This is a genomic window from Dokdonella sp., assembly GCF_019634845.1.
Lineage (GTDB): Bacteria > Pseudomonadota > Gammaproteobacteria > Xanthomonadales > Rhodanobacteraceae > Dokdonella_A.
Map to the genome: position 1 here is coordinate 1 of NZ_JAHCAQ010000019.1, position 57,397 is coordinate 57,397.

Consider the following 57,397-nt stretch of genomic DNA (forward strand, 5'->3'; position numbering starts at 1 on the left):
ACCAGCAGGAACAGCGCGCGCAGCCCGCCAAGCAAGGCGAGGCGATTGGCGCGCAAGCGGGTGTCGTCGGCCATCACCATCACTTGGTCGAAATAGCGGTCGACCGGGATCCGCAGCGTGGCCAGCCGCCTGAGTACGCCGACGTAGTCGCCCTGCGCGGCCAGCGGCGCGACATCGCTGCGCGCAGCGGTCAGTGCGGCGGCCAGTTCGTGTTCGGCACCTGCTTCGAGCAGCGCCGCGTCGACGTCTCCGTGTGCCTCGTGGCCAGCCTGGCGCAGGATGTTGCCGATGCGCTTGTTGGCGGCAGCAAGCGCGGCCGCCTCGGGCAATTGGCCGAACGCGACCACCGCATGCAGGCGTCGATCGAAGTCGGCAAGGTCGCTTGGCGCCAGCGCACGCACCGCCTCGAAGGCCTCGCCGGCGATGCCCTGTTCCGCGTAGTAGCCGCGCAGGCGGTCGAGCACGAATTCGTACAGCTCGGCACCGAGCGCGGCGCGGCGCGCGCCGGGATCGGGCACGGCTGCCTTGCCATCCTTGCCCTTGGCCAGCCCGGCGGCGAACGCGGCCTCGGGCAGCAGGCACAGCGCTTCGTCGAACTGCGCGCGCAGGTCGAGCGTCAGGCGGCCCTCGATCAGCGTGCGGGCGAGGCCGAGTGCGGCACGGCGCAGTGCGAACGGATCCTTGTTGCCGGACGGCTTCATGCCGACGGCGAAGATGCCGGCCAGGGTATCGATGCGGTCGGCGACCGCCAGCACCCGTGCCAGCGTGCCCTGCGCGATCGGCGCGCCGGCATGGCGTGGCGCGTAGAACTCGTCCAGCGCCCGTGCCACTTCGGCATGCTCGCCGCTGCTGCCGGCGTAATGGCGCCCCATCACGCCCTGCAGCTCGGGGAACTCACCGACCATGCGGCTGAGCAGATCACAGCGCGACAGCGCCGCTGCGCGCGTGGCCAGTGCCGCGTCCGTGCCGACGCGATTGGCGATCACGCGCGCGAGCTCGGCCACGCGCAGGCTCTTGTCCCAGACGCTGCCCAGCGCCTGCTGGTAGGTCACGCCGCGCAGCGCATCCATGCCGGCGGCGAGCGGCGCCTTGCGGTCCTCGTCGAAGAAGAACTTGGCGTCGGCGAAACGTGGCCGGATGACGCGCTCGTAGCCGGTACGAATCTGCGCCGGCTCGCGCGACTCGATGTTGGCGACGCCGATGAAGTGCTCGCTGAGCGAACCGTCGGCGGCATGGCAGGGCACGAATTTCTGGTTGGTCTCCATCGTCATGACCAGTGCTTCGGGCGGCACGGCCAGGAACTCGCGATCGAAGGCGCAGGCGATTGCCACCGGCCACTCGGTGAGGTTGGCGATCTCCGCGCACAGGGCGTCGGACAACTGTGGCGTGGTGCCAGCCGGCGCCACGCGCGCGACCTCGGTGCGCACGCGCGCACGCCGCTCGTCCGGATCGGCCAGCACGCGGGCGGCGCGCAGCGCGTCGAGCCAACTGTCGGCATCGACGATATGCACCGGCTGCGGATGGTGGAAGCGGTGCCCGCGCGACATGCGCCCGGCGCGCAGGCCGAGCACCTCGCCTTCGATGACGCCCTCGCCATGCAGCAGCACGAGCCAATGCGCGGGCCGCACGAAGCTGTAGTCGTGGTTGCCCCAGCGCATCGGTTTGGGGATCGGCAGCGCTTTGAGCGCCTCGCCGACGATTTCCGGGACGAGCGCGGCAGTGGCCTGGCCGGGCTGCTCGCGGCGCGCGACGAACCGCTCGCCCTTGGCATCGCTGCTGCGTTCGAGCGCCTCGACCGCAAGGCCATTCTTGGCGGCGAAGCCGAGCAGGGCCGGCGTCGGTGCGCCGTTGGCATCGAGCGCGATGTTGAGGTAGGGACCCAGCTGCTCGGTCTTCTGCGTCGGCTGCATGTCGGCGACGGCCGGCACGTGCACCGCAAGCCGGCGTGGCGTGCACCAGCTGCGTGCCTGCGCGGCGTCGGCAGCGATGCCGCGCCGGGCCAGGCCGTCGACGATGCCGGCGGCGAACGCCGCGGCAAGCTCATCGAGCGCCTTCGGTGGCAGCTCTTCGGTGCCCAGCTCGATCAGCAGCGAACGCGCCTGCGGCTTCATGCGGCCTCCTGCTGCGACTTCAGGCCCGGAAAGCCGAGCCGTTCGCGCTGCGCAAGGTAGGCCTGTGCCACCGCGCGCGCGATCGCCCGCACGCGCAGGATGTAGCGCTGGCGTTCGGTCACGCTGATCGCGCGCCGCGCGTCGAGCAGGTTGAAGGTGTGGCTGGCCTTCATCACCTGCTCATAGGCCGGCAGGGGCAGGCCGAGCTCGACCAGACGCTGCGCCTCGCCTTCACACGTGTCGAACCAGGCCAGCAGGCGCTCGACGTTGGCGTGCTCGAAATTGTAGGTCGACTGCTCCACCTCGTTCTGGTGGAACACGTCGCCATAGGTCACGAGCCCATGCGGCGCCCGCGTCCACACCAGGTCGTACACGTTGTCGACGTTCTGCAGGTACATCGCGAGACGTTCCAGACCGTAGGTGATCTCACCCATCACTGGCCTGCATTCGATGCCACCGGCCTGCTGGAAATAGGTGAATTGGGTGACTTCCATGCCGTTGAGCCAGACCTCCCAACCCAGACCCCAGGCGCCGAGCGTGGGCGATTCCCAGTTGTCCTCGACGAAGCGCAGGTCGTGCACGAGCGGGTCGATGCCAAGCTCGCGCAGCGAGCCGATGTAGCGTTCGAGGATGTCGTCGGGATTGGGCTTCATCACCACCTGGTACTGGTAGTAATGCTGCAGGCGGTTGGGGTTGTCGCCATAGCGACCGTCGGTCGGGCGTCGCGACGGCTGCACGTAGGCCGCGGCCCACGGCTCGGGACCGATCGCGCGCAGGAAGGTGGCCGGGTGGAAGGTGCCGGCTCCCACTTCGGTGTCGAGCGGCTGGATCAAGACGCAGCCCTGCTCGCCCCAGTAGCGGTTGAGGGTCTGGATGAGTTCCTGAAACGTCGGTGCCGACATGCGCTGGCTCACGAGTTGCGCGGGAAAAGCGCGCTAGTATAACGGCTAACCCCTGCAGGACCGATGGAATGGCCAGCGCCAAACCGCTCGCGGACAATCCGGCAACACCCGCGTCACCGCTCGGCCTGCACGATCGGCTGGAGCTCGACGAGACCCTGCTCGCGCTGGTCGCCGACGGCGTGCTCACCGAAGCCGACGCCAAGCGCGTGCGCAACGACGTGCGGACCGTGCGCGGCCGCGCCGAGTTGCACCCGCTGGTGCTGGTGGCCAACCTCCGCCTGCCCGACCAGCGCCATCCCGGCAAGCCCCTGAGCCTGGAGGTGCTGACCCAATGGCTGGCCGACAAGGCCGGCCTGCCGTATCTCAAGATCGATCCGATGAAGATCGACGTCGCCGCCGTCACCCAGGTCGTCAGCAATGCCTACGCGCAGCGCTACCGCATCCTGCCGGTCGCGGTGACCGACCTGCAGGTGGTGTTTGCCTCCAGCGAACCGTTCGACACGCGCTGGCTCGCGGACCTGGCGCACATCCTGCGCAAGGACATCCAGCGCGTGGTGTGCAGTCCACTCGATCTCAACCGCTATCTCGCCGAGTGGTGGAGCGTGCAGCGTTCGATCCAGCGCGCGCGCGACGCCAAGGACGGCCAGCCCGGCAGCGCGATCCTCAATTTCGAGCAGTTGGTCGAACTGGGCAAGACCGGCGACGTCGGTGTCGACGACCGCCACGTCGTGCACATCGTCGACTGGCTGTTGCAGTACGCGTTCGAGCAGCGCGCGTCCGACATCCACCTCGAACCACGCCGCGACACCAGCCTGATCCGCTTCCGCATCGATGGCGTGATGCACAAGGTGTACGAGCTGCCGACCCCGGTCATGACCGCGGTGACCTCGCGCATCAAGATCCTCGGCCGCATGGACGTGGCCGAGAAGCGCCGGCCGCAGGATGGCCGCATCAAGACCCGCTCGCAGGGCGGCCGCGAAGTCGAGTTGCGCCTGTCGTCGATGCCAACCGCGTTCGGCGAGAAGATCGTCATGCGCATCTTCGATCCCGACATCGTGGTCAAGGAGTTCCGCCAGCTCGGCTTCTCCGAAGCCGAGGAAGCGACCTGGCGCGAATTCGTCACCCGTCCGCACGGCATCGTGCTCGTCACCGGCCCCACCGGTTCGGGCAAGACGACGACGCTGTATTCCACGCTCAAGGTGTTGGCCACGCCCGACATCAACGTGTGCACGGTGGAAGACCCGATCGAGATGGTCAGCCCCGAGTTCAACCAGATGCAGGTGCACCACGCGATCGATCTCGATTTCGCCGCCGGCGTGCGCACGCTGATGCGGCAGGATCCCGACATCATCATGGTCGGCGAGATCCGCGATCTGGAGACCGCGCAGATGGCGGTGCAGGCTTCGCTGACCGGCCATCTCGTGCTGTCGACGCTGCACACCAACGATGCGCCGAGCGCGCTGACGCGCCTGCTCGACCTCGGCGTGCCCAACTACCTGCTGCAATCCACGCTCACTGGCATCGTGGCGCAACGCCTCGTGCGCACGCTGTGCCCGCACTGCAAGGTCGAGGCCAAGCTCGACGTGCAGGCCTGGGCAGCACTGACTCACGGCCTGGGCATCGCGCCGCCGACTCGCGTGTACGCGCCCAAGGGCTGCCTGGAGTGCCGCAAGACCGGCTACATGGGTCGCACCGGCATCTACGAGATGCTGCGCATCTCGCCCGCCGTGCGCGCACTGATCCAGCCCAACATGGATCTGGCCAAGGTCACCCGCACCGGCCTCGATGGAGGCATGCGCCCGCTGCGCGCCTCGGCTGCGGCGCAGGTCGCGCGCGGCGTGACCACGCTGACCGAAGTGGCCGAAGTGCTGCCGCCGTCGGATTGAGAGTGCCGGGCGGCGCTCCCGGCAGGGGCAGCGCGGCACTGTACGCACCCGCACAAGCCCGTTCCAAAGCATCACGCACCCGCGGCGATGCGCCGCAGCCGAGGCGCTGGTGTGCGCGAACGACCCGCTTGGCGCGATTGGCACCGTTTCGGCGTTACCCGAGATCACCCGCACGGCCATGCCGCGCGTGCCATGGGTATTGGCCTACGGAGATCATCATGACGCGCACCACAGTTCCCCTGCGCCAGCTGCCGCTGGCCAGTCTCATCCTTGCCCTCGTTGCTGGGTCGACCGCTGTCGCCAGCGATGCGCCGGCAACGCCGGCGTTCGATACGCTGCCGCTGCTCGACCAGAGCATGCCGGCCGCCGCCACCTTCAATGTGCGCTATTACACCAACTGCGACGACGATGGCTTGGGCAGCCTGCGCCAGGCCGTCAATGCCTCGGCTTCGGGTGACTCCGTGCGCGCTTCGCCGACGCTCTCGTGCAGCACAATCACCTTGCAGTCGCCACTGATCTTCGGCCAGGCCTACTTGGACATTCAAGGACTTGGCGCAGACCGCACGACGATCACCGCCGCCGCCGGCGTCGATGGCGGTCTGATCAACCACATAGGTTCCGGTCGGCTCAACCTGCAATTCCTGACCCTCACCGGTGGCCACAAGTACAACAGCAGCCAGCAGGCAAAGGGCGGCTGCGTCTACGGCGCCAGCGACGTCGCCATCAACAACGCGCGGATCACCCATTGCACGGCCAAGGGTCTCGGCTCCCAGATGGCAGTGGGCGGTGGCGTGTTCTCGGGCGGCCTGACCTCATTGCGGCTGAGCGAAGTCAGCGGCAACGTCGCCATGACGACCAGTGGTACCTACACCAGCGGCGGCGGCATGTACGCATCCGGCGGCGTCAACATGGACCGCAGCGTGGTCGCCGCCAACGCGGCGACGTCGGCCACCAACAGCTGGGGTGGCGGTTTCACCACGCCGGGCGCGGCAACGATCGTCAATTCGGCAATCGTGAACAACAGCGCGCTCACCTCCGGCGCGGCGCACATCCATCCGCCGTCAACCAGTCCCAACACAATCACGAACACGACCGTGTCCGGCAACAGCGCGTTGCGCGTCGGTGGCCTGACGTGCATTGGGCCAACGACGATCGCGAGCAGCACGATCACAGCCAACCGCTCGGCTTTCGGCGACTCCGGCGGCCGCATCATCGGCGGTGGCCTCGATTTTGGCAGCGGCGCGCACAGTATCGTCTCGACGATCGTCACCGGAAATTTCTCCGGTTCCGGCGACGTCACGAGCAGCATCAACCTCAGCGGCAGCTCCGGAGCCACGATCTCAGGCAACCACGACCACATTTCGGGTTCGACACTCGCCTTGCCCTCGGGGACGATCACCACGCCGCTGCAAATGCTCCCACTGGCGCTCAACAACGCCGTGCGCCCGACGCACGCGCTGCGCCCGACCGATCCGGACGTTGATGCCGGCAGCGCGCCGAACGGGCAGTCCTACGACCAGCGCGGCGCGCCGTTCCTGCGCACGGTCGGCAATGCGCCCGACATTGGTGCGTTCGAGCTCGATGCAGACATGATTTTCCGCGACAGCTTCGACGCATCGATCCCGACGCGGACGCCGTAGCGCAACACGGGATGGCGTGACGCATGCGGTGCGGCGTCGCCCACCCTTGACAACATGCGTCCAGATGCCAAAGTGCGGCCCGTCGCGCTTTCCGAGCGCTACGCGGTGCCGCGAAACTGCATCTGGATTGGTGATTGTCGATGTCCTTGCGCCCCTCATCCCGTCACGCGACCGGCCGGCCGCCGCTGTTGATCGTGCAAACCGGCAGCACGCTGCCTGCCGTGCGGGCGCGCCACGGCGATTTTCCGGAATGGTTCCGGCGTGGTCTCGGCTGGCGCCGCGACCAAGTCGATGTCGTCGATGCGGCGCGTGAGCCACTGCCGGTGGCCGGCGCCTACGCGGGTGTGATCGTGACCGGCTCGCCGGCCATGGTCAGCGAGCGGCTGGCCTGGAGCGAGCGCACCGCGCAATGGCTGGTGCAGGCAATCGATGCCGGCAGCGCCGTGCTCGGCGTGTGCTATGGCCACCAACTGCTCGCGCATGCGCTCGGCGGCCGCGTCGACGACCATCCGCGCGGCCGCGAAGTCGGCACGGTCGCGATCGAACGCCTGCCCGACACCGGCGACGACGCGCTGTTCGCGAACGCGCCGGCGTGTTTCGCTGCGCATGCATCGCACCAGCAGAGCGTGCTCGAATTGCCGCCCGGCGCGGTGGTGCTGGCGCGTTCGGCGCACGATCCCCACCACGCGGTGCGCTATGCGCCGCGCGCCTGGGGTCTGCAGTTCCATCCCGAGTTCAGCGTCGAGATCATGCGCGGTTATGTCCAGGCGCGCCGGCCCGCGGCCGGTGCCGCCTGCCCGCAGCCGTGTTGCACCGATGTCGGCTGCGCGCCGACACCGAGCGCGCGCCAGCTGCTCAGGCGCTTTGGCGCACTGGTCGGCGCCGGTCCGGGCTGACCGCGCACACCGTCAATCGGACGTCGACGCCGGTGTCTGCTGCGCGCGCCGCGTCAGCAGCCGCGCGCCGATGATGCCGACTTCGTAGAGCAGGATCATCGGCACCGCGAGCATGATCTGCGACAGCACGTCGGGCGGGGTCAGCACGGCGGCGATGGCGAACGCTGCCACGATCATGTAGCGCCGGCTCGCGGCGAGCTGCTCGACCGTGACCGCGTGCATCGCCACCAGCAGGATGAGCACCACCGGCACCTCGAAGCATGCGCCGAAGGCGAAGAACAGGCCGAGCGCGAAACTGAGGTAATGGCCGATGTCGGGCATGACCGCAACGCCCGCCGGCGCGATCTTGGTCATGAATGCGAACACCGCCGGCAGCACGAAGAAGTAGGCGAACGCGCAGCCCAGGTAGAACAGCAGCACCGACAGCACGAGCAGCGGCACCGCCAGCCGTTTCTCGTGGCGATACAGCCCCGGCGCGACGAAGGCCCACAACTGGTAGAGCACGACCGGCATCGCCAGGAACAGCGCCACCCAGAACGCGAGCTTGAGCGGGGTGAAGAACGGCGAAGCGACTTCGGTGGCGATCATCGCGCCACCCTGCGGCAGGTGGCTGACCAGCGGCAGCGCGAGCCAGGCATAGAGCTTGTTGGCGAACGGGATCAGTGCAACGAGCACCGCCAGCACGGTGGCGATCGCCTTGAGCAGGCGCGCGCGCAGCTCAACCAGATGCGAGATCAGCGATTGCTGGCTGTCGTCGATGTCATCGCGCCCGGCATCGCTCATGACGGCCGCTGGTCATCGTGGGGCGTGGTGTTGACCGCGTCCTTGAGCGCGACCTCGACGCTTTGTGCGGCCTGGCGCAGGTCGGCATTCACATCGACATCCTGCTTGAGCTCGTGCATCGACTTGCGCAGGTCCTCGGCCGCGAGCTCGCGCTCGATCTCGTCGCGCACGCTCAGCCAGCTCGTGCGCGCGCGGCGCATCAGCGCGCCAGCGGTGCGCGCCACGCGCGGCAGGCGCTCGGGGCCGAGCACGATCAGCGCGACGACGCCGATGAGCGCAATTTCGCTGAAGCCGATGTCGAACATGACGAGCCGCGGTGAGCGCCTACTCGGCGCGGTCTGACTTCGCGGCGTCGGCCTTGTTCTGCATCGTCGCGTCATCAGCCGGCGGATCGGCCTTGAGGCGCACCTGCTCGGCCTTGTCCTCGTCCTGCATGCCCTTCTTGAAGCTCTTGATCGCCGCGCCCAAGTCCTCGCCGACATTGCGCAGTTTCTTGGTGCCGAACACCAGCGCGATGATGACGAGCAGGACGAGCCAATGCCAAATGCTGAAACCACCCATGACGACACCGATGCATTAGGGGGCGCGGGCGCCCGTTACTTGGCAGTGTACTCTTCGAGCAGGTCGCGGAAATCGACCACGGCGTTGGGCACTTGCGTCACGCCGCCTTCGAAGATGCGGCGCGCGGTGACGCCGTCGCCATACACGGCCTGGTTGGCGTCATTGTCGATGCGGATCGCCGTGCCGTCGAGCGCGGCACCGGCGAACAGGCCGCGTGCCCGCGAATAGGAATAGATCTCGGCCTTGAGCTGGGCATCGGTCGAGGCCTGCGCGGTACGACCGACCGGACCCGCCGCGGCCGAGGCATCGGCGCCGAGCGTGAACTTGCCGTGCACGATCGAATCGACGCCGCGCTGGGTGCGGAACACGAGCACCACGTCGGTCGAGGACACGCCTGCCTGGAACCCGACGCTGCCACCGGTCATGCTGACGAACACGGGATTGGACCAGGTGCCGTCGCGCGTCTTGACCGCCACCAGACCGTTGCCGTGGCGACCACCGACGACGAGGCCGGCCTTGATGACGTCAGGCACGACGACGATTGCATGCGCCTCGCGCAGCAGGTCGCGCGGAATCGCCTTGTCGGGCGCCTGCATGATCTCCTTGAGCACGCGCACCGCATTCTCGGCGCGCTGGTTCTCCTCCTCGCCGGCATGGGCGGGAGCGAGCACGAACAGGGACAGACAGGCGGCAACAGCGAGCAGGAACGGACGCATCATCGACTCCGCACGGGGACTGGGCCCACCTTAGCAGGCTGCGCTGAGCGCGCCATGAAGCAAACCGACGGGCGGGCTCAGGCGCGCTGTCGGCGCGCGGCAAACGCGATCAGTCCCAGCGCCAGCGCGATCAGCGCCCACGGCGCATCGACCGGTGCCGTATTGGGGGTGCCGAGCGGACCGGTACACGGTGCGGGACCGGCCGTGAAACCCTTCATGCCAACCTTGCGCAGCGATTCGGGGCCGGTCAGCGCGCCAACCCTGTGCAAGCGGCCGCTGTTCGGGTCGATCGTGGCCAAGTCGCTCCAGTCGGCCAGTGGCATGCTGTCGTTCTGCGGCGGCACGTAGTTGAGCACGGCCCACAACGTGCCGTCGTTGCCGAAACCCAGCGCCACCGAGTTGATCCAGCGGGTCGCTTCGGCACCGAATTCGCCGATCCTGCTGGCCGCGCCGGTGCGCGGATTGATCCGATACAGGGCGTGGTCGCCCTTGGACCCTGCGCCGAACAGTTCACCACCCCGCTCGGCCAGACCGCTGATCGCGACGCCGGTGTCGCCGATGCGAGTGGCCGCGCCCGTGGCGGGATCGACCGAATACAGCGTGTGCAGTACGCCCGAGGTCAGGTACAGCGCGCCGGTGCAGGTGGCCGTCATGCCAAGATCGAGCGCGTCGTACTGGCCGCTGCCACCGCCAATGCCAAGCAGGCCGATCGGCGTCGCCACGCCGCTGCCGGCGTCGATGCGCACGAGCGCCTTGAGCGAGCTCGCCACCGCGAACAGGCTGCCATCGGGCATCGTGCTGAGGCCGCTGATGCCGGCGATGGTCTGGCCGCCATAGCGACCAGCCACGCCGACCTCGCTGGCGGTGTGTGCCGGCAGCTCGATGCGATACAGGGTGTCGAATGCCTCGCCGTAGGCGAGCGATGCCGCCCGCGCCGACGGTAGGACGGCGACGGCGATCAGTCCTGCTGCGATGTAGCAGGTCAATGCGCGCATGGCGGCGTGTTATTGTTATGTGTAATCGTCTGCGCCACGGTGGTCCGCGGTCGCGGGGCCAGTCTAGCAGCAAACCCACGGTCTTTTGCCAGCGCCGGCGCGGACGGGCCCCGGCCCCGGCGTTTTTCCCCTCCCGAGCACGACTTTTCCCGACGATGCCGCGTTATCAAGGACAGTCCGGCTTCCGCCATGGCGAGACGGCTGCGGCCGCCGTGCTGCTGGTCAACCTCGGCACGCCGGCGGCGCCGACCAAACGGGCCGTGCGGCGCTACCTGGCGCAGTTTCTCGCCGATCCGCGCATCGTCGAGCTGTCGCGCTGGGCCTGGTGGCCGATCCTGCACGGCGTCATCCTGCGCCTGCGTCCGGCCCGCTCGGTCGAGCTGTACCGGCACATCTGGACCGAACAGGGTTCCCCGCTGGCGGTTGGCATGGCCGCGCTGACGACCCGGCTCGAGGCCGCCCTGCGTGCGCAGCGGTCCGGCCCGATCCTCGTGCGCCACGCGATGCGCTACGGCGGGCCGGCAATCGACACCGTCATGCGCGAGCTGGCCCAGGCCGGTGCGCGGCGCCTGCTCGTGCTGCCGCTGTTCCCGCAATACTCGGGCACCACCACGGGTTCGGCGATGGATGCGGTCGGCGCCGAGTTGGCAACCTGGCGCTGGCTTCCGGACCTGCGCTTCGTCGCCGGCTACCACGCCGCGCCACGCTATATCGAAGCGCTGGCACGCAGCGTCGAGGCGCACTGGCAGCGCCATGGCCGCGCCCAGAAGCTCGTGGTGTCGTTCCACGGCACCCCCGAGGCCTATCTCAAGCGGGGCGATCCCTACTACTGCCAGTGCCAGGAAACCGCGCGGCGCCTGCGCGAGCGGCTGGGCCTGGACCAAGCCGGCATGATCGTGAGCTTTCAGTCGCGCGTGGGGCGTGGCCGCTGGCTCGGCCCCGCCACCGATGCGACGCTGGCCGACCTGCCGCACGATGGCGTGCGCCATGTGCAGGTGCTATGCCCCGGATTTGCCGTCGATTGCCTCGAGACGCTGGAGGAAATCGCGCTGAGCAACCATGCCCGCTTCCTGCATGCGGGCGGCGAGCGGCTCGAATACATCCCTGCGCTCAACGACGGCGCCGACCACGTGGCGGCCCTGGTCGACCTCATTCTGCGCAACAGCGGCGGCTGGCCCGAGTTCGCCGCCGACTGGGACGGCGCCGCCGCCGCCGCGCAGGCGCGCGCCGCCCGGACACGCCACGAACAGCTGCGTGATGGTCGCTGAAGAACTGCGCCTGGAGCTCGGCCACGCGGTGCTGGCCGGCAAGCGCTGGGGTGATCCGCAACGGCCGCCGCTGCTGGCGCTGCACGGCTGGCTCGACAACGCCGGCAGTTTCGACGCCTTGGCACCGCGGCTCGCCACGCGCTGGCACATCGTCGCGCTCGACCTGCGCGGCCATGGCCAGTCCTCGCATCTGCCGCCAGGCGCCTGGTATCACTATGTCGACTATTTCGACGACATCCGCGCGGCGCTCGATCGACTCGGCTGGAGCCGCGCGAGCCTGCTCGGCCATTCGCTCGGCGGCGCCCTGGCCAGCCAGTTCGCCGCGCTGTATCCCGAGCGGGTCGAGCACCTGTTGCTGATCGAGAGCCTGGGCCCGCTCACCTCGACGCTGGAAGACGCTCTGCCGCGGCTGCGCCAGGCACTCGACCAGCACGTCGCGTTCGCGGCGCGCCGGCCCCTGCGCGTGTATGCGACGCTCGAGGCGGCGATCGCGGCGCGACGTGCCGCCAACGACCTGTCGGAGGACGCGGCGCGCGCCCTCGTCACGCGCGGCGTGCGCGCGGTCGAGGGCGGCTGGGTGTGGTCGAGCGATCCGCGCCTGACCGTGGTGAGCCCGCAGCGCTACACCGAAGACGAAGTGCTCACGACGCTTGCGGGCATCCGCGCGCCGACCCGGCTCGTGCTCGCGCAGCCGCCGACGAGCTATCTGCCGACCGCGATGATGGATGCGCGCGCCGCACGCGTGACCGGCCTGCGCGTCGAACACCTGCCCGGCAACCACCACCTGCATCTGGAGCATGCCGCCGCGGTTGCGGCGGCGCTGCTGGATTGAGCGGTCGCCGCCAGCGGCGGCGCGCAATGCCACGGCGCCACTGCGCGTGGCGCGGCCAGTCAGGCCTGGATCAGGCGCGTGAGCTCGGCCTTGAGCGCCTGGCCGTTGAGACGCAACCAGTCACGCTGCTCATGCCAGTCGGGCATGAGGCTTCCCACCAGCGCCCAGAAGCGCGGCGAATGGCTGCGGATGCGCAAGTGGCACAGTTCATGGATGACCACGTAGCGCAGCGCGGCAGGCGGTGCGAGCGCGAGGGCGAGATCGAGCGTGACGCGGTCGCGCGTGTCGAGACTGCCCCACAGGCTCTTGAGCGGGCGCAGCTTGACGGCGGTCGGCGCGCGCTCGAGCTCGGGGCAGTAGCGGGCGAGATGGCGGCTCACGTCGCGGCGAATCTGCGCCTCGAAGAACGAGCGCAGCAGCGCGCGTGCGGCCGGCAGCGTCGACTTGCCGTGCGGCGCGGGCAAGGTCAGCACGAGCCGGTCATCGAGCTGTTCGATCCGCGGCCAGGCGCCATCGCGCCACGACAGGCGCGTGGTCTCGCCGCGCAGCGGAATCACGGTGGCCGCGCCGGGCTTGAGCGGCGGCGGCGCCGCGCTGAGGCTGAGTTCGTCGAGCTTGCGTTCGAGCCACTCGCCGTGGCGGCGCAGGAACGCGACGATCTGCGCGGGATGCGTGCCTTCGGGATAGGTGACGCGGGCACCGGCCGGCGTCACGGTCAAGCGCAGGCGGCGCGCCTGCGGGTGACTCTTGCGCAGCACCTTGATCGTCTCGCCGTCGGCAGTGTCGAGTTCGAGGTAGTTCTGCGCGTTGTCCACTTCTGTTTCCTCCACTGCGGGGCGGTGCCGTCAATCGCGGTCGCCCGGCCGCAGGATGCCGAACCATTGTTGCAGATGTGCGAGCAGGTTTTTGAGTTCCAGCGTCATCAGCGCAAACGCGGCGGCGAGTTCGGCCTCGGCCGATTCCTTGCTATCTTCGCCCAACGTGTCGAGAACTACGTCAAAAAACCGTAATTTCCGTATTATGAGATCCTCGCCGAGCACGCAGCCGAGCCGTTCGTCGAAGTTGAGGCCGAGCTGGAACACCTGCTTGCCCGACTTCAGATGCTCCCGCACCTCGTCCGATTCAAGCTCCTGGCGCCGACAGCGCACGATGGCGCCGGCCTCGGCCGGATCGCGCAGTTCGACCTCGTCGCCGAGGCTGAGGCCTTGCGGCAACTTGCCGTCCGTGAGCCAGCCCGTCATCAGCGCGCGCGGCGAATCGGCCGGACTCATCGGCGTGGCCGGAAAGCGGCCCAGTGCCTCACGCAACTGGCTCACCACGTCCTCGGCGGCCTTGCGGCTGGCGCTGTCGACCACGAGCCAACCGTCCTGCACATCGAGATAGGCATGCACGCGCGAGGGTCGCACGAACGCGCGCGGCAGCAGCTCGTCGATCACTTCCTCCTTGAGGCGCTTGCGTTCCTTGGCGCCAGGTCGGCGGCCTTGCTTGGCGTTGATCGCATCGATGCGCGCGGCCAGTTCCTCGGCCACCACCACGCCCGGCAGCAGGCGTTCCTCGCGGCCGAACGCGACCAGCGCGAACTGGCCGCTGCGATGCACGAGCGATTCGTGATTGCGTCCATACGGCGATACGAAGCCGTGGGTGGCCAGTTCGAGTGGCCCACATTCGCGCAGGCGCTGGTTGGCGAGCGCCTGTTCGAGCGCCTGCAGCGGTCGGCCGAGCGTTTCCGGAAAGCGAAACAACGTGAGGTTGCGAAAGAACATGGTCGGGACCGGTATCGGGAAGGGGGAAGCTGGAGACATCGGGCGATGCTGACGGCGAGGCCCGCCGGCACCGGGCCGGTGCACAGTGGAACAGGGTCGGGTCGCAGCCGCTGCGACGATGCGTCAGGCGGGTGCCGCTTCGCCTTGGCGCGTGTTGTCGCCGGCGAGCCAGGCATGGGCATCGGCGCGCACCTCCGCGCGCGCGCCCAGGCCCGCGAAGTCGAACAGGTTGCGGTCGGCCAACTGCGACGGCGCCACGTTGCCGATCGCGCGGAAGATCGTCTCGATGCGGCCCGGAAACTTCGCGTCCCACTCGGCGAGCATCGCCTTGATCGTCTTGCGCTGCATGTTTTCCTGCGAGCCGCACAGGTTGCAGGGCATGATCGGAAAGCCCTGCTGGTGCGCGTATTCGGCAAGGTCGCTTTCCGCGCAGTAGGCGAGCGGGCGGATCAGCACGTTGCGGCCGTCGTCCGAGCGCAGCTTGGGCGGCATCGCCTTGAGCGTGGCCTGGTGGAACAGGTTGAGGAACAGCGTCTCGACGATGTCGTCGCGGTGGTGGCCGAGGGCAATCTTGCTGAAGCCACGCTCGGCCGCGTAGGTGTAGAGCGAGCCGCGGCGCAAGCGTGAGCACAGGCTGCACTGGGTCTTGCCCTCGGGGATCACGCGCTTGACCACGCTGTAGGTATCCTGTTCGAGGATCTCGAACGGCATGTCGATGCTGCGCAGATAGGCAGGCAGGATGCCGGGGTCGTAGCCAGGCTGCTTCTGGTCCAGATGCACCGCGAACAGCTCGAAGCGCACCGGTGCGCGCGCCTGCAGCTTGCGCAGGATGTCGAGCAGCGTGTACGAGTCCTTGCCGCCCGACAGGCACACCATCACGCGGTCGCCGTCCTCGATCATGTTGAAATCGGCGATGGCCTGGCCGACCTGGTGGCGCAGGCGCTTGGCGAGCTTGGCGGCTTCGTGCTGTTGCTTGCGATCGATGACGGCGTTCATGGCAGCGGAGTCGAGGGGTGGGCGGCGCCGGACGCGGCGCATCGGCCTGCCATTGTAAACGCGGACCCGCCGCTGCCGCCGCGCATCGTCATGCCGCTGTAACATTCGCGCGCTGCAATAGCGCGATCCCGGCCGACACCACGACCCCGTGCACAAGCGCATCCTGATCGTAGAAGACGAGGCTTCGATCCGCGACATGCTCGCCTTTGCGCTGCGCAAGGCCGGCATGGAGGCGATCCAGGCCGGCGACGCGCAACAGGCGCTGGTGGCGCTGGCCGACCACGCGCCCGACCTGATCCTGCTCGACTGGATGCTGCCCGGCACCACCGGACTGGAGCTTGCGCGACGGCTGCGCGGCGACGGGCGCACGGCCACCGTACCGATCATCATGCTGACCGCACGGGGCGAGGAAGTGGACCGCGTCGCCGGTCTCGAGGCGGGCGTGGACGACTATGTCGTCAAGCCATTTTCCGCCCGCGAACTGGTCGCGCGCATCCGCGCGGTGCTGCGCCGGGCGCAGGGCGACGACGGCAGCGGTTCGATCGCGGCGGGCGGCTTGCGCATCGACGGCCCGGCGCACCGGGTGTACGCAGGCGACGTCCGCATCGACATCGGCCCGACCGAATACCGCTTGCTGCACTTCTTCATGACGCATGCCGAACGCGTGCACTCGCGCGCGCAACTGCTCGACCAGGTGTGGGGCGGCAGCGTGTACATCGAGGAGCGTACGGTCGACGTGCATATCCGGCGGCTGCGGCAGGTGCTCGAGCCATTCGCCCTCGATGGCCTGGTGCAAACCGTGCGCGGCACCGGTTACCGCTTCTCGGTGGCGCCGTGAGCGACCACCGCGCGCGCTTGCGCCGCGTGCTGGCGCAACGACGCGCCCTGCAGGCGGTGGCGGCGCGCGCGCCGGATGCGCTGGTGGTGCTTGATGCCAACGGTCGCGTCGAGTGGTGCAACGCGGCCGCCTGCCACCTGCTGCAACTGTCGTGGCCCGCCGACCGCGGCATCGATCTGGCGGCCCGACTCGGCCCGGCCGAGCTCGGTCACTGGTTGCGCGCCGGCCATGGCGAGGGCGACGACTTGGCGGCGCCTGGCGATGCAGCCGTGCGTTTGCAGGTGACGCTGCTGCCGTACGCTGCCGGCGGCCAGGTGCTGCTGGCGCGTGACGTCAGTCGGATCAGCCGACTCGAACAGGTGCGCCGCGACTTCGTGGCCAACGTCTCGCACGAACTGCGCACGCCGCTGACCGTGATCCACGGCTACCTCGAACTGCTCGATCCGGAGGATGTGCCGGCGCTGGCGCCGGTGCTCGGCGAGATGCGCGTGCAATCGCAGCGCATGCGCCAGATCGTCGAGGACCTGCTGGCCCTGTCGCGGCTGGAGATGGAGCGGCGCCTGCCCGAGGAGCACATCGGCATGACGACCCTGTTGCAGACCCTGCGCAACGAGGCCGAGGCGCTCAGCCAGGGACGCCACCGCATCACGCTGCATGACGATGCCGGACTCGACCTGCTTGGCTCACCCACCGACCTGCACAGCGCGTTCTCCAACCTCGTCAGCAATGCGGTGCGGTATACCCCGACCGGCGGCGCGATCGGGATCCATTGGCGCCGCACCGCCGGCGGTGCCGAATACGCCGTCACCGATACCGGCTTCGGCATTCCGGCCGAGCACCTGTCGCGACTGACCGAGCGTTTCTACCGGGTGTCATCGAGCCGTTCGCGGGCGAGCGGCGGCACGGGCCTTGGGCTGTCGATCGTCAAGCACGTGCTCAGCCTGCACGACGCCCGCTTGCACATCGCCAGCGAGCCCGGCCGCGGCTCCACCTTCACCTGCTGCTTCGACGCCTCGCGCCTGCGCGAGGCCACCGCCGCCGCGAACTGACCACGCGCCGACGCGGCCCGGCATCGCCCCGGGCACGGTGCGCCTATGCGCGCCGTTGCCATGGCCGGCTGTCATCGCACTGCAACCTGCGGCTCATCGAACCGCAACCTGCGGGCCGTCCAATACGCCGCGTCAACCACGATGCAGCAGGAGCTCCGCTTGAATACCCATACCCACCATCTGGGCCGCTGTGCCCTCGCCATCGCGCTGGCGTGCGGCATCGGCAGCGCCCACGCCACCGACATCACCGGCGCCGGTTCGAGTTTCGTCTATCCGATCCTGTCGAAGTGGGCCGCTAGCTTCGCCACGCAGAGCGGTCATCGCGTCAACTACCAGTCGATCGGTTCGGGCGGTGGCATCGCCCAGATCAAGGCCGGCACGGTCGACTTTGGCGCGACCGACATGCCACTCGACAAGGCCGACCTCGAACAGCACGGCCTGGCGCAGTTTCCCGACGTGATCGGCGGCATCGTGCCAGCCTGCAACGTGGCCGGTGTCGCGCCGGGGCAACTGGTGCTGAGCGGTTCGGTGCTGGCCGACATCTTCCTCGGGCGCATCGGTGAATGGTCCGATCCGGCGATCGCCGCGCTCAATCCGGGCCTGACCCTGCCGAGTGCCAGGATCACGGTCGTGCATCGTTCCGATGGCTCCGGCACCTCATTCAATTTCACCACCTACCTGTCGCTGGTGAGTCCGCAGTGGAAGACCGCGGTCGGCAGCGGCAGCACCGTGCAATGGCCGGTCGGCATCGGCGGCAAGGGCAACGAGGGCGTGGCGGCCTACGTCAAGCAGTTGCCGAACTCGATCGGCTACGTCGAGTACGCCTATGCCGTGCAGAACCAGCTTGGCTACGCCCGCATGCGCAACGCAGCCGGCACGCTGGTCGAACCCGGGCGCGACAGCTTCCAGGCGGCCGCAGCGAGCGTCGATTGGGCCAAAACCGAGAACTTCGCGGTATCGCTGGCCAATGCCCCTGGCGCAACCGCCTGGCCGATCACGGCCACCTCGTGGGTGCTGATGCGCCGCCAACCGCAGGATGCGACCCATGCTGCCGTCGCACTCGATTTCTTCCGCCACGGCTGGACGGCCGGCAAGTCCGCTGCCATTGCCCTCGACTACGTGCCACTGCCGGACACGCTGGTGCAGCAGATCGAGGCGTACTGGCACATGCACATCAAGTCGTGAGCGGCGACCGCGCCAACATGCGGTACGGTCACCGCGGCGACCCGGTGCCGGGGCGCCGGGTCGCGCGGGCGGATGGCGCCGCGTCGCCGCCCGCGGCGTCCGCCGTGGCCACCTGCAGCCACGAGCGGCGTGCCCGCGCCGACACGCGCAACGACCGCTGGTTCCGCGGTCTGCTGCAGGCCTGTGCGCTGCTCGTGCTGGCGGTCCTGCTGGGCGCCGCGCTGTCGACCGCGTGGGGCGGGCGCGAGGTCCTGCTCGGACAGGGCTGGCGCTTCCTTGGCAGTGCCCAATGGGATCCGGTCACCAACAACTACGGCGCGCTGGCACCGGTGTTCGGTACCCTCGTGACATCGCTGATCGCGTTGTTGCTGGCGGTACCGCTGGCGTTCGGCATCGCATTGTTCCTCACCCGTACCGCGCCGCCATGGCTGCGCGGCCCGCTCGGCACCGCTGTCGAACTGCTCGCCAGCATCCCGTCGATCATCTACGGCATGTGGGGTCTGTTCGCATTCGTGCCGTTCATGGCGCGGGTCGAACCCTGGCTGAGCGCCAGCCTGGGCCGCCTGCCGCTGATCGGTTGCTGGTTCCAGGGGCCGCCGCTGGGCTTGGGCCTGCTCACCGCCGGCATCGTGCTGGCGGTGATGATCCTGCCGTTCATCAGCGCGGTCATGCGCGAGGTGTTCCAGGCCGTTCCGGCGCAGCTGATCGAAGCGGCCCACGCGCTGGGCGCCACCACTTGGGAAGTGGCCTGGCAAATCGTGCTGCCCTACACGCGCGCGGCGGTCATTGGCGGCATCTTCCTCGGCCTTGGACGCGCGCTCGGTGAGACCATGGCGGTCACCTTCGTGCTCGGCAACTCATACGCGATCAGCGGCTCGCTGCTGATGCCGGGTACCTCGATCGCCTCGAGCATTGCCAATGAGTTCAACGAGGCGGTCGGCACCCACCGCTCGGCCTTGCTCGCACTCGCCTTCCTGTTGTTCGTGGTGACGTTCGCGGTGTTGCTCGCGGCGCGCCTGCTGTTGCGGCGCATGACGCGGCGCGAGGGTCTGCGATGAGCGCCACGCTGCAACTGCGACGTCGCATGGTCAACGCGCTCGCACTGGCTCTGGGCGCCTGCGCGACCGCACTCGGCCTGGCCTTGCTCGGCTGGATCCTGTGGCTCACGCTGCGCCAGGGCCTGGCTGCGCTCGATTGGCGCCTGTTCACGCAGGTCAGCGCCGATGGCGAGCAGGGCGGGCTGTCCAACGCGATCGTCGGCAGCCTCATCATGGACCTCGGCGCGCTCGCGATTTGCGTGCCGGTCGGTGTCGCGGCCGGCACCTTCCTCGCCGAATATGCGCCGCGCTCGCGCTTTGGCGCCAGCGTGCGCTTCCTCAACGACATCCTGTTGTCGGCGCCGTCGATCGTGCTCGGCCTGTTCGTCTACGTGGCGGTGGTACTGCCGATGTCGCGCCTGAGCGGCGGCGCGGTGTCGTTCTCGGGCGTGGCCGGCTCGATCGCGCTGGCGCTGATTGGCCTGCCGGTGATCGTGCGCACCACCGACCAGATGCTGCAACTGGTGCCGGCGACGCTGCGCGAGGCGGCGCTTTCGCTCGGCGTGCCGCAGTGGAAGCTGACCGTGCATGTACTGCTGCGTGCGGCCGCCAGCGGCATCGTCACCGGCGTGCTGCTGGCGTTGGCGCGACTGGCCGGCGAGACCGCGCCGCTGCTGTTCACCGCCTTCGGCAACAACTTCATGACGCTGCACCCGCTGCACAAGATGGGCAGCGTGCCGGTCACGATCTATCAGTACGCCAACGATCCCTCGCCTGCGCTGCATGCGATCGCGTGGGCGGGCGCGCTGCTGATCACCCTGTTCGTGCTGGCACTGAGCGTGACCATGCGCGTATTCACCCATCGGCATCGGAGGATGCATGAGCAGTGATCCCGGTCCCATCCGCATCGAGCTGGCGCGGTCGCGCCAGGGCGTGGCGCCAGCGGCTGGCGCCGCGGCCGCGCCGGCCAAGTTCGCCGTGCGTGGGCTCGATTTCCACTACGGCGACACGCAGGTGCTGCATGAGGTCAGCCTCGACATCCCGCTGCATCGGGTGACCGCGATCATCGGTCCGTCGGGTTGCGGCAAGTCGACCCTGTTGCGCGTGCTCAATCGCATCTACTCGATCTACCCGCGGCTGCGCGCCAGCGGCGAGGTGTTGCTCGACGGCGAGAACGTGCTCGACCGTGCGTACGCGCTGAACCGGCTGCGCAGCAAGGTCGGCATGGTGTTCCAGAAGCCGGTGCCGTTCCCGCTGTCGATCCACGACAACATCGCCTGGGGGATCCGCCACCATGAGCGCTTGTCGCGGCCCGAGCTGCAGGCGCGCGTGGAGCAGGCGCTGCGCCGCGCGGCGCTGTGGGACGAGGTCAAGGACAAACTGCAGCGCAGCGCGCTGGGCCTGTCGGGTGGCCAGCAGCAACGCCTGTGCATCGCCCGCGCGATCGCGCTGCGCCCCGAGGTGCTGCTGCTTGACGAGCCGACCTCGGCGCTCGATCCGGTCGCCACCGCGCGCATCGAGCAGTTGATCGAGGAGCTCAAGGGCGACTACACGCTGGTGATGGTCACCCACAACATGCAGCAGGCCGCGCGGGTGTCGGACCGCACCGCGTTCATGTACATGGGCCGCCTGGTCGAAGTCGATGCCACCGAAACGATCTTCACCAGCCCGTCCAATCGGCACACCGAGGACTACATCACCGGGAGGTTCGGATGAGCCCGCAGCACATCGTGCGCAGCTTCGACCTGGAGCTGGAGCGGCTGGCCAGCGAGATCGCCGACATGGGGCAGGCCGCATTGGCGCAGGTCGAGCGCGCGCGACAGGCGCTGCAGCAATTCGACCGCCCGCTGGCCCGGCAGGTCATCGCCGACGACGACGCGATCGACGCGCGCGAGCGCGAAGTGAGCCATGACGTGCTGCGCCTGCTCGCGCTGCGCCAGCCCAACGCGCGCGACCTGCGCGAGGTGCTGGCGGCGCTGCGCATCGCCGCCGACATCGAGCGGATCGGCGATCACGCGGTCGGCATGGCACGGTTGTCGTTGGCCCTGCCCGACGATCGCACGCCGTTGCCGGCCAGTATCCACGTGCTCGGGCAGCTCACCAGCGCGATGGTGGGTGACGTGCTCGATGCCTGGCGCCGCGGCGACGCTGACGCGGCCCGCGCGGTGTGGCGCCGCGACGACGAAGTCGATCGCGTGCATGGCGTGCTGTTTGCGCAGATGCTGCAGCGCCTGCTCGGCGCCGGTGATGCGGCAGCCACGCCACTGCATCTGCTGCTGGTGGCCAAGCACCTGGAACGCATCGGCGATCACGCCACCAACATCGCCGAGCAGGTCTGGTTCGTTGCCGAGGGTGCGCCCGGCGCCGCCGCGCCGGCGCAGGACGCCGCCGCAGCGCGGCCGCGGTAGCCATCGCACCGCGCCGACTGGCGGCAAGGCTCGCCTGCGCCGCGCGCGCCGCGGTGCCACGCCTCGCGCCGACGCGGCCCAACCGGCCGTGCCGGCGTCGGCTTCCGCCGCCAGCGCCGATGCGGCAAAATTGGCAGCCGTCGCGGCGCGCTGCGCCCGCACGTCACTCCCCTTCCTTCCCGCGTGGCCCGCCGCCCAGGCCGCGTCGACCGGAGCGCGTCCATGAGTCCTGCCTCGCCCCCCGCCACGGCCCGCATGGCCAACGCGATCCGTTTCCTGTCCGCCGATGCGATTGAAAAGGCCAAGTCCGGCCATCCGGGCATGCCGATGGGCATGGCCGAGATCGCCGTGGCGCTGTGGTCGCGCCACCTGCGCCACAACCCGGCCAATCCGCACTGGGCCGACCGCGACCGCTTCGTGCTGTCCAATGGCCACGGCTCGATGCTGCTGTACTCGCTGCTGCACCTGAGCGGCTACGACCTTTCGCTCGACGAGATCCGCAACTTCCGCCAGCTCCATTCCAGGACGCCGGGCCACCCCGAGGTCGACGTCACGCCGGGCGTGGAAACCACCACCGGTCCGCTCGGCCAAGGCCTGGCTAACGCGGTCGGCATGGCACTGGCCGAGAAGCTGCTCGCGGCGGAGTTCAACCATGACGGCGCGGCCATCGTCGATCACCACACCTGGGTGTTCGTCGGCGACGGCTGCCTCATGGAAGGCATCTCGCACGAGGCCTGCGCGCTGGCCGGCACCTGGCAACTGGGCAAGCTCATCGCGCTGTACGACGACAACGGCATTTCGATCGACGGCGATGTGCGCGGTTGGTTCACCGACGACACCGCAGCGCGCTTCCGTGCCTACGGCTGGCAGGTGCTCGGCCCCATCGATGGCCACGACGTCGACGCGGTCGATGCCGCGATTGCGCAGGCCAAGGCCAACACGACGCAGCCCAGCTTCATCATCTGCCGCACGACGATCGGTCGTGGCGCACCGACGCGGGCGGGCACCGCCAAGGTGCACGGCGAGGCGCTCGGCACCGAGGAACTGGCCGCCACGCGCCAGGCGCTGGGCTGGGAATACGGCCCGTTCGAGATTCCCGCCGACCTCTACGCCGCCTGGGATGCACGCGCCGCCGGCGCGCAGCGCGAGGCGCAGTGGAACGCGCGCTTCGCCACCTGGCGCAGCGCGCACGGCGCCGCTGCCGCCGAATTCGAACGCCGCATGGCCGGCCGGCTGCCGGATGATTTCGCCGCGCGCGCGGCGCGGCTCGTGGCCGAGGCCAACAGCAAGGCCGAGACCGTCGCCAGCCGCAAGGCCAGCCAATACGCGATCGAAGCCTTCGCTCCCGCGTTGCCCGAGATGCTCGGCGGCTCGGCCGACCTCACCGGCTCCAACCTCACCAACTGGAAGGGCGCGCAGCCGCTGCTCGGTGGCGGCACCGGCCGCCACATCAGCTATGGCGTGCGCGAGTTCGGCATGGCCGCGATCATGAATGGCATCGCGCTGCACGGCGGCTACATCCCGTTCGGCGGTACGTTCCTCACCTTCAGCGACTACAGCCGCAACGCGATCCGCATGGGCGCGCTGATGCGCCGGCGCGTGATCCACGTGTTCACGCACGACTCGATCGGGCTCGGCGAGGATGGCCCGACCCACCAGGCCGTCGAGCACGTCTCGAGCCTGCGCCTGATCCCGGGGCTGGAAGTCTGGCGTCCCTGCGACACGGTCGAAACGGCCGTTGCCTGGCAGCTCGCGCTGCAGCGTGACGATGCACCGACCGCGCTCGCCCTGTCGCGGCAGAACCTGCCGTTCGTGCCGCGCACGGCAGCGCAGATCGAATCGATCGCGCGCGGCGGTTACGTGCTGGCCGAGGCCAGCGGCGCGCCGCAGCGCATTCTCATCGCCACCGGTTCGGAAGTCGCACTCGCGCTGGCGGCCAAGCAGCTGCTCGACGTGCAAGGCATCGCCACGCGCGTGGTGTCGATGCCGTCAACCGAGGCCTTTGACGCCCAGGATGCCGCCTACCGCGCCCAGGTGTTGCCGGCCGCCGTGCGCAAGGTCGCCATCGAGGCCGGCTCCACGGCGCTGTGGTGGAAGTATGTCGGCACCGACGGCGCGGTCGTCGGCCTCGACCGGTTCGGCGAATCGGCGCCGGCCGGCCGCTTGTTCGAGTTCTTCGGACTCACGCCCGAGCACGTGGCGCAGGTCGCCAGCGGCTAAACCTGCGCAGGTCAGGGCGCGTTACAGCGCGTCCTGGTCGATCTCGCCGGTGCGGATGCGGATCACGCGCTCGAGCACGCTGACGAAGATCTTGCCGTCGCCGATCTTGCCGGTGCCTGCCGCCTGGCTGATCGCTTCGACCACGCGCTCGACCTGATCGTCGGCCACCGCCACCTCGAGCTTGATCTTGGGCAGGAAGTCGACCACGTACTCGGCGCCGCGATAGAGCTCGGTGTGGCCCTTCTGGCGCCCGAAGCCCTTGACCTCGGTGACGGTGATGCCCTGCACGCCCGCTTCGGCCAGCGCCTCGCGCACGTCGTCGAGCTTGAACGGCTTGATGATGGCCGTGACCATGCGCATGGAACGCTCCTGCCTCGTTGCACTGCGCGACTATAGCCGATGGCCTGCTGTAGGAAATCTCCTACACGCGATTGCGAACTCCGCGTCTGGCGCCGCGCGCCATCGTGCCTAGACTTGAACGCATGGGGACGAGGCCGACGGAGCGGCTGCGCAAGGAGCCCGCGATCGGCGCATCGATGTGCTGCCGATCCCCACGGAGCCGCGCTGCCGCGGTGGTGCAGGGACGAGTCCAACCACCGCGGCGGCATTGATCGACATCGAGCCAGCCGCAGCACAGGCCGGGGAGGCCAGCGCCATGATGCAAAACCCGACGATCGACGATCTCGTGCACCGCCTCGCCGCGGCGGTACCGGCCGGCACCGACCCTGCGCCGGGCGAGCTGCGCGCGGGCCTGCGCGGCATCTTGCGCGACGGACTGCGCGGGCTCGATCTCGTCACGCGCGAGGAATATGACGTGCAGCGCTGCGTGCTGCTGCGCACGCGCGAGAAGCTCGAGGAAGTGGAACAACGGCTGCTGGCACTGGAGCGCGCGCTCGGCGCCTCGCTGGCCCAGCGCAACTGAGCACGGTGATGGACACGCCGGCGCCGCCGTGGCACGCCGCCCGCGTGTCATGCCCCGTCCGGCAAGGGTTTTTCCCGGGAAGTCCGCCGTCGCGCGCAAGTCACCCCCTGGTGCGCGCGGCGGACTTTTTTTGCCCCGGCGTCGACTGCGGCGACGCGGATCGCAGGCCGGCGCCATGAGCCTCGCGATCGTCCACACACGCGCCCAGGTCGGTGTGGCCGCGCCGCAGGTGTCGTGCGAAGTGCATCTGTCGGGCGGCCTGCCCGGCACGTCGATCGTCGGCCTGCCGGAAACCGCGGTCAAGGAAGCACGCGACCGCGTGCGCGCCGCAATCCTCAATGCGCAGCTCGAATACCCGCAGCGTCGCGTGACCGTGAATCTCGCCCCGGCCGACCTGCCCAAGGACGGTGGTCGCTTCGACCTGCCGATCGCGCTCGGCATCGTGGCCGCCAACGGCGGCGTGCCGACGGCGGCCCTGGGCGACTGCGAGTTCGTCGGCGAGCTGGCGCTGTCGGGCGAGCTGCGAGCGGTCGACGGCGTGTTGCCGGCCGTGCTGCAGGCCAGCCGCGCCGGGCGCACCGTCGTCGTGCCGCGCGCCAATGGTGCGGAAGCCGCGCTGGTGGCGCATGCCGACGTGCGCGTGGCCGATTCGCTGCTCGAGGTGTGTGCGCACCTGTGCGGCCGCGGCGAGCTGGCACGCGCGCAAGCGGTGGATGCGGCAGCCGCCGACGGCGCCGACGAACCGGACCTGGCCGACGTGCGTGGCCAGCCGCAGGCGCGGCGCGCACTCGAGATCGCCGCCGCCGGTGCCCACAACCTGTTGCTGTGCGGCCTGCCCGGCACCGGCAAGACGATGCTGGCCAGCCGCCTGCCCGGCATCCTGCCGCCACTGTCCGAAGCCGAGGCGCTGGAGCTGGCGGCGGTGCGCTCGGTGGCGGGCCAGCGCAACGAGGTCGGCGCCTGGCTGCGCCGCGCGTTTCGCCATCCGCACCACACGGCCTCGGCCGTGGCGCTGGTCGGCGGTGGCTCGATCCCGCGGCCCGGCGAGATTTCGCTGGCGCACCACGGGGTGCTGTTTCTCGACGAGTTGCCCGAGTTCGATCGCCACGTGCTCGAGGTGCTGCGCGAGCCGCTGGAATCGGGCCGCATCTGCATCTCGCGGGCGGCGCGCCAGGTCGAATTTCCGGCGCGCTTCCAGCTCGTGGCAGCGATGAATCCCTGCCCCTGTGGCTATGCCGGCGACGCCGACGGTCGCTGCCGCTGCACGCCCGATGCGATCGCGCGCTATCGCGCTCGCGTGTCGGGACCACTGCTCGACCGCATCGACCTGAAGCTCGACATGCCGCGCGTCACCCAGGCGCAACTGCGTGCCGCGGCGGCCGGTGAGGACAGCGCCACCGTGCGCGCCCGCGTGGGCGCGGCGCGGGCGCTGCAGTTGGCGCGCGCCGGCCGCCCCAATGCCTGGCTCGGCAACCGCCAGATCGAACGCGACTGCGCACTCGATGCGGCGGGACAGGCCCTGCTCGACCGCGCGCTCGAACGGTTGGGTCTGTCGGCCCGCGCCTGGCATCGGCTGCTGCGCGTGGCGCGCACGATCGCCGACCTTGCACAGGCGCGCGACATCGACTGCGCGCATCTGGGCGAAGCGATCCAGTACCAGCGCGCGCTGGCCTGAGCGGGCGGCACGCGCGGCGATGCCGCCGGTCCACGCCGCGCGCGCACGCCCAACTGGCAGCGCCAACCACGGTCCGGGCGGGGCTGCCGGAGTCGGCCGTGGCGCCGCTATGATCACGACATGACGACGATCGAGCATGTCTACTGGGTGTTTGCCGCGGCCGCCGCATTGGTCCTCGTCGGCATCGCCTCCAGTCTCGTGGCGCGGCGCTTCAGCGCGCCCTTGCTGCTCGTGTTCCTCGTCATCGGCATGCTGGCCGGGGCCGATGGGCCCGGCGGCATCGCCTTCGACGACTATTCGGGCGCCTACGAGCTGGGCTCGCTGGCGCTGGCCGTCATCCTGTTCGACGGCGGCTTGCGCACGCGGCTCGAGACCGTGCGCCGCGTGCTCGCGCCGACCCTGCTGCTGGCGACCGTCGGCGTCATGCTCAGCGCCGTCCTCACCGGCATGGCGGCAAGCTGGCTGCTGCATCTGGAGCCGGCCTACGGCTTCCTCGTTGGTGCGGTGGTGGCCTCGACCGATGCCGCCGCCGTGCTGTTCCTGCTGCGCGCCGGCGGCTTGCAGCTGCGCGAGCGCGTCGGCGCCACGCTCGAGATCGAGTCGAGCGCCAACGACCCGGCCGCGATCCTGCTGACGATGATGCTGGTCGAGTACGTGACCACGCCGGCTGGCCTGTCGCCATTGGCCCTGTTGCGCGAGTTCGTGGTGCAGTTCGGCATCGGCAGCATCGCCGGTGTGGTCGGCGGCGGTGCGATCGCGCGCGGCCTCAATCACCTGCAGTTCGGCCATGCGCTGGCGGCGCTGTTTGCGCTGGCCGGCGCGGTGCTCGTGTTCGGCATCACCGGACAGCTCGGTGGCAGCGGCTTCCTGGCCGTCTACATCGCCGGCCTCGTCGTCGCCAACCGCGTGCGCGGTGGCCTCAGCAACCTGCTCGGCACCCTCGATGCCGCCACCTGGCTGTGCCAGATCGCGATGTTTCTCGTGCTGGGCCTGCTGGCCTCGCCGCGCGCACTGCTGACCTGGCTGTTGCCGGCGCTCGGCGTGGCGGCGTTCCTCATGTTCGTCGGGCGACCATTGGCCGTGATCGCCTGCCTGGCGCCGCTGCGGCGCTACGGCAAGCGCGAGATCGCGTTCATCTCGTGGATCGGCCTGCGTGGCGCGGTCGGCATCTTCCTGGCCTCGATTCCGATGCTGGCGCAGCTGCCCAATGCGCAGCTCGTATTCAACGTGGCCTTTGTCGTGGTGCTGGTGTCGCTGCTGGTGCAGGGATGGACGCTGGGGCTGGCGGCGCGCCTGTTCGACGTGGCCCTGCCGCATCTGGAGAGCACGGTGCGACGCGTGGAATTGGATCTGCCCGGCTCGCTCGAGCGCGAGCTGGTCGGCTATCCGGTCGCCGCGCAGGCCCGCGTGCTGGCCGGCGCGCCGCTTCCGTCGTGGTCGCACCTGACCCTCGTGGTGCGCGACGGTGCCATTCTCGCCGCGCATGAGGCCGGCGCGCTGCAGATCGGCGACTACGCCTACCTGCTGGCGCCGCCGGGCCGCGTGTACCGCCTCGACTGGTTGTTTGCGCCACCCGAGCAGGCGCGCGAGGCCGAACGCGAACTGTTCGGCGAGTTCACGTTCGATGCCGACGTGCAGCTGGGCGAGATCGCCGAGTTCTACGCGCTGCCGGTGCGCCCGCGTGATGCCTCGCTGACGCTGGCCGAGCACTTCGCGCGGCGTTTCGAACACACCATCGAGGTCGGCGATCGGGTGCACCTGGGCGCCGTCACGCTGATCGCTCGCGACCTCGACGACGAAGGCGTGCGCAAGGTCGGGCTCAAGGTGGACCGGCTTGGCACGGTGCTGGCGCGGCCGCGCTGGCTGCAACAGCTGCTGCCGCCGGGACGGCGCCGGTGATCTGCGACCAAAGTCCCATGACCTGACATTTTTGACGTAAAGACGGCCAAACGGTCGCGGCGATGTGACAGGAAATGTCGCAAGCCGACACTGGCTGCGCGCGCGGCGCCACGGTGTCGGCGGCGTGGATCCCCTGCGGCGGCGCGGCGCCGGCACCGCCGGTGACGGTACCGCGGGCACTTGGCCCGCGTCTTGCATGGATCATTGGGTCAGCCATTTCCGGCACCCGTGCAACGCGGGGTTCGGACTTCGCCGGCATCGGAACGTCGGGTTCGCGGCACGACTCCCCAGCAGCCGCCAACCCTCTCTCCCCGTTCCGATGCCGGTGGGCTGCAACCCTGCCGCCGCGCCCCTGTCCCGATCCCGCTGCAATTCGTTGCCGACGTCGGCGTACGTCCTGCCGCGGCGCAGCGGCCGGCGCTGGCGCCGGCCACCGCGGCGGTTCAGGCGGCAACGCGCTGCGGGTCCGCGCGGTCCTCGAACTGCTCTTCCTCGGTCGAGCCCTTGAGCGCAAGCGTCGAGGACTGGCCTTGCTGGATCGCCTGCGTCACGGCGTCGAAGTAACCGGTGCCGACTTCGCGCTGGTGCTTGACTGCGGTGAAGCCCTGCTCGGCGGCCGCGAACTCGGCTTGCTGCAGGTCGACGAAGGCGCTCATCTGGCGCCGCGCATAGCCGTGGGCAAGGTGGAACATCGCGTAGTTGAGGGCATGGAAGCCGGCCAGCGTGATGAACTGGAACTTGTAACCCATTGCGGCCAGCTCGTGCTGGAAGCGCGCGATCGTGGCATCGTCGAGGTTCTGCTTCCAGTTGAAGCTCGGCGAGCAGTTGTAGGCCAGAGCCTTGCCGGGGTAGCGCGCGTGGATCGCCTCGGCGAAGGCGCGCGCGAACTTGAGATCGGGCTTGCCGGTCTCGCACCAGACGAGATCGGCATAGGGCGCGTAGGCCAGGCCACGCGAGATCGCCTGGTCCAGGCCCTTGCGCGTCTTGAAGAAGCCCTCGACCGTGCGCTCGCCGGTGGTGAAGGGCTGGTCATTGGGGTCGACGTCGCTGGTCAGCAGGTCGGCCGCCTCGGCGTCGGTGCGCGCCACGATGAGGGTCGGCACGCCGAGCACGTCGGCAGCCAGACGCGCCGCGTTGAGCTTCTCGATCGCCTCGCGCGTGGGCACCAGCACCTTGCCACCCATGTGGCCGCACTTCTTGACGCTGGCGAGCTGATCCTCGAAATGCACGGCGGCTGCACCGGCCTCGATCATCGCCTTCATGAGCTCGAAGGCATTGAGCACGCCACCGAAGCCGGCCTCGGCATCGGCGACGATCGGCTGCAGGTAGTCGATGCTGTCGTCGCCCTCGGCATGCGCGATCTGGTCGGCGCGCAGCAGCGTGTTGTTGATGCGGCGCACGACGGCCGGCACCGAATCGGCCGGGTACAGCGACTGGTCGGGATACATCTGGCCGGCCAGATTGGCATCGGCAGCCACCTGCCAACCCGACAGATAGATGGCCTTGAGGCCGGCCTTGACCTGTTGCAGTGCCTGGTTGCCGGTCAGCGCGCCCAGGGCGTTGACGAAGGGCTCGCGCTGCAGCGATTGCCACAACTTGTTGGCGCCCAGGCGCGCCAGCGAGTGCTCGACGTGCACGGTACCGCGCAGGCGCAGCACGTCGTCGGCATCGTAGTTGCGCTGGACACCGGTCCAGCGTGGGTTGGTGGACCAGTCCTGGCGCAGTTCGTGGGCGGTGGGCAGTGGGTTCATGATCATCCCCGTGTCGTTGGATGTGGCTGGGTGGGTGGTGGTTGGGTTGGCCTGCAACCGGCGCAGGCGGTCGACGATGGCGCGGTCGCGGGCTGCGCGAAGGCAGGTTTGGGCGGCCCCGTGCTGCCGGCGACCGTGCCCGGCGGCGGCCCAGACGCCGGCTCAATGCAGCGATGGATAGGCGGCGAGGGTGAGGAAATCGGCCAGCTCGCGCGCGTGGGTCAGTTTGTGCAGCAGGATCGCGGCGGCGCCGACCTGATGCTGGCCGGGGATCGGCAACGCGGCCAGCCGCTGGCGCGCCGCGACCAGCTCGCCGTCGAAGGCGGCGAAGTCGATCACGCCGCCATCGTCGAAACGCGGTTCGCGTGCCACGTGCAGCCATTGCCACAACTGCGCGCGCGAAATTTCCGCGGTGGCGGCGTCTTCCATCAGGTGGTTGATCGGCACGCAGCCCTGGCCGTCGAGCCAGGCGGCGGTGTAGCGCAGGCAGATCTCGATGTTGGCGGCAAAGCCCGCCCGCGTGATGGTGCCCGTGCTGGTCGCGAGCAGGGCATCGCGGTCGGCAGTCACATCCTCGCGCAGCACGTGGAGCTGGTTGGGCGTGCTCATGTGGTCGTCGAACACCTCGCGCGCGACACGCACCAGGGCCGGGTGCGCCACCCAGGTGCCATCGTGGCCGGCACGCACCTCGCGCAGCTTGTCGGCACGCACCTTGTCGAGCGCGGCCGCGTTGGCGGCGGGGTCGGCAGCGATCGGGATCTGCGCCGCCATGCCGCCCATGGCAAACGCACCACGGCGGTGGCAGGTCTTGATCAGCAGCTCGGTGTACGCCTTGAGGAACGGCACGCCCATGGTGACCTGGCCGCGTTCGGGCAGCACATGGTCGGGATGGGCGCGCAGCGTCTTGATGCACGAGAAGATGTAGTCCCAGCGTCCGCAGTTGAGGCCGACGCAACGCTCACGCAGGGCGTGCAGGATCTCGTCCATCTCGAACACCGCGGGCAACGTCTCGATCAACACCGTGACCTTCATCGCCCCGTGCGGCAGACCCAGTTCGTGTTCGGCATGGGCCAGGACCGCATCCCACAGCGCCGCTTCCTCGGCACATTCGAGCTTGGGCAGGTAGAAGTACGGTCCGCGCCGACGCGCCTGCAACGCGAGCGCGTTGTGGAAGGCGAACAGGCCAAAGTCGAACAGCGCACCGGCCATCGGCTCGCCATCGACTTCGACGTGGGCCTCGTCGAGGTGCCAGCCACGTGGCCGCACCATGAGCACGGCCGGATCACCGTGGATCGCGTAGTGCCTGCCCTCGGCTGAGGTGTAGGCGATGTCGCCGCGCACCGCATCGCGCAGGTTGAGCTGGCCATCGACGAGGTTGCCGAAGCTCGGCGCCGTGGAGTCCTCGAAATCGGCCATGAACACCTTGGCACCCGAATTGAGCGCGTTGATGATCATCTTGCGCTCGACCGGGCCGGTGATCTCGACACGACGGTCGAGCAGGGCGGCGGGGATCGGCGCCACGCGCCAGCTGCCCTCGCGGATCGCGCGCGTGTCGCTGCGGAAGTCGGGCAGCTCACCGGCGTCATGGCGGGCCTGGCGTTCACGGCGGCGCTCCAGCAGGCGGCGCCGCGTGGCATCGAAGCGGCGATGCAGGTCGCTGAGGAAGGCCAGCGCCGGTGGCGTCAGCACGGCAGCGGCGGCGGCACTGGCAGAGGCGAGGATTTCGATGTCGGACTGGGGTTGGCGCAGTGCAGCGGTGGTCATGCCGGGCTCCGTGATGCTTTGCGGCAATCCTAGGCATGGAAAAGTATCTTTGACAAAACAAACGATTCAATGCGATATATTGACTTATTCAATGGCTAATATGTACTTGATCCTGCATGAAAAAACCAAGGTTGGTGCGTAAATCGCGGACAAAGTCAGGTTCGCGAGGCGCCGCAGGCGCCGAACGGACTGATGTTGCAACGCGGTTCTATTACAAGGGCAGCCGGCTCAAGCAGCTGCGTGCGTTCTGCATGATCGTCAAGCTTGGCACGCTGTCGCGGGCCGCCGAGGCGCTGTTCCTGTCGCAGCCTTCGGTCAGCCTGCAGTTGCGCGCGCTGGAGGCGGAACTGGGCGTGGCGCTGATCGAACGACGACGGCGACGGGTGGCGCCCACGCGCGAGGGCCAGGCGCTGTACGAGCTCGCCCTGCCGCTGGTGGAGGGACTCGAGACGCTCGATCGGCGCTTCCACGCGCGCTGCAAGGGGCTGGCCGGCGGCGAATTGCGCATTGCGGTCGGCGCCTCGACCGGCCAGTACCTGCTGCCGCCATGGATCGCCGCGTTCCGCGCTCGCCATCCGGAAGTGCACGTGCAACTGCGCAGCGTCGTCGGCAGCGACGGGATCGCCCAGTTGCGCAGCGATCAGGTCGACATCGCGATCGGTTCGTTGCTCGACGTGCCGCAGGATCTGGCCTACGAGGTGCTGCAGACCTGCGACCCGCTGCTGATCGCGCCGCTCGACCATCCGCTGGCGCAGTTGGCCGAGATCCGCCTCGAGGATCTGTCGCCGCACGGTCTCGTGCTGCCGCCGCATCGCCAGACCACGTTCCAGCTCGTCGATCTCGTGTTCCAGCAGCACAAGTTGCCGTTCCACGTGAGCATCGAGGTCGGCGGCTGGGATGTCATCAAGCGCTACGTCGCCCAGGGGCTCGGGATCTCGGTGGTGCCCGACCTGTGCGTGCAGGAGGACGACCACGCGCGCTTGTGCGTGCGCAACCTGCGCGCGCTGTTTCCACGCCGCAGCTATGGCGTGATCGTGCGCAAGGGCAAGTTGCTCGGCAGCGAGGCGCGCGCATTCCTCGACCTGCTGCGTCCCAACCTGTTCGGCCGTCGTGGCGACGGTGCGGGCACCGGACCCTCCGAGCGCTGACGACGCGTCCGGCCGTCATCGCGCCTGCCGCTGCGAACCGCGCGCCGCCGGGCGTGGCCTGGCGGTCGGGTTGCTGACGCGACTGCCGCTCAGCGCCGGGCGCCGGCGACGCCGCGCCGCAGCCGGCGCAGCAGCCCCGCCAGCAGGCGCACGAGCTTGGGCAACAGCCATGCCAGCACGAGCAGGAACAGGGCCAGCAAGATGAGGAAGGCGACCGGATGCGCGATGGCGAGCCACAGGCCGGCCAGCACGAGCCCATCCTCGCCCGCGCTCGCGGTCCAGTTGCTGAGCGGCTCGGGCGAGGTGTTGATGAGCGCCCGGCCGCCGGCCTTGGCCAGATGGGTGCCGCCACTGATGAGTCCGCCGCCCAGCGCCGCCGCCACCTGCACGGCGGGCGTGGCGTCGCCGAACGCGCCCCAGGCGAGCAGGGCGCCGGCGGGAATGCGCACCACGGTATGCAGGGCATCCCAGGCCGAATCGAAGGCCGGAACCTTGTCGGCGAGGAACTCACCCACCGTCATCACGGCGGCGGTACCGATCACGAGCGGGTGCTGCAGCACGTGCAGCGCCGTCGGCAGTTCGAGATAGCCATAGTGTCCGAGCACGCCGACCAGCAGCACGGTCGCGTAGAGACGGATGCCGCTGCCCCAGGCCATGGCGCCGGCAAGCGCGAGTTCGGCCAGCGGCGTCATGCGCGCAGCCCCGAGCTTCGCGCGGCTGCCGATCGGCAGCTTTGCCGCGACCGGCGGCGCTGCGCGGGATGGCCGCTTTCTGCTAGCTTTGCGCCTGTCGTTGCGTGTCGCGGGTGACCCATGCTGCGCTGGATTCTGTTGGCCATTGGCCTGCTCTGCTTTGTCGTTGTGATGACCACGCGCAGTGCGCTTGCGCTCGGCATCGCACTGCCGGTGGGACTGATCGCGTTCATCGGCTTCATTCTCGCGCTTGTTGGCGACCGCGTCTCGTCGGTGTCGCGACCCGAAACCTCGATGGCCTCTCCCGAACAGCTTGCCGCGATGAGCGGCGCGCGCGCTGCGAAGCCTGCGGCGGGCGGCCAGCGCGCGCCGGCCAAGCTCGATCCACCGGCTTGATTCGGCCTGCCGCACGCGGCCGCGAGCGGGTCGATGGCTGATCCCGAGCACAGCGGCTTCATCCGCTGCAGCGCACCGCCTGCCCTTGGTGCAGACGAGATCCACTTGTGGCACATGCCGCTGGCGCTGCCCGCTGCGCGGGCGTTGCGCGCGCAGGCGCGCGATGGCCTGCTGCGCCTGCTGCGCGGCTATCTGGCGGGCGCCGAGCCCGTGCTCGAGGTGGATGCCAAGGGCAAGCCCCGCCTCGCCGGCAAGGTGCCGCTGCAGTTCAACCTCAGCCACTGTCCGGGCCACGTCATGCTCGCGTTCGCCTGGGCCCAGCCGCTGGGCGTGGACATTGAAGCGCGCGGGCGTCGCGTGAGCGTGCTCGAGGTGGCGCGGCGCTTCTTCCACGCCGACGAGGCGGCGGCGCTGGCGGAACTGCCGGCGGCGCTGCAGCTGGATGCGTTTGTCGCCTTGTGGACGCACAAGGAAGCGCTGCTCAAGGCGCTCGGCGACGGACTTTCGTTTGGGCTCGATCGAATCCCTTTCGCACTCGAGCCGTCGACGCTGAGCTGGACGCTGCGCGCGGCGAGCGACGCCGCGGACTGGCGCCTGCATGCGTTCGCGCCTGCGCCGGAGGTGACCGGTTGCCTGGCCTGGCAGGGTCGCTCGCGCCGCGTGCGACAGCTGCGCGTGGCTTGAGGCGCCAGCGCGACGGCGAGGTCCGCGCATCGACACGCTGCGGGGCTTGCGCGATCATCGCCCGATGACTGCGCTCAGTGTCAACATCAACAAGATCGCCGTATTGCGCAACTCTCGCGGCCACGCGCTGCCCGACCCGGTCGCGGCCGCGCGCGTGGCCATGGCGGCCGGCTGCCACGGCATCACCGTGCATCCGCGGCCCGACCAACGCCACATCCGCACCGATGACGTGGAGCGGCTCGCGGCCGAACTGGCCGCGCGCCAGCGCGCGGTCGCCGATGGCGCGGCGTCAGTGGCTGCCGGCGCGCAATGCGCGGGCGTGGAACTCAACATCGAGGGCAACCCGTTCGCGCCGCCGCGCGCGGGCTATCCGGGACTTCTCGAACTAGTTCGCCGTGCGCGGCCGGCGCAGGTCACGCTGGTGCCTGACGGCGACGCCCAGCTCACCTCCGACCATGGCTTCGATCTCGCGCGCGACGGTGCGCGCCTGCAACCTTTGGTGCATGCCTTCAAGGCACTGGGTTGCCGCGTGAGCCTGTTCGTCGATCCCGACGTGGCCGAGGTGGAACGCGCCGCCGCACTCGGCGCCGATCGCGTCGAGCTCTACACCGAAGCCTATGCGCGCGCCTTTGCCGCGGGTGATCACGGCGCGGCGCTGGCCGATTGCGTCGCCACCGCGAATCGCGCCCGCGCGGCCGGACTGGGCGTCAACGCCGGGCATGACCTCGACCAGCGCAATCTCGGCGCGCTGCTTGCGGCGATTCCGTTCCTGGCCGAGGTCTCGATCGGCCATGCCCTCATCGGCGAGGCGCTGTACGCCGGACTCGACGCCACCGTGCGCGCGTATCTGGCCATCGTGAACGGCCCGCACGCCACGCCCTGAGCGTAGATCGCTAGCGGCCAAGGCCCTCGACGCGGATTCCTGCCAGCCCGCTGTGGCGGGCGATGTCGAGCGTGGCGGCGACCTGGTCGTAACGGGTGTCGCGATCGGCGTGGATCGCCAATACCGGCGGCTCGGCTGCGTCGGCCCAGCGCTCGAGGATCGCGGCAAGCTCGACGCGGTTGACCGCGCTGCCATCGAGGAACAGCTCGCCGGTGGCGAGGATCGCCAACCTTGCGATGCGCGGCTCGCCGACCGCCGTGGACTGCCCCTGCAGCGGCAGCGCGAGCTTCTTCATCGTCAGCGGCGCCGCGATCATGAGGATCACGACGAGCGCGAGCAGGACGTCGATGAGTGGGGTGACGTTGATCTCGGCCTGTGCATGGGCGGCATGCATCCGATAGGCGTTCGCGCTCATCGCAGTCCCCGTTGGCCCGGAACACGAGCTCAGCCTACGCCTGTGGCACCGCCTGCGGCAAGCGACCGTGCCGCGTCGTGCACGGTCGCGCAAAAGGAAACGGCGCCGCAGGTCGTGCGGCGCCGTTCAAGGGTCGGACTGCAGCCGTCGGCTACTGGTCGCCGGAGCCCGTGGTCATGAAGCCGAGCTTGACCATGCCCGCGCTCTTGGCTTCCGCCATGACGGTTGCGATCTTCTGCCACTGAGTCGGCTTGTCGGCGCGGATCTGCAGCTCGGGCTGCGGATTCTTCTGCGCCGCCACGCGCAACTGCGCCTGCAGGATCGCCTCGGTGACCGGTTCGTCGTTCCAGAACAGGTCACCGTTCTCCTTGATCGCCAGATCGATCGGTTCCGGCGGGGTGTCCTGAATCACGTTCGGATTGGCCTGCGGCAGGTCGATCCGGATCTTGTGCGACATCAACGGCGCCGTGATCATGAAGATGATCAGCAGCACGAGCATCACGTCGACGAGCGGCGTGACGTTGATTTCCGCCATCGGGCCACCGCCCGATCCACCTGCACTCATGCCCATGGCTTACTTCCTCGCTGCTACCGGCGCGACGCCCGCTTCAACGCGCGAACCCGTCGCGAAGAAGTCGTGCAGGTCGTGCGCAAATTCGTCGAAGCGGGCATAGATCACGCGGTTCGAACGCACGTAGAAGTTGTATCCCAGCACCGCCGGGATGGCGACGAACAGACCGAACGCGGTCATGATCAGCGCTTCGCCGACCGGACCGGCCACGGCTTCCATCGAGGCGTTGCCCGACGCGGCGATCTTGATCAGCGCGTGGTAGATGCCCCACACGGTACCGAGCAGACCGACGAACGGCGCCGACGAGCCGACCGTGGCGAGCAGGGTCATGCCGCCTTCCAGACGCAGGCTCTCGCGGGCCACGGCCTGGCGCAGCGCACGATCGATGAACTCCGAGCGGTTGAGGGCCTCGACCAGGCGGCTGCCTTCATTGCGCTGGTGGTGCGCGGCGGCCTGGGCGGCCTCGAGCGCGATCTTCGAGAACGGTTCGCTCTTGGGCTGGTCCTCGAGGAAACGCACGGCGTCTTGCGCCGAGGGCGTATCCCAGAACGTGCCGATGACCTTTTCCATGCGCGAGCGGATCATGCTGTTGCGCAGGAAGTTGGCGACGATGAAGTAGATCGACGACACCGACATCACGACCAGCGTGACGAAGACGATCCAACCGAGGACGTCGAAGTTGTTGATGAGGTCGTGGAACCCCATCTGGCTCATCGCAGCGGCGTTGCCGCCGCTACCGGGAACGACAGCAGACTGGGCCGCTGCGGGTGACTGAGAGGCTTCTTGCTGCATGGCGCTACCCTACTCGCTCAAGTTGAAATCAATCGGAACCAAGGCATAACCCGGTGCGGGCTGCCCACCCTTCGAACCTGGATTGAATCTCCAGTTCCTGACTGCCTCGATCGCGGCCTGGTCGAGCAGGCGCGAACCGCTGCTCCTCTGCACCGTGATCTCCTGCGGACTACCATCGACGCCGACCAGAACCTTGAGCAGGACCTTGCCCTGCTGGCGCTGGCGCAACGCCTGCGGCGGATACCGCGGCGGACGCAACTTACGGTAGCTGATGTTTTCGCTCGGCGCGATGTCGGCCGGCGGCGGCGGCGGCGCAGGCGGAGCCGGCGGCGGCGCAGGCACCGACATCGGCGAGGCTTCCTCGACGATCGGCGGCGCAGGCGGCGGCGGTGGCGCCTTCGGCGGCGGCTGGATCTTTTCCACGACCTTCGGCGGCGGCTTCTTCGGCGGCTCGGGCGGCGGCGGTGGTGGCGGCGGCGGTGGCGGCGGCGGCTCGATGAACTCGACCATGACCTTCTTGTCGACGGTCTTGTCCTTGAGCGGCGGCGGCGCAATCGGTGCCATCATCATCGCGAACGCGAAGGCGTGCAGGGCAAACGCGCAGGTGAAGGCAGTCACGCGCTGCCAACTGAACCGATTGCCGTCAGGTTGAGAAGTGTCTGCCATCAGTATTGACCAACGAGATAGAGTCCGAGCGGCCGCCCCCTGCGCTGCCCGGCTTCGACCCCTCGAGGTCCAGGCGGAAAAACGCAAGTCCGACACGGTACAACAGCGCGCACCAGTCCGACAAGCGGGTCGAACCTGGTTTGTGGGACTGGGCGCTTGCTGGCGGTCGGTTTCTAAAGCGGCGGAAATTGTCGCGACGATGGCAACGCGCCATCGCGCGCGACGGGGTCAGTTCTTCTTGCCGCGAGTGATCTTGACACCGGCCTTGATCGCCTTGAGGCGCTGGTCGGCCATCGTCTTGGCGCTCGGGTAGGTGGCAGCCTTCTGCCAGTCACTCTGCGCTGCGGCGCCTTGGCCGAGCTCGTTCTTGGCGTCGCCACGCAGCAGGTAGGTCTCGCCTTCCTGGCGCAAGCCGCCCTTGCTGAGGGCGCGATTGAACGCTTCGACCGCCTGGGCGGAATTGCCGGCGTAGTACTGCAGGTAACCGAGCTGGTAGTCGACGTTGCCATCCTTGGCCTGCGCCGATGCCTTGGTGTAGGCGTCGATCGCACAGGCATCGTCCTCGGCCTGCATGCACAGGTCACCCTGCAGCTTCCAGGTGTCGTAGTTGCCCTGCACGATGTTCTTGTCGAAACCTTCCTTGAGCGCCGCGGCGCCATCCTTGGGCTTGTCGGCCAGGGCATAGAGCTTGGCCAGTTGCAGGTAATCGTCGCTGGTGGTGATCAGGCCGTCGCTCTTGGCCTTGGCCAGCACCTGCAGCGCCTGATCGGGCTTGTCGGCCTGGATGTAGATCTGCGAGAGCTGGTTGAGCAGCTTCTTGTTGCCGGGGTCCTTCTGCAGCTGCGCCTTCACGATCGCGGCGGCCTCATCGAACTGGTTGAGCTCGAAGTAGCTGCCCATGAGGATCTGCATCCAGCTGTCGTTGGGCTTGTCGCTCATCGCCAGCGCTTTCTTCATCGTGTCGACCGCGTCCTGGAACTTGTCGACGCGGTAATAGGCATTGGCCTTGAGCGCCAGTTCGTCGGCCGTCTGCGCGCCCGATTGCTTCTCCCAGTCGGCCAGCGTGGCGATCGCGTCCTCGTACTTCTCGCTCTGCAGCTGGCTTTGCGCCAGGCGATACATGAGGTCGAACTGGGTGTTGTTGGGCAGCGCATTCAATTCCAGCGCCTTGCGGTACTCGGCGATCGCATCGTCGGGCTTGTCGGCATTCCAATGGATGCCGCCGAGCAGCTCGTGGGCGAAGGCCTGCGCATAGGGGCTGGCCTTGGCGTTGCCGAGCACCTTCTCGACATAGGGCTGGGCCTGGCTGTCCTTGCCGTCATTGAGCAGGTCGGCCGCCTTGTTGAGTGCGGTCTGGTCGCTCGGCGACATCGACACCTTGGGTTCCTGGCGCGTCGAGTGCGGGTACTTGTTTTCGGGCTTCTTCGCCTCACGCGCGAAGGTCGTTGCCGAAAACGCCATGCACAGGGCGCACAACGCCACCACGATCAGGTTCCACCGTTTCATGCCTTCACCTTGCTTGTACGAAAGATATCGTCGATCGACGCCGACGCCGACGCCAGCGTACCGCCGCGCTGGCAAGACACACAAGCGCGGCGCGGCCCGATCGATGCTGCCGTGCAACATGAGGACGCCCGCGTGGTGCGGACAAATGGCCGTTCAGACGTCCAGATTGGCCACGCGCAGCGCATTGTGCTCGATGAACTCGCGACGCGGCTCGACCACATCGCCCATCAGCGTCGAGAAGATCTGGTCGGCGGCGACCGCATCCTCGATGCTGACCTGCAACAAACGGCGCGTCTCCGGGTTGACCGTGGTTTCCCACAGCTGCTCGGGATTCATTTCGCCCAGACCCTTGAAGCGCTGGATCGTGCGGCCCCGCTTGGCTTCGTCCATGAGCCAGTCGAAGACCTGGCCGAAATTGACGACGCCGCGACTCTTGCCGCCACGCCGTACCAGTGCGCCCGGCTGGATCAGGCTGGCCGCCTGCGCCGCGGCTTCACGCAGCGGCTTGAACTCGCCCGAACCGAGCAGGCTGGCCGGCAGCAGCTGGGTATGGCGCAGGCCATGCTGGTCGCGGTCGACCACCAGCGCCGGACCATGCTCGCCACTGGCAGGCTGGACGCGCAGCGCATAGCGCGGCTTGCCCAGCCCCGATGCCGCCAGCGATGCCGCGAGCCGCGCAAGCCAGGCGTCGAGCGCCGCGGTGTCGGTCCAGGTCGAGGCGTCCTGGGGCGCGTCGAGCAGTGCGCGCAGCAGTCCCTCGTCGTAGCGGAACGACAGTCGCTCGATCTGGTCGAGCGCGGCGCGCCAGGTCGTCATCAATCCTTCCAGGCCGGCGCCGTTGACGGCCGGCGCATCGGGCACATAGGCGAGTTCGGCGCCATCGATCGCGCTGGCGATCAGGTACTCGTTGAGCGCGGCATCGTCCTTGAGGTAGAGCTCCTGCTTGCCCTGCTTGAGCTTGTACAGCGGCGGCAGGCCGATGTAGACGTGGCCGCGCTCGATCAGGGCGGGCATCTGCCGGTAGAAGAATGTCAGCAGCAAGGTGCGGATGTGCGAGCCGTCCACATCGGCATCGGTCATGATGATGATGTGGTGGTAGCGCAGCTTGTCGATGTTGAACTCGTCCTTGCCGATGCCGGTGCCCAGCGCGGTGATGAGGGTGCCCACTTCCGCCGAGCCGAGCATGCGATCGAAGCGCGCGCGCTCGACGTTGAGGATCTTGCCCTTGAGCGGCAGGATGGCCTGGTTCTTGCGGTTGCGGCCCTGCTTGGCCGAGCCACCAGCCGAGTCGCCCTCGACGATGAACAGCTCCGACAGCGCCGGATCACGCTCCTGGCAATCCGCCAGCTTGCCGGGCAGGCCGGCGATGTCGAGCGCGCCCTTGCGGCGCGTCATCTCGCGCGCCTTGCGCGCGGCCTCGCGGGCGCGCGCGGCATCGACCACCTTGGCCGAGATCGCGCGCGCCTCGGCGGGATTCTCGAGCAGGTATTCATCGAGCTTTTCGTTGACGATGCCCTCGACGATGCCCTTGACCTCGCTGGAGACGAGCTTGTCCTTGGTCTGCGAGGAGAACTTGGGATCGTGCACCTTGACCGACAGCACCGCGATGAGACCCTCGCGCATGTCGTCGCCCGACAGCGCCACCTTGGCCGTCTTCTGCAGACCCGCCTTCTCGATGTAGCTCGACAGGGTCCGCGTCAGCGCGCCGCGGAAACCGGCCAGATGGGTGCCGCCGTCACGCTGCGGGATGTTGTTGGTGTAGCAGAACACGGTTTCCTGATAGGCATCGGTCCACTGCATGGCCACCTCGACCGTGGTGCCCTCGTGCTGCGCCGAAAAATGGATGACCTTGGCGTGCAGCGGGGTCTTGAGCTGGGCCAGATGCTCGACGAAGGAGCGGATTCCGCCCTCGTACTGGAACACGTCGCGCCGATCGGCGCGTTTGTCCACCAGCTCGATCTTGACGCCGGAATTGAGGAACGACAGCTCGCGCAGGCGCTTGGCCAGCACCTCGTAATGGAACTCGATGTTGGAGAAGGTCTTGCTGCTGGGGTGGAAGCGCACGGTCGTGCCGCGCTTGCTGCTTGGCCCCACCACCTTGAGCGGATACAGCGGCTCACCGTCGGCGTATTCCTGCTGATGTTCGTTGCCGTCGCGGTGGATCGTCAGCAACAGGTGGTCCGACAGCGCGTTGACCACCGACACGCCCACGCCGTGCAGGCCACCGGACACCTTGTAGCTGTTGTCGTCAAACTTGCCGCCGGCGTGCAGCACGGTCATCACCACCTCGGCCGCCGAGCGCCCCTCGTCCGCCTGGATGCCGACCGGAATGCCGCGGCCGTTGTCGGCGACGCTCACCGAGCCGTCGTTGTGGATCGTCACGATGACGTGGTCGCAATAGCCCGCCAGGGCTTCGTCGATCGAGTTGTCGACGACTTCGAACACCATGTGGTGCAGGCCAGTGCCGTCATCGGTGTCGCCGATGTACATGCCGGGGCGCTTGCGCACGGCCTCAAGACCTTTCAAGACCTTGATTTTACTTGAATCGTACTGGTCGCTCATGGGTTCTCCGCGCAGCTGCAGGCACGGTGCAGTGCAAGTTGTCGATTATAGCAGTCGTTGCGCAGTGGCCTGTTCCACGTGGAACACGGCGACCGTTTCGGCGCGCCGCGTGAGCAGGTCGATTGGCTCGGTTGCCGTCACGAGAACCTGGGAACCACTGCGCTCGACCATGTCGAGCACCCGCCGCAGATGGGCCTGGTCGATTTCGGACGCGACGTCATCGAGACACAGCACGGGCCGCTGCCGTCGATGGCTCGCGGCATGGCAACCGGCCTGGGCCATCAGCAACGCGAAGGCGGCGAGCTTTTCCTGCCCGCGTGACCAGTGTTCACGACTCGGCGCGCGCTCGAAGCTCAGGCTCCAGTCGGCTCGATGCGGACCGCGCGTGGTGTGGCCGCGCTCGCGGTCCCTGCCCTGGCGCCGCTCGAGCTCATCGAGCAAGGGCTGGCTCAGATCGTGCCCCGCGCTGAACGACAGCCGCGCCGGTCCCAGTTCGGCCAACAGGTCGTCGAGCAACGGTTCGGCCGCCTGGGCCAGCACCGTGAAGTAACGCTGGCGCATCGCCGACAAGGGTTCACCGCTGCGCGCCAACTCGTGGTTCCAGGCCGCCAGTTCCGCATCGCTGGCTGCTGCTCGCAGCAGCGCGTTGCGTTGGCGCAAGGCGCGCTGGTAGCGCGACCAGACTGGCAGCAGCTCGTGTTCCACGTGGAACACGCCCCAATCGAGGAAGCGGCGGCGCCCTTCGGACCCACCACCGAGCAGCTCGTGCGAGCCCGGCTCGAAGCACAGCACCGCGGTCTGCCGCATGAGCTCGCCGACGGGAACGGTCTGCCCGGCGACGCGAGCCTGCAGGCGCCCACTGTCGCGCGCGATGCCGACGCCGAATGCGAGCTCGCCAAGCTCGATGTCGCCGTAGACCGAATAGCCGGCGCAGCCGGCGCGCACCAGTGCGTCGTGACTGGCGCTGCGGAATGATCGTCCGTGCGACAGCAGGCAGGCCGCTTCGAGGATCGTCGTCTTGCCGGCGCCGTTGCCGCCGGTGAACAGGTTCCACCCCGGCGCAAGTTCCAGGTCGAGGCTTTCGAACAGCCTCAGGTTGGCCAGCCGCAGCCGGGTCAGGATCACGGCCGGCGGCGCCGGTCAGGGCGCAGCCCCGTCACAGCCGCAGCGGCATCACCACGTGGCGCGTGTCGTCGGAATCGGGCTTGCGCAACAGGCAGCTCGACTGGCCGTCGCGCAAGCACAGCAGCACTTCCTCGGATTGGAGCGCGCCGAGCGCATCGAGCAGGTAATTGACGTTGAAGCCGACGTTGAGCTCGGCCACGCCGGTGCGCGCCTCGATCTCCTCGACCGCCTCTTCCTGCTCCGGGTTGTGGGCCACGATGCGCAATCGATTGGGCGACACCTCGAGCTTGACGCCGCGGTATTTCTCGTTGGACAGGATCGCTGCGCGCTGCAGTGAGGCGCGCAGTTCGTCGCGCTGCACGCGCACTTCCTTGTCGGCACCGATCGGAATCACCGCCTCGTAGTCGGGGAATCGGCCATCGATGAGCTTGGAGGTGAAGGTGACGTCGTTGCGCCGCACGCGCAGGTGATTGCGCGCGAACTCGAGCTCGATCGCGGTCTCACCGGCTTCGAACAATCCCTGCAGTTCGCCGATGCCCTTGCGCGGCACGATGACCTGGCGCGGTGCACTGACCTTGCTCTCGAAGCGCGTCTCCGCCATCGCCAGCCGGTGGCCGTCGGTGGCCACGCAGCGCAGGCTGTGTTCGCGCAGGTCGAGCAGCATGCCATTGAGGTAGTAGCGCACATCCTGCTGCGCCATCGCGAACGCGGTGCGCTCCATCACTTCCTTGAGCGCCGCTTCGGACAGCGCCACCCGCTCCACCACCTCGATCGATTCGATGGTCGGGAACTCGGTGGCGGGGAGCGTCGCCAGCGTGAAGCGACTGCGCCCGGCGTTGACCACCACGCGCTCGCCGCTGCGCTCGAGCTTGATCTTGCAGCCATCGGGCAGCGCGCGGCAGATGTCGAACAACTTGCGCGCCGGGACCGTGGTTTCTCCGGCGACCAGATCGTCGGCCGCGGTCCGCGCGCACATTTCCACTTCCAGGTCGGTACCCGTCAGCGTGACGCCTTCGGTATCGACCACGAGCAGCAGGTTGGCCAGTACCGGCAGGGTCTGGCGACGTTCGACCACACCCACGACATGTTGCAACCGCTTGAGTAGGGTCTCTCTCTGGATGCTGAAGCGCATGGTCTGCCGTTCCTGTTTTTCTTTGATGTGGAGTAGTACGTGGTTGTGGGTCTTGTGGGCTACTCGAACAAGTCTTATTTTTATTTGTATATCAATAACTTGCTAAAACATGCGGCGCTGTGGAAACGCGCCTGCCGGCTGTGCGCGAATTGTGGATAACACGAGTGCCGCAAACTGTCCACAGACTGTCCCCGCGTTGCCAACACGGTTCAGCCCGTCAGTTGGCGGATCAGCTTGTCCCAGTCCTGCCGCAGCTTGCCGTCGCTCTCGCGCAGGTCGCGAACCGTGCGGCAGGCGTGCAGCACTGTCGTATGGTCGCGCCCTCCGAAAGCATCCCCGATCTCGGGCAGGCTGTGTTCGGTCAGTTCCTTGGCCAGCGTCATCGCCATCTGCCGTGGCCGCGCGATCGAACGGCTGCGGCGCTTGGACAACAGGTCGACAACGCGCATCTGGTAGTAGTCTGCCACGACCTTCTGGATGTTGGGGATCGAGATCGCCTGCGCATGCACCGTCAGCAGGTCGCGCAGCGTTTCCTGGGCAAATTCCTGCGTGATCGGCCGACCGACGAAGTTGGCGCGCGCGATCAGCGTGTTGAGCGCGCCTTCGAGGTCGCGCACATGCGAGCGCAACCGCTTGGCGATCAGCGCCGCCACCGATTCGGGCAGGTCGACACCCTTGCTCTGGGCCTTCGACAACAGGATCGCCGCCCGCGTCTCGAAATCGGGCGGCTCGATCGCCACCGACAGACCCCAACCCAGCCGCGATTTCAGACGCGGCTCGAGCTTGTCCACTTCCTTGGGGTAACGATCGCAAGTCAGGATGATCTGCTGCTTGCCTTCGAAGAGCGCGTTGAAGGTATGGAAGAACTCTTCCTGAGTGGTCTCCTTGCCCGCGAAGAACTGGATGTCGTCGATCAGCAGCGCATCGACCGAGCGGAAGCGGCGCTTGAAGCCGTCCATGTTCTTCTGCTGCAGCGCGCGCACCATGCCCGACACGAAATCCTCCGAATGCAGGTACAGGATCTTCATGTCGGGGCGGTTGGCACGCATGAGGTTGCCGGCCGCGTGCATGAGATGGGTCTTGCCCAGGCCGGTGCCGCCATACAGCAGCAGCGGGTTGTAGGCGCGGCCGGGGTTCTGCGCCACCTGCATCGCGGCGGCCTTGCCGAGCTGGTTGGACTTGCCCTCGACGAAGGTCTCGAAGGTGTAGTGCTCGTTGAGTTTGGAATCCTCGTTGCGCTCGGCGCTGCGCGGGCGCGGCTCGGCGCGCGTGGCCGCCACCTGGCGCGTGCCCAGGCGCAGTTCCACCGCAACCGGTGCCCCCGCCAGTTGTGCCAGGATCTCCTGCACCGGCGCCAGGAAGCGCTCGCGCACGGTGTCGAGCGTGTAGGGATTGGGGGCCCACAAGGTCAGCGCCTCAGCGTCCTGCGCGGCCTGCAACGGCGCCAGGTAGGTGTGGATGTCGTCGGCGCTCAACTGCGCTTCGAGCCGCGCGAGGCAGCGCTGCCAAAGTTCACTCATGTCGAATCGGGGTCCGGATGCGCTCCGCGCCGAAGCAGGCGGATGGACCATGCAGCATAGCAGTGTGGACAACTTGTGCAGAACTCGCGGCCAGCCAGCCGCAGCGGCCCTCGCGGCGCACCGCCCGGACCGCCCTGATGATCGGTCGCTTGACGCTGCGCCGCCAGAAACCTATGATTTGCACCCTTTTTTTCCAACGCAGCCACGACCATGGCCACCAAGCGCACTTACCAGCCCAGCAATCTCAAGCGCGTCCGCGACCACGGCTTCCGTGCCCGCATGAAGACCCGCGGCGGCCGCAAGGTCATCAACGCCCGTCGTGCCAAGGGCCGCAAGCGCCTGGCCGTCTGATTCAACCCTGCGCCGTGATCGCGTCAGCGCGCCACCCGCGTGCGGCGCGCCTGCTGACGCCACGCGACTTCGCCGCGCTCAAGAGCGGCAGCCGGCGTCTGAGCGGACCCCATCTCAGCGCCCAGGTCAAGGCCAATGCCGGCGGCGGCGCACGGCTCGGTCTGGCGGTGTCGCGGCGAGTCTCCAAGCTCGCCGTGCAGCGCAACCGCATCAAGCGCATCACGCGTGACAGCTTCCGTCGTCATCGCCACCTGCTCGGCGCCCGCGACATCCTCATCATCGCCAATCCGCCGGCCGCCGCCGCCGACAACGCGCGCCTGCATGCCGAGCTGCAACAGTTGTGGCAGCGCATTGCGGCGTTGAATGCGGGCGAAGCGACCGGCACAATGCGCGGCTGATCCGCGCGTCGCGAGGCGCCGCAGTCCGCTGTCCTGCTGCCGAGCTCCATCTGCCACGCTGCCATCGGGCGTCACTGGCGATGGTCGGTCGCTTCCCCATCGCCGCTAACCGACCGACATGACGAGCACCCGCAACATCCTCTTCATCGCCCTGCTGTTCATCATCTACCTGATGTGGATGCAGTGGGAGCAGGACTATCGCGCCCCAGCTCCTCCCGCGGCGACGGCGGGCACCGGCCAGGCCAGCAGCGTTGCCGCGACCGCCAACGGCGAGACACCAGTCGCCGGCACTGCGCCGCAGCCAGCCGCCATCCCACCCGACACCGGCAGCGCCGAGCCCGCCGAGCAGGCGCCGAGCGCCAGCGTCGTCGTCACCACCGATGTGCTGCGCGTAGAAATCGATCCGCGTGGCGGCAACATCGTGGTTGCCGACCTGCTCGCCTATCCGCTGCAACCCAAGCACCCCGAGCATCCGGTGCGCCTGCTCGACCGCGCCAACGCCACCTGGTTCGTGGCCCAGAGCGGCCTCATCGCCACCCAGGGCAGCAGCATGCCCGCCCCCGACCACACCGCCGCCTACACGGTCGACCGGCACGACTACACGCTCGGCAGCGCCGACAGCATCGATGTGCCGCTGGTGTGGCGCGACGCGGCCGGCCTCAGCGTGCGCAAGGTGTTCACGTTCCACCGCGGCAGCTACGTCATCGACCAGCGCGAGGAAATCAGCAACGACGGCAGCACGCCCTGGAGCGGCAATGCCTATCGCCAGTTGCAGCGCGTGCCGCCGATCATCGACGGCTCGGGCATCAAGGGTTACGCCAACATCGATCGCTACAGCTACGCGGGGGCGGCCATCTACAGCCCCGCCGACAAGTTCGAGAAGCTCAAGTTCGACCATTTCCTCAAGGAGCCGCTCAACAAGAACTTTGCCGGTGGCTGGGCGGCGATGCTGCAGCACTATTTCTTCGCCGCGTGGATTCCGCCGGCGCAGGAAACCGACACCTACACCACCAGCGAGATCAAGAGTCCCGCCGGCGCGCGCTATCTCGTGCGCGCGATGTCGCCGCTCATCACGGTCGCGCCCGGCCAGAGCCAGACCAGCAGCGCGCGCCTGTATGTCGGCCCCAAGTTGCAGGCCACGCTCGATCAGGTGGCGCCGGGCCTGGCGCTCACGGTCGACTATGGCGTGTTCACGATCATCGCCGACCCGCTGCATTGGCTGCTCACGAAACTGCACAAGCTCACCGGCAACTGGGGCCTGGCCATCATCCTGCTGGTGCTGCTGATCAAGGCGCTGTTCTTCAAGCTCAGCGAGGCGCAATACCGCTCGAGCGCCAAGATGCGCAAGCTGCAGCCACGCCTGGCGGCGCTCAAGGAACGCTATGGCGACGACCGCCAGAAATTCGCCGCCGCGCAGATGGAGCTGTTCCAGAAGGAAAAGGTCAACCCGCTGGCCGGCTGCCTGCCGATGCTGATCCAGATCCCGGTGTTCTTCGCCCTGTACTGGGTGCTGATCGAAAGCGTCGAGCTGCGCCAGGCGTCGTTCGTCGGTTGGCTGCACAACCTCAGCGCGCCCGATCCGTATTTTGTCCTGCCGGTGCTCAACGCCATCGTCATGGTCGCCACTCAGCACCTGACGCCGATGACGGGAATGGACCCGACCCAGGCCAAGATGATGAAGATCATGCCGGTCGTGTTCTCGGTGCTGTTCGCGTTCTTCCCGGCCGGCCTCGTGCTGTATTACGTCGTCAACGGCGGTCTGGGCCTGCTGCAGCAGTGGATCATCACGCGGCGCATCGAGCGCGGCGACAAGGCGGCCGCCGCCTGATGCCATGAGCGCCGCGAGCGACACGATCGCGGCGATCGCCACTGCGCCGGGCGGTGCCGGCGTCGGCGTGCTGCGCATCTCCGGTCCGCGCGCACTCGCCATCGCCCAGGCCCTGCTCGGCCGCATGCCGCGCGAACGCCACGCGCACGTCGCGAGTTTCCGCGACGCCACCGGCGAACTCATCGACCGCGGTCTGCTGCTGGCGTTTGCGCAGCCGCGCTCCTACACCGGCGAGGACGTGGTCGAACTGCAGGCGCACGGCAACCCCATCGTGCTGCAGGCGCTGCTCGCACGCGTGATCGAGCTCGGCGCGCGCGCGGCGCGGCCAGGCGAGTTCACGCAACGGGCCTTCCTCAACGGCAAGCTCGACCTGGCCCAGGCCGAAGCGGTGGCCGATCTCATCGCCAGCACTTCGCTGGCCGCAGCGCGCGCGGCGCAACGCAGCCTCGACGGCGAGTTCTCGCGGCGCGCCAACGCGCTCACCAGCGCGCTCGTGCGTCTGCGCAGCTGGATCGAGGCCACCATCGACTTCTCCGACGAGGACATCGACTTCCTCGCCGATGCCGCCCTCACGGCCGAGCTGGCCGCACTGCGCGACGCGCTCACCGACCTGCTCGCAGCGGCGCAGCGCGGCCAACGTCTCGTCGATGGCCTGCATGTCGTCATCGTCGGCGCGCCGAACGTCGGCAAGTCGAGCCTGCTCAATGCGCTCGCCGCGAGCGAACGCGCCATCGTCACCGACATCGCCGGCACCACGCGCGACGTGCTGCGCGAGTCGATCGAACTCGACGGCATCGCCCTGACCCTGGCCGACACTGCAGGCTTGCGCGACACCGCCGATGTGGTCGAACGCGAAGGCGTGCGCCGCGCCGAGGCCGAACTGCAACGCGCCGATCTTGCGATCGTCATGCTCGATGCCGACAGCACGCAGACGCCGCCGGCGCTGCCCGCGGCACTGCCGCGCCTCGTCGTCCACAACAAGATCGATCTTGGTGGACAAGGCAGGGCGCGCCTCGAGCCGCACGCGAATGGCAACCACCTCTACCTGTCGGTACGCAGCGGCGAAGGCCTCGACCTGCTGCGCGCCGAACTGCGTCGACACGCCGGTGTCGGCGACGCCAGCGCCGGCACCTTCAGCGCGCGCGCCCGCCACGTCGAGGCACTGCGGCGCGCCGAGTGCGCGCTCGACGCCGCGCAGCAGGCCCTGCACGAGGGCCATGCCGAACTGGCCGCCGAGGAACTGCGCCAGGCCCAGCACGCGATCGGCGAGATCACGGGGGAATTCACCAGTGATGATCTGCTCGGCGCGATCTTCGCTGCGTTCTGCATCGGCAAGTGAGCACGATGTCAGCGCAGCTGGCGCGGTGCTTCCCTGATCGCCTTGCATCGGCGCCGCAACGGAGACTCGAATTGGCGAGCATCCGTTTGTGGCACTCGGCCCGGTGGTCCTGGAGGGCGAGCCCAGCGGTGCCACGCCGATGTCGATGGTGCGGATGCTGGCGCGGGCGCTCCCAGCCGCGCTGTTTCGCCGCTTCTCCGTGTTGCGCAGTCGAGAACCCCGGCCGCGGAGCCGCGCAGCGCGGATGCGGCAGCGGCGCTTGGCCAGCAGCAGGATGAGGCGCAGCCGCCGGCCGCTTGCCATCGGCGCGCGCGCTTGCCGCTATGATCGGCGCTTCGCCCAGCCGGAGCCCTGCGCATGAGTCTGATCGCCCGTTTGCTGCGTCACAAGTCGGTCGAGCAGTTGCAGGCCGAGATCGGCTCGCGCCACGACTTTCGCCGCGTGCTCGGCGTATGGCAGCTCACGGCGATCGGCATCGGCGGCATCATCGGCGTGGGCGTGTTCGTGCTGGCGGGGCAGCAGGCGGCACTCAACGCCGGGCCGGCGGTTGCGCTGTCCTTCATCATCGCGGGCATCGCCAGTGCGGCGGCGGCGCTGTGCTACGCCGAGTTCGCGGGGCTCATCCCGGTTACCGGTAGCGCCTATACCTACAGCTACGCCACGCTCGGTGAGCTCATCGCCTGGCTGATCGGTTGGGACCTGTTGCTCGAATATGCGCTGATCGTGGCGGTGGTCGCGATCGGCTGGTCGGGCTACGTGCAAGCCTTCCTGTCGAGCATCGGTATCACGCTGCCGGTATGGGCACAGGGCGCGATCGGTACCGGTGAGGGACGCGTGTTCAACGTGATCGCGGCGGCGATCACGTTGGCGGTGGCGGCACTGCTGATCTTCCGCACCGAATGGGGCGCGCGCTTCAACACGTTCGTGGTCGCGGTCAAGGTCGCCGCGGTGTTGCTCGTGCTTGGCGTGGGCGTGTTCTATGTCAATCCGGCCAATTGGCACCCGTTCATCCCCGAGCGTGTGATCGGCGCCGACGGCGTCGCCCATTTCGGTTATCAGGGCGTTGTCACGGCGGCCGCCGTGGTGTTCTTCGCCGTGTTCGGCTACGACACCCTGACCACCGCGGCCGAAGAATCGAAGAACCCGCAGCGCGACCTGCCGCGCGCAGTGCTGCTGTCGCTCGGCATCTCGATGGCGATGTACCTGGCGGTGTCGATGGTGCTGACCGGCATCGCCCATTATTCGACGCTGCATACCGATGCGCCGGTGGCCGATGCGTTCAAGGGGCTGGGCCTGCACTGGGTCGCGGCGACGATTTCCGCTGCTGCGGTGTTCGGCCTCATCAGCGTGCTGTTTGCCTTCATGCTCGGCGCCGCGCGGATCTGGTTCGCGCTTTCGCGCGATGGCCTGCTGCCGGGCTGGTTCGCCAAGCCGCATCCACGCTACGGCACGCCGCACCGGCCCACGCTCGCGCTCGGCGTATTCACCGCGGTGGTGGCCGGGCTGTTTCCGCTCGACGAAGTGGCCAAGCTCGTCAACATCGGCGTGCTGTCGGCCTTCATCGTGATCTGCGCTTCGGTGATCCTGCTGCGCATCCGCAAGCCGCAGCTGCAGCGCGCGTTCCGCACGCCATGGGTGCCGTTCGTCCCGTTGCTCGGCATCCTGTTCTCGATCTGGCTGCTGACTGAGCTGGCCGCGGTGACCTGGCTCGTGTTCCTCGTGTGGGTGTGCCTGGGGCTGATCGTCTACTTCGGCTATGGTCTGCGGCACAGCAAGCTCGCCGATGGCACCTGACGCGCCTGCGGGACGCATCGCGGTCCGGATTTCGCAACTCGTTCAAACGCCAGCGTCGGCACGCGCGGATGCGTCAAATCCTCAGTCATCAGCGCGACTGGCGTATGGATGGCGCGTTGGGTGTTACTACGCGTTGTGCGTCAAACGAAGCCTGTCTGCTGGTTAAAGGCGCAGCGTCGACGCGATTGCGCGGTGGCAGGTGCGGCAGCAAGCGGCGCCGCAATTCCATGTGGCGCCAAGTCCCCCCGAGCAGCAGCCATGGCAAGTCAGATGCGGCTGACCAATAGGTATTTCTTGGCACGCGTAGCCGCAACATGTAGCAAACAGCGCTCGCTGGTCAGGTTATCGAGCATGACTCCAGCGTCTTCTTCTTCACCGTACTCTCTGGCGTAGTGCTCAGGCGTGCGATAGCCCGCCAAGATCACGGCATCGAACTCAAGACCCTTGACACGATGCATGGTGGCCACGCGTACGCCGGCCTTGTCCTGATCGTCGGGCGTACCGCGATCGAGCTTGAGCGTCTCCCGCCCAGTGGAATGCAACCACTGGGCGTACTCGTTTGCTTCGGCGTTGGTCCTCGTGACCAGGCAGACGTTTCGCATCGGGATTCCGTCGGCCTTCAGCCGCTCGAGAACCGTCTCGATGACCCGCCGCTCGTCGGCGCGCGAAGAGCTGCTTGCCAGTTCGGGCGCCGGGCCGTGTGACAAGGAGTGATATCCGACGAGCGTGTCCGGCTGCCCATCCAGGTCGTCGATCGTGCAGTTGGCCAGCTGGGCGACCGCCCACTTCCTGATTTCGTCGGTGGTTCGATAATTCACTCGAAGCTTGCGGCTTCGGCCTCGGACATCGATTCCCATGCGCGATAGCGCCACCTTGTGACGGTAAATCCGTTGATGTGCGTCACCGACTATGAACAGGTCGTTCGGACCCTCCGGAACGGCGGCTCGCAGCAGTGCCATGGCCTGGGGGCTCAGGTCCTGGCCCTCGTCAACCACAATCGAGCTGATGCTCAACGACATTCCTTTCTGTTGCAGAATCGCCAGCGCATCGCGATAAGCCTCTTCGGGCTCCCGCAGATTGGCACTTCTCAGTTGCGCCCGGTACTCGGCAAACACCGGCCACAACCCTCGGCGCGCTGAGCGGCTCAGCTGGCGGCCACGACCCACGCGGCTGGCGCGCAGGTAGTCGTCCACGGACTCGCACCCCTGCGGCAGGATGACGCGCTCGAATTCCGCCTGATAGAAGGGATCCGGGAACTGCGCATCGTCCGGCTTGCGCGTCAACGCACGTTCCCACAACTCACGACGCTTGGAGCCGTCAAACAGCAGCTCGTGCCGGTAGCCCGCACGACGCAATACCGATAGCGCCCACTGGTCGATGTTCGCCACCACGATCTTTTCTCGTTCGGCCGGCGTGGTGATGGTGGCGATCTGCGATCGGACGTCGTCGGCAAGAGTCCGGGTGAATGTGGTGAACAGCACCGGCTTGCCTGGCACATCCATGAACTTGCGCGCCAGCCAGACGGCCCGATGCATGGCGGCCACGGTCTTGCCCGTTCCTGCGCCGCCAAGCACACGCACTGGCCCATTCCAGTCGCGCTCAACCAGCTTGCGCTGGGATGGATGCAGGAAGACGCGCCAACGCGCCAGTGGCTCGGCCAGGATGCCTTCCAGATCGAGGTCGTCGGTGATCACGACGAAGTGACGCTTGCTGCCATCGCGCTCCAACGCGCCGGCAAAATCCTCGGGATCGACCTGAACCGGTGCTTCGCGTTCCCGCACCAACGATTCGTACGACTCCCCGGCAGCGAAGAAGTACAGCGCCTCGAACGCATCGTCCGGCAATCTGGCCTGACTAGCCTCAAGCTCCTCTGCCGTGACGATCGACCGGACCTGCTGCAGCTGCTCTTGCGGCACGCCCAGGCGTAGCAACTCGCGATCCTTCAAGCTGGCAAAGAGGCCTTCCGGACCTGTCTGATCCTTCACCGGTGTCATGGACTGGCCATGACTGGACTCCAGTACCTGGATCGTGCCGATCTCGGGATGGATCGCGACCTTATGCCGGCGCGCCCATTCGTAGGCATCGTCGTGCTTGTCGACCCACAGCAGGCAATAGACATCGCCCTGGTTCGGCTTGAGCACGATGCCGCGGTAGTCGATACTGATCCGGACCGAGCGCATGCGCGAATCCGCCGCATCGTTGATTTTCTCGTAGTTGATTCCTGGCGACATCGGGTTCTGCCGGAATGTCGCCATGAACTTCACAACCGATTGCTGGCGGTCGCGCGGGATCGCGGCAAACGCGCGAAGGAAATCATCGGATAGCGCCACTTTGACTGTTTTCTGCATCATCGTGTCCTTATTTCAGCATGCCGATAAGGTCACCCGAATCCGCGACCTGGCCCATCACCAGCACCCGCCATCCGGCGGCCTCGAAAACATCACGACCGATGCCATCGGTCAGAACCGCCACCCTGCGATCCGGCCAGGCAAGCTCCGCTTGTGCGACCACCCTGTCGGCGTCGTCCAACAGTTCGTACCCAACGATCGGACAGCTGGCCCCGGCCTCCAAGGCGAGCTGCAACAAACTCTCGGCTTCTGGCAGCACGTCGGCCATGGCTGCTTCCCATTCGGGAGCCATCTGGTCGAGCCTTCGGTAGGCCGGCGCTGCATCGAGCGCGCCGAGGACCGCTCCGGAGTCGGCGGACATCCAGGTGCTGGCGAGTGGCAGCAGCAGGTTGGCCGCATGCCACCACTGCTGCCAGAAACGTCGGCGTTGTGCATCATCGACGGTGGGCATGTCTGCCCAGCGCAGCACCACCAGTGGCTGTATTTCGCGCGCAGCCGGCTTACCCGCAAACGGCTGCAGATCGCTCCGTCGCATCTGGACCCCGATGTCGATCTGTCCCGGCTCCGATGTCCAACGCCGCCCCAGATCGGCTCCGTCCATCCAGGAGAACGTCTCAATGGCCTGGAGCGCGAGCGCCGCACGGGAGTTTCGCAACTGCTGGAACTCCGTTGCAATCAGCTGCTGGGCGCCAAGGCGCAACGTCAGGACCGCTGCGAGTCGAATCATTGCGTCATCGGTGGTGGCCAGGCGCCCAGAGATACGCGCATGTAGTTGCTCGAAAGCCGTCAGTGCATGAAACGACCTAAGCCCTTCGGTGTTGAACAAGGCATACGTCGGTCCGGAGTCCCGGCCGGCACCAGAGGGTGGCAACGCCTGGGCCCAGAGCGTCTCCGGTACTTCGCTTCCCGGTTCGAGCACGGTGGCGATATCGTCAGCGGTCATCGACCACACGCTGAACTTGCCGCTCCTGGCCACCGCCATCCGCTTGGCGATGTCGTCTCCAATTCGGTCCTTGTGGAATCGCCAGCCATCAAGGAACACCGCAATCGGCACGATGCCGTCGACATTCTGCGGCCACAGCACGAAATCCGGTTTGCATGGGATGACGACGCCCCGATCCGGTCCCAGTTCAACCTGGGGTTCCACCGTCCACACGCGTTCACCGGCCTGCAGGGAGTATCCCGGCTTTCCCCGAACGATCTCGTCACGCACCTCGAAGCGCGCCGAGCCGTCGGCGGGCTTGCGGCGCAGCGCTTCGATGAAGCGGCGCTCCAACTCACTGTCGAACAGACTGTTCTTCGCAACCGCCTCGCCAATCGTGGCGACAGCCTTCAGCTCTGCTTGGTGCCCAAGGATCTCCTGGAGCAAGCCCACCGCAGCACGTCGCGATACATGCTTGCGCTCGGAGCTGTTGTGATAGCCATAGAGGCAACGGTAGCAACCGTCCCGGGTTTCATCCGCCGCACAGTGGCACCCTTGCAGTTCCACGAGTGCAAGCCGTAACACCTCGAAAAGTGGCGCGGGGTCACGCATCAACTCCTTCAGATAGCCCGTACCGCCGGGGACGCTGTCATAGATCACCAGGTACTGGCGTGGGGATTCTTCGCCCTGGGCCAGACGGATGTCGCGGGCGATGCGCAGATGATCAACCGATCCCCGGAATCGTCGTTCCAGCCCCATCTGCAATGCCGCAATGAAGGAGTGGACGCTCTCATCGGAGCCGCCGAAGCGCGTCTCCGGAAGGAACAGCCGAATCCCCTCACTGTCGAACTCGCGGTAAAGGAACACGCACTCCTGGACGGCGTGCGACTCATCCTTGCGCTTTGAACAATACAGCGCGTGGTTCTTCCAAGCGTCTTCGCGGCGCCGATTGCGCTGCAACGTCCCGCATTCGGCACAGATCCGGAACCCCGGCTTGCGCATGTCGTTGCCGGCGATCTGGATCGGTTCGCCTTCGCCCGTCTGTTGACCGAAGTTCACCTCGCGGAACTGCACTCGCTCCAGAAATTCGAATGCGAAGGGAAGGTTGTCGTCTTCCACTGCCCAAGCCTGCCGCACGGCTCCTGGCGGCACGTCCAGCAATGCCTGGTGGACGTAGAACTTGCGATCACGGTCATCGGCGTCGTCGCCAATCCGGCTGTTGCTGTCGTAGGTACGGGCGTACACCTTGCTGAGGCGCAACATGGTCTGCACCCGCCCGGCATCGCTCCACATGGGGTCAGCGCACCGTGGGCAAGCGGCCAAGGGTTCGGCTGCCGTCTCGGGCGCGCTGAACGAGCAACTGCGACAGAAGCGCCACTTCTGTGGCTTGTCCCGCGCAACGTCGACCTGTTCGATGGTGACCTTGCGCCCCTCCGCATAGAACACGTTTTCCGGAGCGAGCTCCGTGATCGCGCTGGCGCCAGGGCGTTCGTACTCGAACGTCAATACCCGTTGCTCGGCCGACGCGGCGAGCTTCTTGTCATCGCGGATGATCACCGAGTGCAGCAAGACGCCCTGCTCGGGGAACGCATAGTTGGGCAACAAACCTTCGTCGGTCAGGAACTGGAGCGTGTCACGCGACTCGATGTCGGCCAACAACCGGGTGAGGGCAGCCTTTTCCACCCTGAGCTCCCGCAACTCCTCTTCATCCGACTCCCCGCGCGCGTCGAGCCCCTCGATGCGGGTGATCTCGGCCTCGATCCGGGTCCGTCGACGCTTCAGATCGTCAACATCGCGAATAACAGCAAAGGCGCGATTGAGCACCTTCCATGGCAGGGATCCGGTTTGCGCGGAGCCACCATCAATGAACCGTCGCAGATAGTCTTCGCTGTCGTTCGTAAGCGGTGTGCTCCCCTGCCGGAACAGCTCGATGAAGCCATCGATGAGCGTTGCCCGATTCTGTTGCAGGTAATCCAGCCACGGATGCGGGAACTTCGACTGGGTCTGGTTGCGGACTGCGGAGAGCGCGTCACCGAGTCGGGCCGGAATCTTCGCGCCTTCGCCACGCTCGCGCACCCAGTTGTCCAGCGAGAACGCTGCCAGTTGGCGCTCGAGCACGGCGGAAGCGTTGAGGAACACGCCAGGCGAATCCACGTGTCCGGCCAGCATCTCGCGTGGGCTGGCCCAGAAGTACAGATCGTGCGGGCGACCCGCAGCCACTGTTCCCG

The 57,397-nt window shown here is 67.9% G+C and carries 50 protein-coding genes and 1 pseudogene (1 of these 51 cut by a window edge); 26 read left to right on the forward strand and 25 right to left on the reverse strand.

Annotation, left to right across the window (positions count from 1 at the left end):
* Positions 1–2,111, reverse strand: a 2,111-nt coding sequence (gene glyS / locus KF903_RS12835) for a glycine--tRNA ligase subunit beta (RefSeq protein ID WP_291215507.1), incomplete at its 3' end; no start/stop codon positions are given.
* Positions 2,108–3,013: a glycine--tRNA ligase subunit alpha gene (gene glyQ, locus KF903_RS12840; protein ID WP_291215649.1), complete on the reverse strand. Its 906-nt coding sequence runs from the start codon at positions 3,011–3,013 to the stop codon at positions 2,108–2,110. The genes glyQ and glyS, both read right to left, overlap by 4 nt.
* A 68-nt stretch (positions 3,014–3,081) precedes the next feature.
* On the opposite strand from glyQ, the gene KF903_RS12845 reads away from it, so the two are divergent.
* The 3 genes from KF903_RS12845 to KF903_RS12855 all read left to right on the forward strand — a co-directional run bounded on the left by KF903_RS12845 (position 3,082) and on the right by KF903_RS12855 (position 7,435).
* Complete coding sequence (locus tag KF903_RS12845; RefSeq protein ID WP_291215510.1) at positions 3,082–4,899, forward strand: type II/IV secretion system protein; 1,818 nt, start codon at positions 3,082–3,084, stop codon at positions 4,897–4,899.
* 218 nt (positions 4,900–5,117) lie between these two features.
* Positions 5,118–6,539, forward strand: coding sequence for a choice-of-anchor Q domain-containing protein (locus tag KF903_RS12850; protein ID WP_291215513.1), 1,422 nt, complete (start codon positions 5,118–5,120; stop codon positions 6,537–6,539).
* A 140-nt stretch (positions 6,540–6,679) separates the two neighbouring features.
* On the forward strand, positions 6,680–7,435 hold the full coding sequence (locus tag KF903_RS12855; RefSeq protein WP_291215516.1) for a glutamine amidotransferase: 756 nt from the start codon (positions 6,680–6,682) through the stop codon (positions 7,433–7,435).
* 12 nt (positions 7,436–7,447) lie between these two features.
* Here the strand turns inward: KF903_RS12855 and tatC are convergent, their stop codons facing one another.
* From tatC to KF903_RS12880, 5 genes and pseudogenes are all read right to left on the reverse strand, one after another.
* On the reverse strand, positions 7,448–8,218 hold the full coding sequence (gene tatC / locus KF903_RS12860; RefSeq protein ID WP_291215519.1) for a twin-arginine translocase subunit TatC: 771 nt from the start codon (positions 8,216–8,218) through the stop codon (positions 7,448–7,450).
* A gap of 104 nt (positions 8,219–8,322) precedes the next feature.
* Positions 8,323–8,523: pseudogene (gene tatB / locus KF903_RS12865) on the reverse strand (Sec-independent protein translocase protein TatB); the annotation flags it as partial.
* Positions 8,524–8,542: 19 nt separating this feature from the next.
* The gene (gene tatA, locus KF903_RS12870) at positions 8,543–8,779 is read right to left on the reverse strand and encodes a Sec-independent protein translocase subunit TatA (protein ID WP_291215522.1); all 237 of its coding nucleotides are present in this window, start codon (positions 8,777–8,779) and stop codon (positions 8,543–8,545) included.
* Positions 8,780–8,814: 35 nt separating this feature from the next.
* Positions 8,815–9,495 (reverse strand): lipid-binding SYLF domain-containing protein, encoded by a 681-nt coding sequence (locus tag KF903_RS12875; RefSeq protein WP_291215525.1) that lies wholly within the window; start codon positions 9,493–9,495, stop codon positions 8,815–8,817.
* 77 nt (positions 9,496–9,572) lie between these two features.
* Positions 9,573–10,490: a hypothetical protein gene (locus KF903_RS12880; RefSeq protein WP_291215528.1), complete on the reverse strand. Its 918-nt coding sequence runs from the start codon at positions 10,488–10,490 to the stop codon at positions 9,573–9,575.
* A 155-nt stretch (positions 10,491–10,645) separates the two neighbouring features.
* Between KF903_RS12880 and hemH the strand changes: the two genes are divergently transcribed.
* Positions 10,646–11,758 (forward strand): ferrochelatase, encoded by a 1,113-nt coding sequence (hemH, locus tag KF903_RS12885; protein ID WP_291215530.1) that lies wholly within the window; start codon positions 10,646–10,648, stop codon positions 11,756–11,758.
* Entirely contained in the window at positions 11,748–12,590 is an 843-nt protein-coding gene (locus KF903_RS12890; protein ID WP_291215532.1) for an alpha/beta hydrolase, read from the forward strand. The genes hemH and KF903_RS12890 overlap by 11 nt, the downstream gene beginning before the upstream one ends.
* A 59-nt stretch (positions 12,591–12,649) precedes the next feature.
* Here KF903_RS12890 and KF903_RS12895 read toward each other — a convergent pair whose 3' ends face one another.
* The 3 genes from KF903_RS12895 to ttcA all read right to left on the reverse strand — a co-directional run bounded on the left by KF903_RS12895 (position 12,650) and on the right by ttcA (position 15,349).
* Positions 12,650–13,405 (reverse strand): SprT family zinc-dependent metalloprotease, encoded by a 756-nt coding sequence (locus tag KF903_RS12895; protein WP_291215535.1) that lies wholly within the window; start codon positions 13,403–13,405, stop codon positions 12,650–12,652.
* Between the two features lie 30 nt (positions 13,406–13,435).
* A complete protein-coding gene (locus KF903_RS12900; protein WP_291215538.1) occupies positions 13,436–14,353 on the reverse strand; it encodes a recombination-associated protein RdgC in 918 nt (305 codons plus the stop codon).
* A gap of 123 nt (positions 14,354–14,476) precedes the next feature.
* On the reverse strand, positions 14,477–15,349 hold the full coding sequence (ttcA, locus tag KF903_RS12905; RefSeq protein ID WP_291215541.1) for a tRNA 2-thiocytidine(32) synthetase TtcA: 873 nt from the start codon (positions 15,347–15,349) through the stop codon (positions 14,477–14,479).
* 148 nt (positions 15,350–15,497) lie between these two features.
* Between ttcA and phoB the strand changes: the two genes are divergently transcribed.
* The 8 genes from phoB (at position 15,498) to tkt (ending at position 24,086) form a co-directional block, all read left to right on the forward strand.
* Positions 15,498–16,187, forward strand: a complete 690-nt coding sequence (gene phoB / locus KF903_RS12910; RefSeq protein ID WP_291215544.1) for a phosphate regulon transcriptional regulator PhoB — start codon at positions 15,498–15,500, stop codon at positions 16,185–16,187.
* Entirely contained in the window at positions 16,184–17,236 is a 1,053-nt protein-coding gene (phoR, locus tag KF903_RS12915) for a phosphate regulon sensor histidine kinase PhoR (RefSeq protein ID WP_291215547.1), read from the forward strand. Before phoB ends, phoR begins: the two co-directional genes overlap by 4 nt.
* Positions 17,237–17,416: 180 nt before the next feature.
* On the forward strand, positions 17,417–18,421 hold the full coding sequence (gene pstS, locus KF903_RS12920; RefSeq protein WP_291215651.1) for a phosphate ABC transporter substrate-binding protein PstS: 1,005 nt from the start codon (positions 17,417–17,419) through the stop codon (positions 18,419–18,421).
* A gap of 104 nt (positions 18,422–18,525) precedes the next feature.
* The gene (gene pstC, locus KF903_RS12925; RefSeq protein ID WP_291215550.1) at positions 18,526–19,479 is read left to right on the forward strand and encodes a phosphate ABC transporter permease subunit PstC; all 954 of its coding nucleotides are present in this window, start codon (positions 18,526–18,528) and stop codon (positions 19,477–19,479) included.
* Positions 19,476–20,348: a phosphate ABC transporter permease PstA gene (gene pstA / locus KF903_RS12930; protein ID WP_291215553.1), complete on the forward strand. Its 873-nt coding sequence runs from the start codon at positions 19,476–19,478 to the stop codon at positions 20,346–20,348. Before pstC ends, pstA begins: the two co-directional genes overlap by 4 nt.
* Positions 20,338–21,174, forward strand: coding sequence for a phosphate ABC transporter ATP-binding protein PstB (gene pstB, locus KF903_RS12935; RefSeq protein WP_291215555.1), 837 nt, complete (start codon positions 20,338–20,340; stop codon positions 21,172–21,174). The genes pstA and pstB overlap by 11 nt, the downstream gene beginning before the upstream one ends.
* Positions 21,171–21,866, forward strand: coding sequence for a phosphate signaling complex protein PhoU (gene phoU, locus KF903_RS12940; RefSeq protein ID WP_291215558.1), 696 nt, complete (start codon positions 21,171–21,173; stop codon positions 21,864–21,866). Before pstB ends, phoU begins: the two co-directional genes overlap by 4 nt.
* Positions 21,867–22,088: 222 nt before the next feature.
* Entirely contained in the window at positions 22,089–24,086 is a 1,998-nt protein-coding gene (tkt, locus tag KF903_RS12945) for a transketolase (RefSeq protein WP_345777765.1), read from the forward strand.
* A 21-nt stretch (positions 24,087–24,107) separates the two neighbouring features.
* Here the strand turns inward: tkt and glnK are convergent, their stop codons facing one another.
* A complete protein-coding gene (gene glnK / locus KF903_RS12950) occupies positions 24,108–24,446 on the reverse strand; it encodes a P-II family nitrogen regulator (protein WP_291215561.1) in 339 nt (112 codons plus the stop codon).
* Positions 24,447–24,741: 295 nt separating this feature from the next.
* Here glnK and KF903_RS12955 point away from each other — a divergent pair, with 295 nt between their 5' ends.
* The 3 genes from KF903_RS12955 to KF903_RS12965 all read left to right on the forward strand — a co-directional run bounded on the left by KF903_RS12955 (position 24,742) and on the right by KF903_RS12965 (position 28,582).
* Entirely contained in the window at positions 24,742–25,008 is a 267-nt protein-coding gene (locus tag KF903_RS12955; protein WP_291215564.1) for an accessory factor UbiK family protein, read from the forward strand.
* Positions 25,009–25,183: 175 nt separating this feature from the next.
* On the forward strand, positions 25,184–26,683 hold the full coding sequence (locus KF903_RS12960; RefSeq protein WP_291215566.1) for a YifB family Mg chelatase-like AAA ATPase: 1,500 nt from the start codon (positions 25,184–25,186) through the stop codon (positions 26,681–26,683).
* A gap of 120 nt (positions 26,684–26,803) precedes the next feature.
* Positions 26,804–28,582, forward strand: coding sequence for a potassium/proton antiporter (locus KF903_RS12965; RefSeq protein ID WP_291215569.1), 1,779 nt, complete (start codon positions 26,804–26,806; stop codon positions 28,580–28,582).
* Between the two features lie 443 nt (positions 28,583–29,025).
* On the opposite strand, the gene aceA is transcribed toward KF903_RS12965, so the two are convergent.
* Together aceA and aceB are read right to left on the reverse strand one after the other, a co-directional pair.
* A complete protein-coding gene (gene aceA / locus KF903_RS12970) occupies positions 29,026–30,336 on the reverse strand; it encodes an isocitrate lyase (protein WP_291215657.1) in 1,311 nt (436 codons plus the stop codon).
* Positions 30,337–30,495: 159 nt separating this feature from the next.
* Entirely contained in the window at positions 30,496–32,097 is a 1,602-nt protein-coding gene (aceB, locus tag KF903_RS12975; protein WP_291215572.1) for a malate synthase A, read from the reverse strand.
* A gap of 116 nt (positions 32,098–32,213) precedes the next feature.
* Between aceB and KF903_RS12980 the strand changes: the two genes are divergently transcribed.
* Positions 32,214–33,245: a LysR family transcriptional regulator gene (locus KF903_RS12980; protein ID WP_291215574.1), complete on the forward strand. Its 1,032-nt coding sequence runs from the start codon at positions 32,214–32,216 to the stop codon at positions 33,243–33,245.
* 89 nt (positions 33,246–33,334) lie between these two features.
* Here KF903_RS12980 and KF903_RS12985 read toward each other — a convergent pair whose 3' ends face one another.
* Positions 33,335–33,937 carry a DUF4126 domain-containing protein gene (locus KF903_RS12985; RefSeq protein WP_291215576.1) on the reverse strand — a complete coding sequence of 201 codons (603 nt, stop codon included), beginning with the start codon at positions 33,935–33,937 and terminating at the stop codon, positions 33,335–33,337.
* A gap of 138 nt (positions 33,938–34,075) precedes the next feature.
* Here KF903_RS12985 and KF903_RS12990 point away from each other — a divergent pair, with 138 nt between their 5' ends.
* The 3 genes from KF903_RS12990 to KF903_RS13000 all read left to right on the forward strand — a co-directional run bounded on the left by KF903_RS12990 (position 34,076) and on the right by KF903_RS13000 (position 35,900).
* Entirely contained in the window at positions 34,076–34,333 is a 258-nt protein-coding gene (locus KF903_RS12990; RefSeq protein ID WP_291215579.1) for a hypothetical protein, read from the forward strand.
* 33 nt (positions 34,334–34,366) lie between these two features.
* The gene (locus tag KF903_RS12995) at positions 34,367–35,017 is read left to right on the forward strand and encodes a 4'-phosphopantetheinyl transferase superfamily protein (protein WP_291215581.1); all 651 of its coding nucleotides are present in this window, start codon (positions 34,367–34,369) and stop codon (positions 35,015–35,017) included.
* Positions 35,018–35,081: 64 nt separating this feature from the next.
* A complete protein-coding gene (locus tag KF903_RS13000) occupies positions 35,082–35,900 on the forward strand; it encodes a pyridoxine 5'-phosphate synthase (protein ID WP_291215584.1) in 819 nt (272 codons plus the stop codon).
* A 10-nt stretch (positions 35,901–35,910) separates the two neighbouring features.
* Here the strand turns inward: KF903_RS13000 and KF903_RS13005 are convergent, their stop codons facing one another.
* The 4 genes from KF903_RS13005 to KF903_RS13020 form a co-directional block, all read right to left on the reverse strand.
* On the reverse strand, positions 35,911–36,315 hold the full coding sequence (locus tag KF903_RS13005) for a biopolymer transporter ExbD (protein WP_291215587.1): 405 nt from the start codon (positions 36,313–36,315) through the stop codon (positions 35,911–35,913).
* Positions 36,316–36,466: 151 nt separating this feature from the next.
* On the reverse strand, positions 36,467–36,886 hold the full coding sequence (locus KF903_RS13010; RefSeq protein WP_291215589.1) for a biopolymer transporter ExbD: 420 nt from the start codon (positions 36,884–36,886) through the stop codon (positions 36,467–36,469).
* 3 nt (positions 36,887–36,889) lie between these two features.
* Complete coding sequence (locus KF903_RS13015; RefSeq protein WP_291215659.1) at positions 36,890–37,600, reverse strand: MotA/TolQ/ExbB proton channel family protein; 711 nt, start codon at positions 37,598–37,600, stop codon at positions 36,890–36,892.
* An 87-nt stretch (positions 37,601–37,687) separates the two neighbouring features.
* A complete protein-coding gene (locus tag KF903_RS13020; RefSeq protein WP_291215662.1) occupies positions 37,688–38,026 on the reverse strand; it encodes an energy transducer TonB in 339 nt (112 codons plus the stop codon).
* On the opposite strand from KF903_RS13020, the gene KF903_RS13025 reads away from it, so the two are divergent.
* Positions 37,950–38,330, forward strand: coding sequence for a hypothetical protein (locus tag KF903_RS13025; RefSeq protein WP_291215664.1), 381 nt, complete (start codon positions 37,950–37,952; stop codon positions 38,328–38,330). The two genes, KF903_RS13020 and KF903_RS13025, sit on opposite strands and share 77 nt — an antisense overlap.
* A 242-nt stretch (positions 38,331–38,572) precedes the next feature.
* On the opposite strand, the gene KF903_RS13030 is transcribed toward KF903_RS13025, so the two are convergent.
* The 5 genes from KF903_RS13030 to dnaA all read right to left on the reverse strand — a co-directional run bounded on the left by KF903_RS13030 (position 38,573) and on the right by dnaA (position 46,189).
* Positions 38,573–39,850: a tetratricopeptide repeat protein gene (locus KF903_RS13030; RefSeq protein WP_291215592.1), complete on the reverse strand. Its 1,278-nt coding sequence runs from the start codon at positions 39,848–39,850 to the stop codon at positions 38,573–38,575.
* Between the two features lie 153 nt (positions 39,851–40,003).
* Complete coding sequence (gene gyrB / locus KF903_RS13035) at positions 40,004–42,412, reverse strand: DNA topoisomerase (ATP-hydrolyzing) subunit B (protein ID WP_291215594.1); 2,409 nt, start codon at positions 42,410–42,412, stop codon at positions 40,004–40,006.
* A gap of 45 nt (positions 42,413–42,457) precedes the next feature.
* Complete coding sequence (gene recF, locus KF903_RS13040) at positions 42,458–43,537, reverse strand: DNA replication/repair protein RecF (protein ID WP_291215597.1); 1,080 nt, start codon at positions 43,535–43,537, stop codon at positions 42,458–42,460.
* Positions 43,538–43,568: 31 nt separating this feature from the next.
* Entirely contained in the window at positions 43,569–44,669 is a 1,101-nt protein-coding gene (gene dnaN / locus KF903_RS13045; RefSeq protein ID WP_291215600.1) for a DNA polymerase III subunit beta, read from the reverse strand.
* Between the two features lie 209 nt (positions 44,670–44,878).
* Entirely contained in the window at positions 44,879–46,189 is a 1,311-nt protein-coding gene (gene dnaA, locus KF903_RS13050) for a chromosomal replication initiator protein DnaA (protein ID WP_291215603.1), read from the reverse strand.
* A gap of 210 nt (positions 46,190–46,399) precedes the next feature.
* Here dnaA and rpmH point away from each other — a divergent pair, with 210 nt between their 5' ends.
* The 5 genes from rpmH to KF903_RS13075 all read left to right on the forward strand — a co-directional run bounded on the left by rpmH (position 46,400) and on the right by KF903_RS13075 (position 51,899).
* Positions 46,400–46,540 carry a 50S ribosomal protein L34 gene (gene rpmH, locus KF903_RS13055; protein WP_131993844.1) on the forward strand — a complete coding sequence of 47 codons (141 nt, stop codon included), beginning with the start codon at positions 46,400–46,402 and terminating at the stop codon, positions 46,538–46,540.
* Positions 46,541–46,554: 14 nt separating this feature from the next.
* Positions 46,555–46,938: a ribonuclease P protein component gene (rnpA, locus tag KF903_RS13060; protein WP_291215606.1), complete on the forward strand. Its 384-nt coding sequence runs from the start codon at positions 46,555–46,557 to the stop codon at positions 46,936–46,938.
* Between the two features lie 118 nt (positions 46,939–47,056).
* Entirely contained in the window at positions 47,057–48,766 is a 1,710-nt protein-coding gene (gene yidC, locus KF903_RS13065; RefSeq protein ID WP_291215608.1) for a membrane protein insertase YidC, read from the forward strand.
* A gap of 4 nt (positions 48,767–48,770) precedes the next feature.
* Positions 48,771–50,105, forward strand: coding sequence for a tRNA uridine-5-carboxymethylaminomethyl(34) synthesis GTPase MnmE (gene mnmE, locus KF903_RS13070; protein ID WP_291215610.1), 1,335 nt, complete (start codon positions 48,771–48,773; stop codon positions 50,103–50,105).
* 357 nt (positions 50,106–50,462) lie between these two features.
* Positions 50,463–51,899, forward strand: coding sequence for an amino acid permease (locus KF903_RS13075; RefSeq protein ID WP_291215612.1), 1,437 nt, complete (start codon positions 50,463–50,465; stop codon positions 51,897–51,899).
* Between the two features lie 266 nt (positions 51,900–52,165).
* On the opposite strand, the gene KF903_RS13080 is transcribed toward KF903_RS13075, so the two are convergent.
* Positions 52,166–54,247, reverse strand: a complete 2,082-nt coding sequence (locus KF903_RS13080) for a UvrD-helicase domain-containing protein (protein ID WP_291215614.1) — start codon at positions 54,245–54,247, stop codon at positions 52,166–52,168.
* Between the two features lie 10 nt (positions 54,248–54,257).
* On the reverse strand, positions 54,258–57,397 hold the 3' portion of the coding sequence (locus KF903_RS13085; RefSeq protein ID WP_291215616.1) for a DEAD/DEAH box helicase. Its footprint extends 3,199 nt past the window's final position; the window shows 3,140 of its 6,339 coding nt (coding positions 3,200–6,339); its start codon lies beyond the right edge, outside the window; its stop codon occupies positions 54,258–54,260.

Excerpts from the sequence above, each read along its gene's own strand:
- KF903_RS13015 (WP_291215659.1), bottom strand. The coding sequence starts at position 37,600 with ATGAGCCAGATGGGGTTCCACGACCTCATCAACAACTTCGACGTCCTC.
- glyQ (WP_291215649.1), bottom strand. The coding sequence starts at position 3,013 with ATGTCGGCACCGACGTTTCAGGAACTCATCCAGACCCTCAACCGCTAC.
- KF903_RS12995 (WP_291215581.1), top strand. The coding sequence starts at position 34,367 with ATGGCTGATCCCGAGCACAGCGGCTTCATCCGCTGCAGCGCACCGCCT.
- KF903_RS12960 (WP_291215566.1), top strand. The coding sequence starts at position 25,184 with ATGAGCCTCGCGATCGTCCACACACGCGCCCAGGTCGGTGTGGCCGCG.
- KF903_RS13020 (WP_291215662.1), bottom strand. The coding sequence starts at position 38,026 with ATGTCGGTGCCTGCGCCGCCGCCGGCTCCGCCTGCGCCGCCGCCGCCG.
- tkt (WP_345777765.1), top strand. The coding sequence starts at position 22,089 with ATGAGTCCTGCCTCGCCCCCCGCCACGGCCCGCATGGCCAACGCGATC.
- KF903_RS12880 (WP_291215528.1), bottom strand. The coding sequence starts at position 10,490 with ATGCGCGCATTGACCTGCTACATCGCAGCAGGACTGATCGCCGTCGCC.
- mnmE (WP_291215610.1), top strand. The coding sequence starts at position 48,771 with ATGAGCGCCGCGAGCGACACGATCGCGGCGATCGCCACTGCGCCGGGC.
- pstA (WP_291215553.1), top strand. The coding sequence starts at position 19,476 with ATGAGCGCCACGCTGCAACTGCGACGTCGCATGGTCAACGCGCTCGCA.
- KF903_RS12900 (WP_291215538.1), bottom strand. The coding sequence starts at position 14,353 with ATGTTCTTTCGCAACCTCACGTTGTTTCGCTTTCCGGAAACGCTCGGC.
- KF903_RS13010 (WP_291215589.1), bottom strand. The coding sequence starts at position 36,886 with ATGGGCATGAGTGCAGGTGGATCGGGCGGTGGCCCGATGGCGGAAATC.
- KF903_RS12875 (WP_291215525.1), bottom strand. The coding sequence starts at position 9,495 with ATGCGTCCGTTCCTGCTCGCTGTTGCCGCCTGTCTGTCCCTGTTCGTG.
- phoU (WP_291215558.1), top strand. The coding sequence starts at position 21,171 with ATGAGCCCGCAGCACATCGTGCGCAGCTTCGACCTGGAGCTGGAGCGG.
- dnaA (WP_291215603.1), bottom strand. The coding sequence starts at position 46,189 with ATGAGTGAACTTTGGCAGCGCTGCCTCGCGCGGCTCGAAGCGCAGTTG.
- KF903_RS13005 (WP_291215587.1), bottom strand. The coding sequence starts at position 36,315 with ATGAGCGCGAACGCCTATCGGATGCATGCCGCCCATGCACAGGCCGAG.
- KF903_RS12985 (WP_291215576.1), bottom strand. The coding sequence starts at position 33,937 with ATGACGCCGCTGGCCGAACTCGCGCTTGCCGGCGCCATGGCCTGGGGC.
- KF903_RS12850 (WP_291215513.1), top strand. The coding sequence starts at position 5,118 with ATGACGCGCACCACAGTTCCCCTGCGCCAGCTGCCGCTGGCCAGTCTC.
- yidC (WP_291215608.1), top strand. The coding sequence starts at position 47,057 with ATGACGAGCACCCGCAACATCCTCTTCATCGCCCTGCTGTTCATCATC.
- glnK (WP_291215561.1), bottom strand. The coding sequence starts at position 24,446 with ATGCGCATGGTCACGGCCATCATCAAGCCGTTCAAGCTCGACGACGTG.
- hemH (WP_291215530.1), top strand. The coding sequence starts at position 10,646 with ATGCCGCGTTATCAAGGACAGTCCGGCTTCCGCCATGGCGAGACGGCT.
- rpmH (WP_131993844.1), top strand. The coding sequence starts at position 46,400 with ATGGCCACCAAGCGCACTTACCAGCCCAGCAATCTCAAGCGCGTCCGC.
- KF903_RS13025 (WP_291215664.1), top strand. The coding sequence starts at position 37,950 with ATGTTTTCGCTCGGCGCGATGTCGGCCGGCGGCGGCGGCGGCGCAGGC.
- KF903_RS13030 (WP_291215592.1), bottom strand. The coding sequence starts at position 39,850 with ATGAAACGGTGGAACCTGATCGTGGTGGCGTTGTGCGCCCTGTGCATG.
- KF903_RS13080 (WP_291215614.1), bottom strand. The coding sequence starts at position 54,247 with ATGCAGAAAACAGTCAAAGTGGCGCTATCCGATGATTTCCTTCGCGCG.
- pstB (WP_291215555.1), top strand. The coding sequence starts at position 20,338 with ATGAGCAGTGATCCCGGTCCCATCCGCATCGAGCTGGCGCGGTCGCGC.
- dnaN (WP_291215600.1), bottom strand. The coding sequence starts at position 44,669 with ATGCGCTTCAGCATCCAGAGAGAGACCCTACTCAAGCGGTTGCAACAT.
- KF903_RS12890 (WP_291215532.1), top strand. The coding sequence starts at position 11,748 with ATGGTCGCTGAAGAACTGCGCCTGGAGCTCGGCCACGCGGTGCTGGCC.
- aceB (WP_291215572.1), bottom strand. The coding sequence starts at position 32,097 with ATGACCACCGCTGCACTGCGCCAACCCCAGTCCGACATCGAAATCCTC.
- KF903_RS13000 (WP_291215584.1), top strand. The coding sequence starts at position 35,082 with ATGACTGCGCTCAGTGTCAACATCAACAAGATCGCCGTATTGCGCAAC.
- KF903_RS12980 (WP_291215574.1), top strand. The coding sequence starts at position 32,214 with ATGAAAAAACCAAGGTTGGTGCGTAAATCGCGGACAAAGTCAGGTTCG.
- tatA (WP_291215522.1), bottom strand. The coding sequence starts at position 8,779 with ATGGGTGGTTTCAGCATTTGGCATTGGCTCGTCCTGCTCGTCATCATC.
- KF903_RS12855 (WP_291215516.1), top strand. The coding sequence starts at position 6,680 with ATGTCCTTGCGCCCCTCATCCCGTCACGCGACCGGCCGGCCGCCGCTG.
- KF903_RS13075 (WP_291215612.1), top strand. The coding sequence starts at position 50,463 with ATGAGTCTGATCGCCCGTTTGCTGCGTCACAAGTCGGTCGAGCAGTTG.
- KF903_RS12955 (WP_291215564.1), top strand. The coding sequence starts at position 24,742 with ATGATGCAAAACCCGACGATCGACGATCTCGTGCACCGCCTCGCCGCG.
- KF903_RS12845 (WP_291215510.1), top strand. The coding sequence starts at position 3,082 with ATGGCCAGCGCCAAACCGCTCGCGGACAATCCGGCAACACCCGCGTCA.
- ttcA (WP_291215541.1), bottom strand. The coding sequence starts at position 15,349 with ATGAACGCCGTCATCGATCGCAAGCAACAGCACGAAGCCGCCAAGCTC.
- gyrB (WP_291215594.1), bottom strand. The coding sequence starts at position 42,412 with ATGAGCGACCAGTACGATTCAAGTAAAATCAAGGTCTTGAAAGGTCTT.
- KF903_RS12965 (WP_291215569.1), top strand. The coding sequence starts at position 26,804 with ATGACGACGATCGAGCATGTCTACTGGGTGTTTGCCGCGGCCGCCGCA.
- tatC (WP_291215519.1), bottom strand. The coding sequence starts at position 8,218 with ATGAGCGATGCCGGGCGCGATGACATCGACGACAGCCAGCAATCGCTG.